General features: G+C 35.5%; 59 protein-coding genes (2 of these 59 cut by a window edge). 38 read left to right on the top strand and 21 right to left on the bottom strand.

The window, feature by feature from the left end; all coding sequences use genetic code 11:
* The 7 genes from cofD to MHHB_RS02250 form a co-directional block, all read left to right on the top strand.
* A protein-coding gene (gene cofD / locus MHHB_RS02280) for a 2-phospho-L-lactate transferase (RefSeq protein WP_131007001.1) crosses the window boundary here: on the top strand, positions 1-536 show its 3' portion. Its footprint begins 421 nt before the window's first position; 536 of the gene's 957 nt are visible here — the last part of the coding sequence; the start codon falls outside the window, past its left edge; its stop codon occupies positions 534-536.
* 9 nt (positions 537-545) lie between these two features.
* On the top strand, positions 546-1,346 hold the full coding sequence (locus MHHB_RS02275) for a D-aminoacyl-tRNA deacylase (protein ID WP_131007000.1): 801 nt from the start codon (positions 546-548) through the stop codon (positions 1,344-1,346).
* A gap of 13 nt (positions 1,347-1,359) precedes the next feature.
* A complete protein-coding gene (locus MHHB_RS02270) occupies positions 1,360-2,010 on the top strand; it encodes an NAD-binding protein (RefSeq protein ID WP_131006999.1) in 651 nt (216 codons plus the stop codon).
* 682 nt (positions 2,011-2,692) lie between these two features.
* Positions 2,693-3,649 (top strand): 4-demethylwyosine synthase TYW1, encoded by a 957-nt coding sequence (twy1, locus tag MHHB_RS02265; RefSeq protein ID WP_131006998.1) that lies wholly within the window; start codon positions 2,693-2,695, stop codon positions 3,647-3,649.
* A 101-nt stretch (positions 3,650-3,750) separates the two neighbouring features.
* Positions 3,751-4,923: a radical SAM protein gene (locus MHHB_RS02260; RefSeq protein WP_131006997.1), complete on the top strand. Its 1,173-nt coding sequence runs from the start codon at positions 3,751-3,753 to the stop codon at positions 4,921-4,923.
* 4 nt (positions 4,924-4,927) lie between these two features.
* Positions 4,928-6,124 carry a bifunctional phosphopantothenoylcysteine decarboxylase/phosphopantothenate--cysteine ligase CoaBC gene (gene coaBC / locus MHHB_RS02255; RefSeq protein ID WP_131006996.1) on the top strand — a complete coding sequence of 399 codons (1,197 nt, stop codon included), beginning with the start codon at positions 4,928-4,930 and terminating at the stop codon, positions 6,122-6,124.
* Entirely contained in the window at positions 6,125-7,240 is a 1,116-nt protein-coding gene (locus tag MHHB_RS02250) for an archaeosine biosynthesis radical SAM protein RaSEA (RefSeq protein ID WP_131006995.1), read from the top strand. It abuts the gene before it with no gap.
* 539 nt (positions 7,241-7,779) lie between these two features.
* On the opposite strand, the gene MHHB_RS02245 is transcribed toward MHHB_RS02250, so the two are convergent.
* The 6 genes from MHHB_RS02245 to MHHB_RS02220 all read right to left on the bottom strand — a co-directional run bounded on the left by MHHB_RS02245 (position 7,780) and on the right by MHHB_RS02220 (position 14,323).
* Positions 7,780-8,316, bottom strand: a complete 537-nt coding sequence (locus MHHB_RS02245) for an SIS domain-containing protein (protein ID WP_229701901.1) — start codon at positions 8,314-8,316, stop codon at positions 7,780-7,782.
* Between the two features lie 8 nt (positions 8,317-8,324).
* Positions 8,325-9,095, bottom strand: coding sequence for a coenzyme F420-0:L-glutamate ligase (locus tag MHHB_RS02240; protein ID WP_131006993.1), 771 nt, complete (start codon positions 9,093-9,095; stop codon positions 8,325-8,327).
* Positions 9,096-9,152: 57 nt separating this feature from the next.
* Positions 9,153-10,229: a hypothetical protein gene (locus tag MHHB_RS02235; protein WP_131006992.1), complete on the bottom strand. Its 1,077-nt coding sequence runs from the start codon at positions 10,227-10,229 to the stop codon at positions 9,153-9,155.
* 282 nt (positions 10,230-10,511) lie between these two features.
* Positions 10,512-11,057 carry an archaeoflavoprotein AfpA gene (gene afpA, locus MHHB_RS02230; protein WP_131006991.1) on the bottom strand — a complete coding sequence of 182 codons (546 nt, stop codon included), beginning with the start codon at positions 11,055-11,057 and terminating at the stop codon, positions 10,512-10,514.
* A 24-nt stretch (positions 11,058-11,081) separates the two neighbouring features.
* Positions 11,082-12,995, bottom strand: coding sequence for an aldehyde ferredoxin oxidoreductase N-terminal domain-containing protein (locus MHHB_RS02225; RefSeq protein ID WP_131006990.1), 1,914 nt, complete (start codon positions 12,993-12,995; stop codon positions 11,082-11,084).
* Between the two features lie 209 nt (positions 12,996-13,204).
* The gene (locus MHHB_RS02220) at positions 13,205-14,323 is read right to left on the bottom strand and encodes a hypothetical protein (RefSeq protein ID WP_131006989.1); all 1,119 of its coding nucleotides are present in this window, start codon (positions 14,321-14,323) and stop codon (positions 13,205-13,207) included.
* A gap of 294 nt (positions 14,324-14,617) precedes the next feature.
* On the opposite strand from MHHB_RS02220, the gene hacB reads away from it, so the two are divergent.
* The 3 genes from hacB to MHHB_RS02210 all read left to right on the top strand — a co-directional run bounded on the left by hacB (position 14,618) and on the right by MHHB_RS02210 (position 18,859).
* Entirely contained in the window at positions 14,618-15,106 is a 489-nt protein-coding gene (gene hacB, locus MHHB_RS06480) for a homoaconitase small subunit (protein ID WP_192893800.1), read from the top strand.
* Complete coding sequence (locus tag MHHB_RS02215; RefSeq protein ID WP_192893799.1) at positions 15,107-16,882, top strand: ribosome biogenesis/translation initiation ATPase RLI; 1,776 nt, start codon at positions 15,107-15,109, stop codon at positions 16,880-16,882.
* Positions 16,883-17,170: 288 nt separating this feature from the next.
* Entirely contained in the window at positions 17,171-18,859 is a 1,689-nt protein-coding gene (locus tag MHHB_RS02210; protein ID WP_131006988.1) for an S-layer protein, read from the top strand.
* Between the two features lie 26 nt (positions 18,860-18,885).
* Here MHHB_RS02210 and MHHB_RS02205 read toward each other — a convergent pair whose 3' ends face one another.
* The 4 genes from MHHB_RS02205 to mmp3 all read right to left on the bottom strand — a co-directional run bounded on the left by MHHB_RS02205 (position 18,886) and on the right by mmp3 (position 22,868).
* On the bottom strand, positions 18,886-19,191 hold the full coding sequence (locus MHHB_RS02205) for a chorismate mutase (protein ID WP_131006987.1): 306 nt from the start codon (positions 19,189-19,191) through the stop codon (positions 18,886-18,888).
* A gap of 183 nt (positions 19,192-19,374) precedes the next feature.
* Complete coding sequence (locus MHHB_RS02200; RefSeq protein WP_131006986.1) at positions 19,375-19,932, bottom strand: hypothetical protein; 558 nt, start codon at positions 19,930-19,932, stop codon at positions 19,375-19,377.
* Positions 19,929-21,122: a homocitrate synthase family protein gene (locus MHHB_RS02195; RefSeq protein ID WP_131006985.1), complete on the bottom strand. Its 1,194-nt coding sequence runs from the start codon at positions 21,120-21,122 to the stop codon at positions 19,929-19,931. Before MHHB_RS02195 ends, MHHB_RS02200 begins: the two co-directional genes overlap by 4 nt.
* A gap of 228 nt (positions 21,123-21,350) precedes the next feature.
* Entirely contained in the window at positions 21,351-22,868 is a 1,518-nt protein-coding gene (gene mmp3 / locus MHHB_RS02190) for a methyl-coenzyme M reductase-associated protein Mmp3 (protein WP_131006984.1), read from the bottom strand.
* An 84-nt stretch (positions 22,869-22,952) separates the two neighbouring features.
* On the opposite strand from mmp3, the gene yhbY reads away from it, so the two are divergent.
* From yhbY to MHHB_RS02165, 5 genes are all read left to right on the top strand, one after another.
* The gene (yhbY, locus tag MHHB_RS02185) at positions 22,953-23,333 is read left to right on the top strand and encodes a ribosome assembly RNA-binding protein YhbY (RefSeq protein ID WP_131006983.1); all 381 of its coding nucleotides are present in this window, start codon (positions 22,953-22,955) and stop codon (positions 23,331-23,333) included.
* 297 nt (positions 23,334-23,630) lie between these two features.
* Positions 23,631-24,053: a 30S ribosomal protein S19e gene (locus MHHB_RS02180; RefSeq protein ID WP_131006982.1), complete on the top strand. Its 423-nt coding sequence runs from the start codon at positions 23,631-23,633 to the stop codon at positions 24,051-24,053.
* Positions 24,054-24,089: 36 nt separating this feature from the next.
* On the top strand, positions 24,090-24,440 hold the full coding sequence (locus MHHB_RS02175) for a DNA-binding protein (protein ID WP_131006981.1): 351 nt from the start codon (positions 24,090-24,092) through the stop codon (positions 24,438-24,440).
* Positions 24,441-24,454: 14 nt separating this feature from the next.
* Entirely contained in the window at positions 24,455-25,054 is a 600-nt protein-coding gene (locus tag MHHB_RS02170) for a DUF7411 family protein (protein ID WP_131006980.1), read from the top strand.
* Positions 25,055-25,210, top strand: a complete 156-nt coding sequence (locus MHHB_RS02165) for a 50S ribosomal protein L39e (protein WP_131006979.1) — start codon at positions 25,055-25,057, stop codon at positions 25,208-25,210.
* A 227-nt stretch (positions 25,211-25,437) separates the two neighbouring features.
* On the opposite strand, the gene argS is transcribed toward MHHB_RS02165, so the two are convergent.
* From argS to MHHB_RS02140, 5 genes are all read right to left on the bottom strand, one after another.
* A complete protein-coding gene (gene argS, locus MHHB_RS02160) occupies positions 25,438-27,168 on the bottom strand; it encodes an arginine--tRNA ligase (protein WP_131007068.1) in 1,731 nt (576 codons plus the stop codon).
* A 20-nt stretch (positions 27,169-27,188) separates the two neighbouring features.
* The gene (gene hypB, locus MHHB_RS02155) at positions 27,189-27,851 is read right to left on the bottom strand and encodes a hydrogenase nickel incorporation protein HypB (RefSeq protein WP_131006978.1); all 663 of its coding nucleotides are present in this window, start codon (positions 27,849-27,851) and stop codon (positions 27,189-27,191) included.
* Positions 27,852-28,136: 285 nt separating this feature from the next.
* A complete protein-coding gene (gene rpl18a / locus MHHB_RS02150; protein ID WP_192893798.1) occupies positions 28,137-28,367 on the bottom strand; it encodes a 50S ribosomal protein L18Ae in 231 nt (76 codons plus the stop codon).
* 13 nt (positions 28,368-28,380) lie between these two features.
* Positions 28,381-29,067, bottom strand: a complete 687-nt coding sequence (locus tag MHHB_RS02145; RefSeq protein WP_394342766.1) for a translation initiation factor IF-6 — start codon at positions 29,065-29,067, stop codon at positions 28,381-28,383.
* A gap of 23 nt (positions 29,068-29,090) precedes the next feature.
* Positions 29,091-29,342 (bottom strand): 50S ribosomal protein L31e, encoded by a 252-nt coding sequence (locus MHHB_RS02140; protein WP_131006976.1) that lies wholly within the window; start codon positions 29,340-29,342, stop codon positions 29,091-29,093.
* Between the two features lie 152 nt (positions 29,343-29,494).
* Between MHHB_RS02140 and cfbA the strand changes: the two genes are divergently transcribed.
* A complete protein-coding gene (gene cfbA / locus MHHB_RS02135) occupies positions 29,495-29,956 on the top strand; it encodes a sirohydrochlorin nickelochelatase (RefSeq protein ID WP_131006975.1) in 462 nt (153 codons plus the stop codon).
* Between the two features lie 264 nt (positions 29,957-30,220).
* Here cfbA and MHHB_RS02130 read toward each other — a convergent pair whose 3' ends face one another.
* Positions 30,221-31,528 (bottom strand): formylmethanofuran dehydrogenase subunit B, encoded by a 1,308-nt coding sequence (locus MHHB_RS02130; protein ID WP_131006974.1) that lies wholly within the window; start codon positions 31,526-31,528, stop codon positions 30,221-30,223.
* Positions 31,529-31,821: 293 nt separating this feature from the next.
* Between MHHB_RS02130 and rpl7ae the strand changes: the two genes are divergently transcribed.
* From rpl7ae to ecnA, 7 genes are all read left to right on the top strand, one after another.
* Complete coding sequence (gene rpl7ae, locus MHHB_RS02125; protein WP_131006973.1) at positions 31,822-32,175, top strand: 50S ribosomal protein L7Ae; 354 nt, start codon at positions 31,822-31,824, stop codon at positions 32,173-32,175.
* Positions 32,176-32,198: 23 nt separating this feature from the next.
* Positions 32,199-32,429, top strand: coding sequence for a 30S ribosomal protein S28e (locus MHHB_RS02120; protein WP_131006972.1), 231 nt, complete (start codon positions 32,199-32,201; stop codon positions 32,427-32,429).
* Positions 32,430-32,446: 17 nt separating this feature from the next.
* Complete coding sequence (locus MHHB_RS02115) at positions 32,447-32,641, top strand: 50S ribosomal protein L24e (RefSeq protein ID WP_131006971.1); 195 nt, start codon at positions 32,447-32,449, stop codon at positions 32,639-32,641.
* Positions 32,642-32,664: 23 nt separating this feature from the next.
* Positions 32,665-32,880 (top strand): LSM domain-containing protein, encoded by a 216-nt coding sequence (locus tag MHHB_RS02110; protein ID WP_131006970.1) that lies wholly within the window; start codon positions 32,665-32,667, stop codon positions 32,878-32,880.
* A gap of 33 nt (positions 32,881-32,913) precedes the next feature.
* Positions 32,914-33,102 carry a 50S ribosomal protein L37e gene (locus MHHB_RS02105; RefSeq protein WP_131006969.1) on the top strand — a complete coding sequence of 63 codons (189 nt, stop codon included), beginning with the start codon at positions 32,914-32,916 and terminating at the stop codon, positions 33,100-33,102.
* A gap of 533 nt (positions 33,103-33,635) precedes the next feature.
* Positions 33,636-33,797: a 4Fe-4S binding protein gene (locus MHHB_RS02100; RefSeq protein WP_131006968.1), complete on the top strand. Its 162-nt coding sequence runs from the start codon at positions 33,636-33,638 to the stop codon at positions 33,795-33,797.
* Between the two features lie 55 nt (positions 33,798-33,852).
* A complete protein-coding gene (gene ecnA, locus MHHB_RS02095) occupies positions 33,853-34,377 on the top strand; it encodes a calcium-activated nuclease EcnA (RefSeq protein WP_229701900.1) in 525 nt (174 codons plus the stop codon).
* A 480-nt stretch (positions 34,378-34,857) separates the two neighbouring features.
* Here ecnA and taw2 read toward each other — a convergent pair whose 3' ends face one another.
* A complete protein-coding gene (gene taw2 / locus MHHB_RS02090) occupies positions 34,858-35,604 on the bottom strand; it encodes a tRNA(Phe) (4-demethylwyosine(37)-C(7)) aminocarboxypropyltransferase Taw2 (RefSeq protein ID WP_192893797.1) in 747 nt (248 codons plus the stop codon).
* A 142-nt stretch (positions 35,605-35,746) separates the two neighbouring features.
* Here taw2 and serB point away from each other — a divergent pair, with 142 nt between their 5' ends.
* From serB to vhuB, 7 genes are all read left to right on the top strand, one after another.
* Positions 35,747-36,385 (top strand): phosphoserine phosphatase SerB, encoded by a 639-nt coding sequence (serB, locus tag MHHB_RS02085; RefSeq protein WP_131006966.1) that lies wholly within the window; start codon positions 35,747-35,749, stop codon positions 36,383-36,385.
* Positions 36,386-36,545: 160 nt separating this feature from the next.
* Entirely contained in the window at positions 36,546-37,412 is an 867-nt protein-coding gene (locus MHHB_RS02080) for a ribose-phosphate diphosphokinase (protein ID WP_192893796.1), read from the top strand.
* Between the two features lie 678 nt (positions 37,413-38,090).
* Positions 38,091-40,067 carry a CoB--CoM heterodisulfide reductase iron-sulfur subunit A family protein gene (locus MHHB_RS02075; RefSeq protein ID WP_131006965.1) on the top strand — a complete coding sequence of 659 codons (1,977 nt, stop codon included), beginning with the start codon at positions 38,091-38,093 and terminating at the stop codon, positions 40,065-40,067.
* Between the two features lie 153 nt (positions 40,068-40,220).
* Positions 40,221-40,634, top strand: a complete 414-nt coding sequence (vhuD, locus tag MHHB_RS02070; protein ID WP_153801562.1) for a F420-non-reducing hydrogenase iron-sulfur subunit VhuD — start codon at positions 40,221-40,223, stop codon at positions 40,632-40,634.
* A 117-nt stretch (positions 40,635-40,751) separates the two neighbouring features.
* Positions 40,752-41,618, top strand: coding sequence for a F420-non-reducing hydrogenase subunit VhuG (gene vhuG / locus MHHB_RS02065; RefSeq protein WP_131006964.1), 867 nt, complete (start codon positions 40,752-40,754; stop codon positions 41,616-41,618).
* A 15-nt stretch (positions 41,619-41,633) separates the two neighbouring features.
* Complete coding sequence (vhuA, locus tag MHHB_RS02060; protein ID WP_131006963.1) at positions 41,634-42,893, top strand: F420-non-reducing hydrogenase Vhu subunit A; 1,260 nt, start codon at positions 41,634-41,636, stop codon at positions 42,891-42,893.
* A 366-nt stretch (positions 42,894-43,259) separates the two neighbouring features.
* Positions 43,260-44,408 (top strand): F420-non-reducing hydrogenase associated-polyferredoxin VhuB, encoded by a 1,149-nt coding sequence (gene vhuB, locus MHHB_RS02050; protein WP_131006961.1) that lies wholly within the window; start codon positions 43,260-43,262, stop codon positions 44,406-44,408.
* A gap of 141 nt (positions 44,409-44,549) precedes the next feature.
* On the opposite strand, the gene purT is transcribed toward vhuB, so the two are convergent.
* On the bottom strand, positions 44,550-45,722 hold the full coding sequence (gene purT, locus MHHB_RS02045) for a formate-dependent phosphoribosylglycinamide formyltransferase (protein WP_131006960.1): 1,173 nt from the start codon (positions 45,720-45,722) through the stop codon (positions 44,550-44,552).
* Positions 45,723-45,851: 129 nt separating this feature from the next.
* Between purT and MHHB_RS02040 the strand changes: the two genes are divergently transcribed.
* From MHHB_RS02040 to MHHB_RS02020, 5 genes are all read left to right on the top strand, one after another.
* Positions 45,852-46,418 (top strand): MBL fold metallo-hydrolase, encoded by a 567-nt coding sequence (locus MHHB_RS02040; protein WP_131006959.1) that lies wholly within the window; start codon positions 45,852-45,854, stop codon positions 46,416-46,418.
* Between the two features lie 136 nt (positions 46,419-46,554).
* Positions 46,555-47,814, top strand: coding sequence for a TldD/PmbA family protein (locus MHHB_RS02035; RefSeq protein ID WP_131006958.1), 1,260 nt, complete (start codon positions 46,555-46,557; stop codon positions 47,812-47,814).
* 69 nt (positions 47,815-47,883) lie between these two features.
* The gene (locus MHHB_RS02030; RefSeq protein WP_131006957.1) at positions 47,884-48,756 is read left to right on the top strand and encodes an Mrp/NBP35 family ATP-binding protein; all 873 of its coding nucleotides are present in this window, start codon (positions 47,884-47,886) and stop codon (positions 48,754-48,756) included.
* Positions 48,757-48,761: 5 nt separating this feature from the next.
* Positions 48,762-49,316 (top strand): hypoxanthine/guanine phosphoribosyltransferase, encoded by a 555-nt coding sequence (hpt, locus tag MHHB_RS02025; RefSeq protein WP_131006956.1) that lies wholly within the window; start codon positions 48,762-48,764, stop codon positions 49,314-49,316.
* Between the two features lie 172 nt (positions 49,317-49,488).
* Positions 49,489-50,070, top strand: a complete 582-nt coding sequence (locus MHHB_RS02020) for an RraA family protein (protein ID WP_131006955.1) — start codon at positions 49,489-49,491, stop codon at positions 50,068-50,070.
* Positions 50,071-50,330: 260 nt separating this feature from the next.
* Here MHHB_RS02020 and alaS read toward each other — a convergent pair whose 3' ends face one another.
* Entirely contained in the window at positions 50,331-53,051 is a 2,721-nt protein-coding gene (alaS, locus tag MHHB_RS02015; RefSeq protein WP_131006954.1) for an alanine--tRNA ligase, read from the bottom strand.
* Positions 53,052-53,320: 269 nt separating this feature from the next.
* Complete coding sequence (locus MHHB_RS02010) at positions 53,321-54,577, bottom strand: M20 family metallo-hydrolase (RefSeq protein ID WP_131006953.1); 1,257 nt, start codon at positions 54,575-54,577, stop codon at positions 53,321-53,323.
* A gap of 241 nt (positions 54,578-54,818) precedes the next feature.
* Between MHHB_RS02010 and MHHB_RS02005 the strand changes: the two genes are divergently transcribed.
* The 3 genes from MHHB_RS02005 to MHHB_RS01995 are packed head-to-tail and all read left to right on the top strand — an operon-like array spanning position 54,819 to position 57,196.
* Entirely contained in the window at positions 54,819-55,955 is a 1,137-nt protein-coding gene (locus MHHB_RS02005) for a DUF515 domain-containing protein (RefSeq protein ID WP_131006952.1), read from the top strand.
* A gap of 4 nt (positions 55,956-55,959) precedes the next feature.
* Positions 55,960-56,775 (top strand): hypothetical protein, encoded by an 816-nt coding sequence (locus MHHB_RS02000; protein ID WP_131006951.1) that lies wholly within the window; start codon positions 55,960-55,962, stop codon positions 56,773-56,775.
* 16 nt (positions 56,776-56,791) lie between these two features.
* A complete protein-coding gene (locus MHHB_RS01995) occupies positions 56,792-57,196 on the top strand; it encodes a class III signal peptide-containing protein (protein WP_131006950.1) in 405 nt (134 codons plus the stop codon).
* Between the two features lie 371 nt (positions 57,197-57,567).
* Here the strand turns inward: MHHB_RS01995 and pyrI are convergent, their stop codons facing one another.
* On the bottom strand, positions 57,568-57,671 hold the 3' portion of the coding sequence (gene pyrI / locus MHHB_RS01990) for an aspartate carbamoyltransferase regulatory subunit (RefSeq protein WP_131006949.1). 343 nt of this gene lie beyond the right edge of the window; the window shows 104 of its 447 coding nt (coding positions 344-447); its start codon lies beyond the right edge, outside the window; the stop codon is at positions 57,568-57,570.

Here is a 57,671-nt window from a genome sequence, read left to right as displayed (position 1 = left end):
CAAAGATACTCGTTGAAGAAGATGTTGGAGATAGAAAGGAGAAGATACTTCTGAAGTTTCACGACTTCTGGATAAAGAAGAGAGGTAAGGCTAAGGTGTTAGATGTATTCTATGAGAATTCACAGTATGCCAGGGGGGTAGATGGAGCGTTGGAGTCTATAGAGAATTCAGACTTAGTGATTATTGGGCCTTCTAACCCTATAACTTCCATAGGCCCAATACTCAGTATAAGGGATATTAGGAGAGCACTTAAGAGTAAAAGGATATTTGTAGTATCACCTATAGTGGGGAATAGGGCAGTTAGTGGACCGGCAGGTGTTCTAATGGAGGCTAAGGGTTATCCTGTTAATATCTATGGGGTGTATAAGTTCTACGAGGATCTAGTAGATACCTTCATAATAGACGATAGAGATAATCTGGAAGAGAAAAAGGAAGGTATAGAGTGTAACATAGTGGCAACAAACATTATACTTAAGAATATGGAAGATAAGATAAACTTGGCTAAGAGGATATTAGAAGAGTATAGAAAAGGTTAATGGGAGATTATGAGATACTTACTAATCTACTCCACCAAGGATCCTGCAGGGATGAATATCAAGGAGAATTTAGATACTATATTAGAAGAGAATAACAATATTAGAAAAAACATCTCCTACCTTGAAACAGAGGAGGATCTTACAGCACTTAGTCAGGAAGATATCCCAAAGGGATTTGACTACTACATCTTCCTATCGAAACATAGAAGTAGTGGGGAAAATCCACCACCCACTTTAACAGTTCATATCCCTGGAAACCTAACCGTGGATAACCTCTTTGGTGGCAATCCAGAAGAGGTATGCCCCTGTGATAGTATCCTAAACTCTCTCCTCCTGAGGAATATCTCTAGATACAGTAAAGAGGAAAGATATAAACATCTAAATTTCCAAGTTTCCTTTGAAGGTGTCCATCACGGCCCTTCAGATATAGCCGCTCCCACTGTATTTGTGGAGATAGGGAGTACAGAGAGAGAGTGGAAGATAAAAGAAGGGGGAGAGATAATTGGAAGGGCTATAATGGATACCGTCCATCAACTTGCATCCAAGAGATATGATCTTTTAGATAAGGTAATTGCCTTTGGTGGTGGGCACTACGCCCCAAAGTTTACAAAGTTGGTGTTAGAAGGGAGATACTACGTAGGCTACATAGTTCCAAAGTATGCAAAGGTTTCAGATAAGATTCTAAACCAGTTAATAGAAAAACAAGATTTCGACTATGTAATCCTGGACTGGAAGGGCCTTAGAGGGGAAGATAAAAAAAGATATATTAAGTTTTTTGAAGATAATAACATCTTCTGGAAGAAGGTTTAAATAGGGATATACTATGTATATTGTAATTGCAGGTATAGGAAGGGTAGGATATACACTGGCGAAATCCCTCGCTGAAAAAAATCACGACTTAGTACTCATAGATATATCTAAGGAGGTATGTGAAGAAGTAGTCTCCGAGATAGATGCCCTGGTAATAAATGGGGATTGCACCCGTGTCAAAACCTTAGAAAGTGCAGATATTGAAAGTGCAGATATCTATATAGCAGTCACTGGGCAACAGGAGATAAACCTCATGAGTGCATTACTGGCTAAGAATTACGGCGTCTCAAAGACTATCGTGAGAGTTAGGGATCCTGAATATAAAGAAGTATTTGAAAATCTAAATATAGATGTTGTAGTAAGCCCTGAACTTGTGGCTGCAAACTATATAGAAAAACTTATAGACTTACCTGGTATAGTGGATCTGGCAGTGATAGGAAGAGGGGATGCGGAGATCTTAGAGTTAATTATCGGAGAGAACTCAAAGGTTGCCAATAAATGTATAAGAGATTTGGAAAAGAATAGAGATTACCTTATAATTGCTGTCTATGAAGACAATGAATTAAAGATACCAGATGGAAATACTATGTTAAAACCTAAAAACAGGGTTATAGTTTTGGCTAAGAAAGATTCTGTAGACTACGTTAGGAGACTGTTTCTTTAGGAAAATGAAAAATAAAGGGTTTTACAACAAACAACAATCATAGGGATCTCGATAAAAAAATAATAATAAATCAGTGTTCGTAAATAAAATAATTATTAAATAAAATAATTATATTAAATTATAAAAAATTAAACAAAAAAGATTAAAAAAATAAAACCTTTTTATTCTAAAACATAATAATATATCTTCTCTACTTCTGAACATTGAAACAAAGAAATTCTTTTTAATATCTTCTAACCATGTCTGTTGGAGATTCTTAATATCATGGGATAATTTTTTCTTATTTATCCCAGTTTAGAAAAATCCCTGAGATAAGGAATATGGTTAAGTGGTTTTATTTTTCTTTGGATGGGATCTGGGTTTAACAGGATATCAAACAACTTCTTTTGTTCTAAGGCGTTCTAAGGAATAACGGTAAGATTTACTTTATACTGTCCCTCTTGAAATCTCAGTACTGGAAAAACAGAATGATTCCTAATGAGGAGAAATTTCAATCTTTAAAAATCCAGGACATTCTAAGGAAAATTTAATACAAATGGGAGTTTTTTATCTTCTTTTTCTGTTATTTTTTTACCTTATTATTTTTAATTTTAATTTTTTTATTATTATTTTTATTGAGTTGAAATGTTATATGCTGGATTTATATTAACCAGGAATAAAAATATATTTTCATGGTGATATTATGACTACCTACAATACACCTATCCCTGAAGAGGTATATCGAATTCTGAGGAAACAACGTTATCAGATAAAAGATCACAGTGCAGTTAAACTGTGTGGCTGGGTTAAGAAATCACTCTTAGAAAATAAGAACTGTTATAAGTCAAAATTCTACGGTATAGAAACCCACAGATGTATCCAGTGCACTCCTTCAGTGATCTGGTGTCAGCAGAGTTGTGTATTCTGTTGGAGGGTTTTACCTTCGGATATAGGAGTCTCTCAGCTGTCATATCCCGAGGTAAAATGGAAGGAACCTGAAGAGGTTTTAGAAGACATCCTTCAGATGCACAGAAAGGTTGTAATGGGGTATAAGGGCATCTTAGATAGAATAGGTAAAAAGAAATTTAAAGAGTTACTACATCCAAAACATGTTGCTATATCCTTATCTGGGGAACCTACTCTCTATCCCTACTTAGGTGAACTGATAAATCTCTTTCACAGGAAGGGCTTCTCTACTTTTGTAGTATCTAATGGTATTCTAACTGAAGTTATCCAGGAGATAAATCCTACACAACTGTATATTTCCCTTGACGCCTACGATTTAGAGAGTTATAAGACTATATGTAGGGGAAAGGAGGAGTACTGGCAGAGTATATTGGATACCTTGGATATATTAAGGTACAAGGGAAGGACATGTATAAGGACTACGCTTATAAGGGATTACAACACCAACATTGAGAAGTTTATACATCTCTACGAGATGGCAGATGTGCATTTCATAGAGTTGAAGTCATACATGAATGTGGGATACTCCAGGAAGAGATTGACCTTGGATCATATGTTGAAACATGAGGAAATACTGGAACTTAGTAGAAAGGTGGAAGAACTCTCCCACTATAAAGTGGCAGATGATTCTTACGATAGTAGGGTTGTTTTACTTGTTAATGAGGATAGAAAGATTGAGAGATTTATAAAATAAAGTACTAATTCTCTTATTGATGGTATTGAATAAATAATGATTAACTGATTTATCTCTATTTATGATTTTTATTAAAATTTTTATTTTAAAAAAGGGATAACATGGACATTGAAGAGTTAGAAAACACCCTATTAAAAGACATGGATAACCTTCCCTTAGGATGTCAACAGTGTATCAAAGGTGAAAAGTTAGTCCTATTTATAACAGGTATATGTGATGAGAACTGCTACTACTGTCCAATATCTGAAAAGAGAAAAGGAAAAGATGTTATCTATGCCAATGAGAGAAAAATCACATCTATCGAAGAGTGTATAGAAGAGTGTATTCTATGTGGAAGTAGAGGAGCAGGTATTACTGGCGGTAATCCCCTCCTAAGGTTAGATAGAACCTGTAAGTATATAAAAGCACTTAAAAGTAGATTTGGTACATCCTTCCATATACACCTCTACACAACACCTACCTATATAGATGAGAATAAACTTAGGGCACTTAAAGAAACTGGATTGGACGAGATAAGGATACATCCTACAAAGTACTTCAATGAGTATTACAGAGAGAGTAAAGAAAAAAGGGAGGAATATTTAAAATATTTAGTAGATACTTTAAAACTCTGTATGGAATATATAAAGGTTGTTGTTGTGGAGATACCTTCTATCCCAAACTACGAGAAGGAGATCATTCAGCTTGGAGAGGCTATAGAGAAGGCTGGGATTAAGTTCTTAAATATTAATCAGTTGGAATACTCCGAGACTAACTATCAGTCCCTTAGGAGTATGGGGTTTGTGGAGAAAAATGACTACTCCTCTGAAATACTTGGAAGTGAAGAAACTGCCAAAAAGGTAGTAGAGTACTTTAGAAGTAAGGGATCTAACTTAAGGGTACATTACTGTCCTTCTGTATTGAAGGATGGAATACAGATGAAGAACAGATTACTGAAAAGGGCAAAAAATGTTGCAAAGGATTATGAAGTAATTACAGAGGAAGGACTTCTGGTTAGAGGAATAGTCTCATTTAGAAATCTCAGGGATGTTAAGGATTTACTGGAGATACTTGAATACAACGAGGAGCCCTATGAGATAGACTTGGATAAAAAAAGTATCTATCTGAATCCCTACGTATTGGAGGAGATTATAGAGATACTGAAGGAGAATAGATACAGATTTAAATTCAGTGCATATATCTCCGAAAGGTATCCTACAGTTGATGGATTAGAGGTTGAGAGGATACCCTTAGTTGTAGAGAGGAGGAGTTTAAAAGATATAAGAAGGATGTGATACTATGGATCCCACAGAGGGTCTTAGATGTTCAAAATCCAGGATATTGGAGGGAAAGAAGATACTTGTTGGTGTAACGTCTTCCATAGGAGCCATAGAGACACCTAAATTGATAAGAGAGTTTATAAGACATGGTGCAGAAGTTTATACAGTTGCCACTGAGGAGTCTAAGAAGATAGTAGGGGAGTATGCATTGGAATTTGCCTCTGGAAAGAAGGTATGTTACAACATTACAGGGCTTGTGGAGCATGTAACCTTCTACAACCTCTGTGATGCCATGGTGATATATCCCACCACTGCAAACACTCTAAGTAAGATATCTCTCAGTATTGGAGACAATATAGTAAATACAACTGCAATGATGTTTATAGAGAATAAACCTCTCTTTATAGTTCCAGGGATGCATAGGAATATGCTCCAGAATGTAAGAGAGCATATGGAGAAGTTGAAGAGAAAGAAACTGGTTTATATAATACCTCCAAAGATGGAGGAAGGAAAAGCCAAGGTGCCACCTGTAGAGGATGTTGTCTTGAAAGTTATGGAGATATTAAAAGAAGAGTTCAGGAGAAGAAAGGGAGGTAAGAGGATTTTAATACTCACTGGAGGTACTGCCGAGTTTATAGATAAGGTTAGGGTTATCACCAACCTATCTTCTGGAAAAACTGGCTACTACCTTGCAGAAACTGCTTGTAGGGAAGGACACCATGTAGAAGTGATATATGCCCTTGGAATGGAACCTCCTTACTACGTTAAATCCTATAAGGGAATAACTTCGAGGGAGATGTTGGATAAAGCCTTGGAAGTAGGAAGGGATGCTGATATTATTATCTCCTGTGCAGCTATATCTGACTTTATCCCAGAGGTGTCCTTCGATGGGAAGATTAGATCAGATAGAGATATTACCATTAAATTGAAGAAGAATGTAAAGGTAATTAGGGAACTTAGGAAGGCATTCCCTGAAAAAACCATAGTTGGATTTAAGGCTGAATACGGTGTAAGTAGAGAGGAACTTGTTGATATAGGTAAAGAGAAATTAAAAGAGTATGACTTAGATTACATAGTAGTGAACGATCTTGCGAGGCATTACTTCGGTGACGACTACAACGAGGTAGTACTGATAGGTAAAGAAGGTGTATTGAAGGAGTTTAAAGGTAAGAAATATGAGATTATGGAGAAAATTATTAAAGAAGTGGTGAAATAGATGATGGAGTTTTTAAAGGAGTTGAGAAGGAGATACCTTAAAAAGAGAAAGGATAGGGATCCAAATTTTCCTGTAACTACCTGGATGGGGGATGATATTCTATCTAATGGAAAGATTGGAAAGTGTATAACGGTAATACTTAATACACCTGGATGTAGATGGGCCTATGAGTATGGGGGCTGTACTATGTGTGGTTATCTTATGGATGGTTCTCCTGGAGAGATAACTGCTGAGAATATAATAAATCAGTTCAACTACGCCATAGAAAAGTATTATAAGGAGATAGAAAATGATCCCAAGAATATCTGTATAAAGATATTTACATCTGGGAGTTTCCTGAATGAGAGAGAGGTGCCAAAAGAGGCGAGAAGATATATATTAAGTAAGATAGGGGAGTTAGATATTAAAGAGGTTGTAATAGAATCCAGGATAGAGTACATAAGAGAGGATACATTAGAGGAGGTTAAGGAGTGCTTAGGTAGTGTAAATATGGAGATTGGAGTAGGGGTTGAGACATTTAACGAGGAGATAAGGAAGCACTCTATAAACAAGGGTGTATGTAACAGAGATATCTTAGATACTTTAGAGTTGGCTAAGGAGTATTCTATAGATTTAAAGGCTTATTTACTGATAAAACCACTCTTTATAACTGAGAGGGATGCAATAGAAGATGGAATATACTCAGGTAATAAATGCTTAGAGTTAGGGTTTAGTAGGATATCTTACTGTCCAGCAACTGTTCATAAAGGTACTTTGATGGAGATTCTCTGGAAGAAAGGACAGTACAGACCTCCTTTTTTATGGAGTGTCCTAGAGATAATATACGAGGTTAAGAGGAAAAATCCAGATACTATAGTGATCTGCGATACTTCGGGAATACCTTCCAATAGAGGAGCCCATAATCTGTTAAAGTGTAAATGTAACGAATATATTAAAAGAATACTCGAGAACTTTACATTGAGGCAGGATCTCTCAGATATAAAAAGGGTTTTAGAGATGGACTGCTGCAAAGATCACTGGGAGAGGTTTTTAGAGTTTGAAGAGAGGAATATAGTACCTTTGGGAGATATTAACATAAAATACAGTAATAAAAATAAACAGAAATTTTTAAATTAATAACAACTTCAAGAATCTCAATAAAAAAGAATAATAAAATAAAAAAATAAAAATCTCTTAAAAAAGAAGGTTTAATATAAAATCCTGTATTACTTCCCCAGTACACAATATAATCCAGGGATAAAAACTTATTTTACTTTTTCATCTGTTCTCATTCTTTATTATTATTTTCTGGTTTTGAGAGAAATTTGTTTTTTCCATCTGTATTTAATTCTTTATTATAAAGTTTAACAGTTTTTTAAGATTATATTATTATTAATCCTAGTATTTTATTTAGAACACTGGATTTGTTGTTAAGTTTTAGTTATTACCCCTGAATATTGGAAGAAGAGTAAGGTTTATAACAGGGATATTGAGTATTATTACCTTTTAACAATACTGTTGGTATTCTTTTAGTATCTACACTTTTGTCATTTTAATTAATAACTATAAATCCATAGACTAAAAAAGGAGATAATAAATGATGATTTATTTTATAATTTTGTTCAGGGTTATATTTAAGATAAAACATTTTATCTTTTTTACAACATTATCTTTTTTTACAACAAATTACAATGTCTTCTCTTCATGTTCTCTTCGGATATATTTAACTTCCTCTTCAAGAGGTATATTATTCCATCTAACAGTATAAAGGCAAGTTCCTCAAAGAGGGTGCCCATTGGGAAGTACTCTCTATTAAATTCCCCAATATTCACATCTATATGGATATCTGACATCTTTCCTATTTCTCCTTCATACCCAATAGAAACAATCTTAACATTTACACCTTCTTTTCTTACTTTCTTAACCATATTAACTACTGAATAAGTCCTCCCACTACCTGATATTACCACAAGAATATCTCCATCTCCGATAGAAGGACAGTTAGGTTCCCCAACGAAGTAGGCGTTAAATCCTAAGTGCATTAACCTCATAGTGAAGGCCTGGGCTACGTATCCACTTCTACCAACTCCATAGGTAAATATCTTAGAGTTGGAGAAGGCAATTTCATCTACCAGTTGTTTTACACTATTCCAGTTGATATTTTTCAACTTCTTTAAATGTAATATTACTTCCTCTATATAATCCCCAAGCAAGATATCACCTAATTCCTGAAGACATCCTCTTCCTTACGCCTTATTAGATCCTTTCCCATTCCATCTGTAAATGGTACTGGGGCGTTTCTTATTATCACCACAGGTATTCCTTCATTAGACTCTCCCATAAGTATCGAGGCTGCAGATGCCAACTCATCCCCTATGGCAACCTCTGTACTCTTTAAAGTTTTGTTGAATAGATCCCTCTCCCCCCTTCTATCCCAGAGTGCGCAGACACCACTAACTCCTATGGCTACACCACAGGAACCTCTCCTGAAGGGCCTCCCCATACTGTCACTTATTATAACCCCTATCTTTTTCCCAGTCTTTCTCTCTATCATCTTCCTAAGTAACGAGGCACTTCTATCTGGATCCTCTGGAAGGGGTTTTATTGCATCTTTAACGTTACTTTCATCTACTCCACTGTTAGCACATACAAATCCATGTTTAGTTTCTGTAATGATGAACCCATTTCCTATCTTTACTATCTCCTTAGATTGATCTAATATCACCTGAACAACTTCTGGGGACTTCCCCAACTTCTCTGCCAACTTGTAGGCTAAAGGCGTTGGTTTAACATCTTCCTTTTTTATAACGTTTCTCTCAAGTTTTGATATAAGAGTTTCTGCTACCACTACAATATCACCATCCTTCAGGGGGTAGGATGATATAAGATCTGCAAGGTACTCTATCCCCAGGTTGTCATCTTCAGATATCACAGGTATTTCAAGGCCTATAAGTTCCATCCTTCTCTTCTCTTTTATATACTTCTCAACCATAATAGGATCCCAATATTACCTATATATGTTTCTTAATAAAAATAGGAGAGAATGTTATTACTCGATTACTTTTATATACTCGTTAAATGCTTCCCTGGAAGTACCCACTACCACTCTCATATATTCTTCCTTACTGGTTACCACCTTCTCTAACTTTCCTTTAGCAACTATCCTCTCCCCTTTGAATGCCTGACCTGCGTAGGTATGTGTATAAGATACAACTTCTCTAATAGTGGATGCCAGATGTTCACCTCCACCTTTCAATATTTTAACATCTTTCACCTTGTAGATTCCAGGACTGTCAAATATGTAGTCGTCGTTAACTACAAGAGCTTCTATTTCAACAGATCCCAGGTTTCTGTAGATAGCATCCCAGTTACTCTCTATCTCATCCCAGTCTCTAGTTGCAAGTATATCAAAGGTTGTACCTCCAATTACTCCTCTGTTGTACTTTCTTATCTCATGTCGCAAAAACTCCTCGTAGGTGATCGTGTTATCCTTTATTCTCTTTTTATACACCTTCCTCCAATGTTTTTCTGAAAGAGGTTTTACAATCTCCCTGTATCTACTGTACTTCTCATCTTCAAAGATAGATCTTAGTATCTCCCTTGCTCTCCTATGGTTCCTCATACCGTATATTACAAAGTCTATATCTGAGTTTTCACAGTTTAACCTTAGCAAAGTAGATCCAGATACTCCCATATATTTATAACTTAAACCACACTGATAGAATATATTGGCAAGGGTTTTACATTTTTCTTCAAGGGGGCTTTGAGAGTTGTTGAGTATCTCCTCCAATCTCTCTTGGGGTTTTAATATCCTTATTATCTTATCTTTACTAACTGCATGTAGTAGGACATCCCTTCTATCGTCGTAGTAGAGGTATTCTGGATATATATCTCTCAGTATGTCATAAGTTTTTCTAGTATCTGATATTTTAATATATTTTTTCCCATCTAACTCCCTTATATCTTCTCTATTTAAATTATATTTATCTATAATTTCCTTACCTACTAAATCTATGTTTAAATATCTCAGAAAGGCAAAAACCATATCCTTAGGATGGTCGTAGGTATTTACTGCGAAGAATCCAATTTCAGTTTCTACAAAATCTCGTAATCTAACCTTTACCATGGTTTCACAGTTATCGTGTAATGTTGTTATTTAGAACATTATCCCAATTTTTATTTATTTTATTTTTATTTATTTTTCATATCTATTTTTTAACTTTAACTTAAGTTATGGTATATCTAAATTATTGTTGATTATCTGAAAAAGTAGATTAAAAGTAAAAAACCAGTGAAAAACAGTTCTTAATTAAAATGGAGATTAAAAGAATAATGAAAACAATAATAATTATATTAAATAATTATATTAAAAAAATAAATTTTAATTTATAATCATTTTTTCAACACACTACTGTTTAAAATTTAAAATGGCCTTCTTAATATCTTCTACAGTGTCAAGGACTGTAATACCTTCCATTTTTCTTAATCTATCAACATTCTCTACATCTTCTTTCCTTATATATAACTTCAAGGTTTTTCCTCCAGGAATAATGGTTTCCAACTCTCCTACTTTATTATCTGGCGGATATATATAAACTGGTACTCTTGCTTTAATTGCCTGAGAAACTGAGTTTGTAATAAGCGTATCTGCTATACAGTGGACAATCTTTGCCACAGTGTTTGCAGTTGCCGGTGCCACTATAAATATATCGTATTTTCCAGTTTGTAGTTTTCCAGCCAAGAATGGAGCATTAGCATCCATCTCTACTCTTATATCCTGAAATTCTGTTATCAACTTATCCCATAGTTTATACCATTTCAATACCGTTTTTGCACTTTTAGAAGCGTAAACATCTATATCTACCTTAAACTCATTTTTCAAGGTTATCATTGTATCTATTACCTTATCTATCTTATCTCCACAACCTGTAATGCCCCATGCGATCTTTATCATAATTATCACTTTATGTAGTAATTCTTATCTATTTTCCAACCTCCAATCTATTCCAAGTAATCTACAGTACTCGTCAAGTACCTTCCTTATGTACTCTTTCAGTTTATATTCTCCCTCAACCTCAAAGTAAGAGGCCCATTTCTCGTTTCCAAACTCTTCAGCTCCACTTACTATTAGATCTTTAATCCTCTGGCTCTCAATATATGGTGGATAACCTCCTAACTTTTTATTGTATATCCATATGTCCTTTATTAATTTATAGGAGACTCTTTTTATATCCTCCCCTGTAGCCTCCCTTACTAAGGTGTCCAAGAGTGGAGCACACCATCTTCTATGGAATCTACATATTCCCAAGTTATCTAAGGTAATTTCTTCTATAACCCTCTCCACACTCAACCTAGCCAGTTCCTCAGGTTCTACAAATACACCAGATTTGTAGTAGGTAAGGTATCTTCCCTGTATGAGGTAAGGCATGAAGTTTCCAATTGCCCAGTACATAGTTGGAGTTATCCCCCCTTCATCTCCAAAGGGTACATATACTCCATAGTCGTTGAATCTCTTAAAGGTCTTATTATTTTCTAATCTTCCATTAAACATCTCGTTAAGTATTTTAGAAGCTTTCCTTATACCTAACGCCAGTATTTTTCCCATCTCATTTTTATTGAAAGCTACAATCTCTGCAAGTTTAACTGCCAACTCTCCGTTATACTGGGAGTTTTTTAGTATATCTTCCTCACTTCTATACTGAGATATATCAAATACAGGTTTATCTATACCTACTTCTTCAGGTTTCAGTAATCCTACATGGAGAAGTTCAAAAACCCAGGCTATTAAATTTCCACACTCTATGGCGTCAAAACCTAAGGAGTCTATAGTATGCACTACCTTATCAGTGACATAGATATCAAAGATCCCTAAGAGAGGCCCACCTGCTTCATAAGGTTCGTAATCTACTTTTAAACCTTTTCTGTACTTCTTACATTGGACAGGACAAGGTTCTCCACAGGTTGTCCAATTTCTCGGTTCAATCGCCTCTCTGTTAAACTTCTCTACGAAGTATTTCAATATCTTTTTGTGAAACTCCATTCTAATATGTTTTGGTATATAGGGCATCCTCCAGTTGAAGATAGGTGTAGTATCTAAGAGATAGAGGTAGTTATTTCCAAAGGTTCCTCCAGTGTTCGTCTCCTCGTTATACCTGTATTTCTTGGTATTTTCTAAGACAACCTTCATATAGGGTTTGTTGTAGTACTCCTCAACTATCTTTCTAAGTTTTCTCCCCAACTCCCTCTCTTTTTTTAACTCCTCTTTTATGCTGTCCTTATCTCCATAATACACAATACCCAAGATATTATGGGCTCTGAAGAGAACAGAACCAGGTCCTCCCCTTCCAGCCCAGTCTTCTGAACCTTCAAGGAGTTTCCCATCTTTTACGGTCTGGGAAAATATTGCACCCATATTGGTGTTTATTCCTGCAGGTCCAACTATGAGAGCCCTGTAGTTCTTCTCGCTGAATCTCTCCAATATATATTCGTTTAAATGGTAGATGTTAGTATATTCCTCCAAGTAAGATTCCATATCTATAAAATCGATCTTCACACTTTCTCCATCTCCCTCTATGACAAGGAGACTAGGTTTATCACACCTACCAATAATAGCAACGTTCTTCAACCCTGTGAATTTAAGTGTATATCCTGCCCCACCCATTGCTGAAAAGTGGAAGCCATCCCATAGAGGAGATCTGAAGGTAAATATTAATCTATTTCCACCTATTATAGGTAAAGCACCTCTTCCAAAGGTTAATATATTCTTCTCATGGTAGGGAGGATACTTCCAGGTTTCGTATTTATGGTGGATGTAGATCCCCCAACTCAGTGGAAAGAAGTCTCCCTTTACAGTATCATACTTTTTATTTTTGACATCTATTATAATGTTCATAGTTTCATCTCAGGTTTTTGTAGTGCTTATATAAACTCCAATTAATTAATATAATTTTTATCTTATTAAAACTTTAATTCTATAAAAGTGATTAAAGATAAAATAATAAAAAAATAAAATAATATAAAAATAGAGGATTTCTTCCCTTCAATATTTAGGGATGATATAATCTGTTTATAATTTTTCATAAATTTTTATTATTAATTTTTTTAACTATTATCTTGATGGAAACTACGATTGTAATCGATCCTTTTCTGTCTTTTGTTATCTCTTAGGTGTCTGGTAATGTTGTAACAGAGGTAATCTAAGGGATGTATTACAACAGGTTTTCCATTTTTCCTCATACTACAGATATCATCTGGGCTACAGTAGTAACTAAGCCCTTTGCCTCCATCTTCTCTCCAATTCTTACAATATTCACAGTGGGTGAGGTGATCTGCAACCTTGTAGCCTATGTTGTGACTTATGTAGTATCTGGTTTTTTCGGGGTTGAAGTCTTCTACGTTGCTGAATATCCTTAACATCTCTTCTATAAAGTTCTCTACAGCTTCTTCACTCTTTGCAATATCTACAGCACCGATATTTATCAACTCTCCATTTCTGTTGAGAGGTCTAAGGTTTGGATTGAATTTTGCACAGAACCAGTAAACTACAAAACTCCTTCTTGCATAGTGAGAAGGAGAACCTCCACTGAGGATATCTTCCAGTATTCTCCTTATACAGGGAGGATGCCATTCTAAAGGTATTTCACCTTTGTATTCTACAGTTCTCATGCCCCCTATATCTCTGAACTTAACCATTTCCCCAATAAATCTTACTATTTCCTCGATATTCTTGTTTTCTAGAATATCTATATCTTTTTTTGCTCTTATCTTCTCTACCATCTCCCTTAGTTTTACCCTTATTATTTCTATACTGTAGGTTTTCTTTACAGGGTAAATATTAACTAATCCCTTTTCTAAATCTAATCTTTCGAGTTTTAAATCATTGTTCCTGGAGAGAGCACTCACCTTTATAAACTCCCAGACAGGTATCTTATTGGGAAGTTTGTCCAGGACCTCTTTAAAGTATCTCTCTCCGTAGTTTTTAATGTATAGATTATAGTACCTTGTATTAGCTACTATTATAAAGGTGAGATATTTAATAAGTACGTCTTTCTTTTCTCTTTCTTCTTTATTTCTGAAGATAGTGTTTAGTAGTTCTTGATATGATTTATCTCCCTGGAAGATATACTTTAAGAAGTATTTTATCAGTTTTAGATTAACCCTGTCTTCGATCTCCTGAAAAAAATCGCAATCCTTTACTTTGTCTAAATTATCCCAGAACATACCTATCACGTATTAAAGTAGCAATTAAAAAATTGAGATTATGGTTATAATAAAAAATAACACTACTATTTATATTAAGAAATACAAACCATTAAGAATCATTATAATAATAAGATATAATAAAGCGAACCTCACCGTTATTATCTTCCAGTACCTGGGAGTAGATATCTCTTTTTATAATATTACCATAATTTTTATTATTATAATTTATTTTTTATTAAATGATTTATTTAAAATGTTGGATGCTTGTAGTATATAATTGAGATATTACAAAAAATACTCCAGAGGAATAAGATGATAATAAGAGGTAGAGTGCATCTATTTGGTGACGATATAGATACTGATAGGATAATCCCTGGTCCTTATCTTAGAACTACAAATCCCTACGAACTTGCTTCCTACTGTATGTACGGTATTGATAAGGATTTTTCAAAGAAAGTTAAAGAAGGGGATATAATAGTTGCTGGAGAGAATTTTGGATGTGGAAGTAGTAGGGAGCAGGCTCCTATCTCTATAAAATACTGTGGTATTAAGGCTGTAGTTGCAGAGAGTTTTGCAAGGATATTTTACAGGAACGCTGTAAATATTGGACTTATTCCTGTTGTATGTAGGGGTATAAAGGAGGTTGTTAAGGATGGGGATATTTTAGAGATAAATTTGGATAGGAAGATGATAAAGGTGAATAATAAGGAGTTGCCCTGTGAGGTCCCTACAGGCATAGCCTGGGAGATCCTAAAGACTGGAGGGCTGGTGAAATATGCAAAGTTGAGGAGAGGTGATTAGATGGGAAGTAGGTTGGCTATAGTGGATTACGACAGGTGTCAACCTAAGAAGTGTTCCTTGGAGTGTATAAAGTACTGTCCTGGGGTTAGGATGGGGGAGGAGACTGTTATTATAGATGAGAATACTGGAAAGCCTGTTATCTCAGAGGAACTTTGCAGTGGTTGTGGAATATGTGTAAAGAGGTGTCCCTTTGGGGCTATTGCAATTATAGGACTTCCAGAGGAACTTACAGAGGATAAAATCGTGCATTCCTACGGTAAAAACAGGTTTAGGCTCTACGGTTTAGTGGTACCTAGAGATGGAGTTGTTGGTATCCTCGGGCCAAATGGAGTAGGTAAATCTACAATACTCTCTATTCTAAGTGGTAATCTTATACCTAACTTGAACAACTTGGAGGAGGAACCTTCCTACGATAAGGTGATAAAGTATTTTTCTGGTACTGAACTTCAGAAATACTTTAAGGATCTCAAAGATGGTAAAATAAAACCTGTCTATAAACCTCAATACGTGGATATGCTACCAAAGGTTGTAAAGGGCACCGTAGGGGAACTTTTGAAGAAGGTTGATGAGAAGGGGATGTTTGAGGAAGTGGTTGAGGTCTTGGAGTTGAAGAATGTTTTAAACAGATCTCTGGATAAATTAAGTGGTGGGGAACTTCAGAGGGTTGCAATTGCAGGGGCGTGTCTAAGGGATGGTACCATATACTACTTCGATGAACCTACATCCTGGCTGGATATACGACAAAGGTTCAACTGTGCGAGATTGATAAGGAGGTTATCTGAGAAGAAGAAGGTAGTGGTAGTTGAACATGATCTGATAGTTTTGGATTACTTATCTGATCTCGTGCATATAGTGTATGGAGTCCCATCTGCCTACGGGGTAGTTTCCCATCCTAAGAGCACAAGAGTAGGTATAAACGCCTATCTAGAGGGTTATCTCAAGGATGAGAATATAAGGTTTAGAAAGGAGCCTGTGTTATTTGAGAGGAGGCCACCTATGGATTACAGGGAGAGGCCACTACTTTTGGAATACAGTGATATAGTAAAAACCTTGGGGGATTTTAATTTGAGAGTTGAGGGGGGTAGTATATACAGGGGAGAGGTTATAGGGATTCTTGGGCCAAATGGTATAGGTAAAACTACCTTTGTGAAGATACTTGCAGGAGAGATTAAATGTGATGAGGGACAGGTATCTATGGGAGATCTGAGGATCTCTTATAAACCCCAGTATATATCGATAGAGTACGATGGAACTGTTGAGGAGTATTTACGGAGTATTGGAAATATAGACTCTTCATTTTATAAATCTGAGATCATAAAGCCCTTGGGTATAGACAGGATTATGGATTTCTACATTGAAGATCTCTCTGGTGGGGAACTTCAGAGGGTTGCAATAGCATCTGCCCTTATGAGAGATGCGGATATATATTTAATTGATGAGCCTTCTGCCTTTTTAGATGTAGAGCAGAGGTTGGCGGTATCTAAGATTATAAGGAGGATAGGAGAGGAGAAAGAAGCAGGGGTTTTCGTTGTGGATCATGATATACTTTTCCAGGATTACATATCAGATAGGTTTATGGTGTTCAGTGGAGAGGCTGGAGTATATGGTAGAGGTAGTGCTCCACTGGATAAGAGGACAGGGGCTAATATGTTCCTTAAAGAGATGGGAATTACATTTAGGAGGGATCCTGACACTGGAAGGCCAAGGGTGAATAAGGAAGGTAGTCAGATGGACAGGTATCAGAAGGAGATAGGAGAGTACTACTACATCGATTGAATTTAATATTAGGATATATGGAAACATTTTATTATAGGATTAAAAAAGTTGTAAATATTTGCAACTGGATATTTTCTTAAAATATTTGTTGTGATGTATTATTTTTTGGAATTATATTATTATATCTTTTATTTTTCGATGAAATTGTTTTTACAAATATTTCGAGTGGTAAAGTATATATATAAGAAATGCTACAGTAATGATCGTCAAAGGACACAACCTACAAAAAATAAACCAAATAAAAAAATAATATAATTAATAATAATATAATATAGAGGTGGTTGAAGTATGGCTATGAGTTTAAAAAAGATAACTGCTATTGCAGTAGGAGGTGCCATGGTAGCAAGTGCCTTGGCAAGTGGAGTAGCAGCAAATGTTGTAACCGTAGGAGATATTAAAGAGTTCATGAAGAACGTAGTTAAAGATGGAGAACCAAATGTAGATATAGTTGTAGGTTCCAAAGCTGCTGCAATGGATGTGGTATCAGCAGCAGATATAGCTGCTAAAATAGGTTCAATGTGCTACAAGGATGTATCTATTGAGGATGGATCAGCAGATTTATGCTTAGATACAAGTGCAGATACTACACTATCAGACGATCTAAATGATGTATATAAAAATGACAATGGTAATTATTTTTTAATATTCACAACACCTAAAAGAAGTTATACAGATAATTTAGGGGATGCAGATATTCTTGATAATCTTGTAGATGATAAGGCAAATGTTACTACCGGAAGTAAAGTACAGAAACTCCCAAGACTAAGCACCTTAATAAGAGACACTGACGCAGATCCAGATGACGTCAGTAGTGACCATAGTGCAGATGCCATGGAGTTCTTATTAGCGTCAGTCAAAAGGGTAGATAAGGATAACTACGAGATCGATAAAGGAGATTTAGTATATGGTGCATTGATGTTTAAAGATGGAAAATATACTGTAGATGAATTACAACCACTTTACATAGGTATGGAAATACCTCTCTTAGGTGAAAATTACAGAATAGTAGACGTCGACGACAACGATAAAAAAATATACTTAGGTAAGGAAGCCTATTCAGGAAATATGGAGGAAGGAGAGACCTATGATTTAGGCAATGGATACCAAGTAAAAATTGAGAGTGTATTACAGACAGTTAATAATAATGAGGTAAAAGTTAATGTTGAGATTATAAAGGATGGTAAAGTAGTAGCAACCAAGGATGACAGCATCCCATTTGTATTAAGATACAAAGATATAGGTGTAATTGTATACAATGCATACAAAAATATAGCGGAAACCGAGGGATACGCATCCGTAATAATTACAAAGGATGTAAAAGAGTATGAATTAGGAAAAGAATTTGTAAATGACTGGAAACTTTATGCAATAACAAGGGAGGGTAATAGTACGGTGGGTTATAGTCTTAAACTTGTTGATAATGATTTTTCCAAAGAATCAGATCCATTAGCTAAAACGAAATACTTAGAAGTAGGTGGCAATAAAGTCTACGGTCTTGCATTGAAATACGACGGAGATAAATACGATAACTTAGATAGTGGAAGTACAGTAGACTTTGCAAACGACTATGCCACACTGGAATTCACCGATGATGATGAATCAGGTAAACTGTTTGCAAGGTACAAGATGGATATATCTAAGGAAGTATCCTTAAATATAGGTGAAAAAACTGAGGTATTAGGTACAACCCTAGAGTTAAAGGACATTAAAGCAGAAGGTCAGAGAGTAGTACCAGTAAAAACACCAGTAGCAAAATTAGACACTGAAGCATCCTTAGACACTGACAAGTACCTTATACTCGTAGGAGGTCCAGTTGCAAACAAACTAAGTGAAGAATTACAGAAGGAAGGTAAGATAGATATAACCAATGATAGTCCAGCAACACTACAGGTAGTAGACAACAGGATACTAGTAGTAGCAGGAGGAGACAGAGAGAAAACAAGAGAAGCTGCACTGTACCTCATAGAGAACTACTAAAATCCTTTAAAATTTTTTTTATTTTTTTATAATTTTTTACTGTTTTTACTGTTAATTTCTTCTCTTTGAACTATCTTACTGTATTCCATAAGTATGCCCATCACATTCCACACTATCTCAAAGTCTAAATTGTACTTCTTACACAGTTTATATATCCTCTCTTTAATCTCCATCTCTCTCTTTTCATCGTTTATAGGATAGTTTAACTCCATTTTTAAATGGGCAATTTCTCTTGCGTACTCAGTCCTCTTAGATATCAGATATACAAGTTTCTCGTCTATCTCATCTATCTCCTTCCTTATATTTCTAAGTCTCTCTTTAAGATTCTTCATTTTTTCCCCTTTTATAGCTCTCTTAGGATGATGATGAGAAGAGGGTTATCTGAAAATATGATGATACTTACCCGATCTGAATCCTAAAAATTATTACTATAATATAATTCAAAAACTATATATATTAAAATTAAAAAGTAGGGTTTATTGAATACTAGAAGAATTAAAGGGTTCTAACTTCATTTAACTTTTTTCTGCAACACCTTTATATATCGCCAGTACAAACCTGGACACAGCCTTATCTAACTCCTTCAATGAATTACCCTCTATTATGTATGTTCTATTATCTACTTTCTCTATTGTTGCACTTCTGTTTCCTCTGATTACTTTCAGTATTAAAGTGATATTACTATTTATAACCTTCTCTTTTTCACTCTCGTTTTTAAATACGCTATCATCTACAATAACGTGCCTATACAGTGGATTTAAAAAGCCCAACTTCAGAGATAGGTCTATTACAGATAGTTTTCCCTCCTCGAGGGGAAGGGACTTGTTGTACTCTATGTAAATTATTTTATGACTTAAATAACTCTTCACAATATCACTATCGTTGGTGTTTATCAACTCTGTAGATAGGGCTTCCCTTACAGTTGTCCTTAAAACAAGTTGAATTGGTTGTCCTTCTATGGTTAAATTCACCACGTAAGTATTCTCAGGCCTGTGTTTCCAGGTACTGTCAATACACATACATAAACTTACCATTACTCCAAATATAAGAAACAAAATTATAAACTTTCTCATTTAGAACCCTCATTTTTTTTATTTTTTATTACATCTTCCACAATACTTCTAAACACTCTATCGTCTATCTCAGTGCCTTTTTCCCTTGTTTCTTTTATCCTCTTAACGATCTCCAAGAGATCATCATCTGATACCACCTCAATACCCATCTTCTTCAACTTGGCACGTACTCCCCTGCCTCCAGAGTGTTTTCCAAAGACTATCTCCCTCCTATGACCTATCTTCTCAGGGAGAAAAGGTTCATATGTAAAAGGATTTGCAAGCACTCCATCTACATGAATACCACTTTCATGGTAAAATACCCTATCCCCAACTATGGGCTTATTAACTGGTACAGGTATCTTAGAGTATTTCTCAACAAGTTCTGAAAGCTCCTTTAAAATAGAGATATTCAATCCCAGGTCAACATCGTAAAGTACCATTAAAGCCATAATAACTTCCTCCAGGGGGGCATTTCCAGCCCTCTCTCCAATACCATTTACTGTGGTGGAGATAGCCCTCGCCCCTCCCATAACTCCATATATAGAATTTATTACTGCAAAACCAAAGTCGTTATGACAGTGCACCCCAATATGAGCTTTCTTCAGATGTCTCCTTAACTCCGAACATATATAGTATATAGATTGAGGTGTACCTACTCCTGTGGTGTCTGCTATATGGACTCTATCTGCACCGTGCTCTTCCGCATTCCTGTGGATTCTCAAAAGATCCTCTAAAGGAGTCCTCGTAGCATCCTCTGCAGAAAATGCCACAAAGAGGCCATGATCTTTAGCGTATTCTATTGCATCCATTCCCATCTTTTCTACTTCCTCCAACGTCCTACAAAGTTTGTACTTCAGATGTAATGGAGATGTAGCAATAAATACTATAACACCATCTACATCACAGTAGAGTGCCCTATCTATGTCTTCCCTCAGAGCCCTTGAAAGGGCCAGTACATCGGCGTTAAGTCCTTCATTTGCTATCTCCTTTACAGTTTCCCTCTCCCTATCAGATACTGCAGGGAAACCAGCTTCTATCTGTTTAATTCCCAACTCATCCAACTTTCTTGCAATATTTAACTTCTCCTCCCTACTGAAACATACACCTGGCGTCTGTTCCCCATCCCTCAATGTAGTATCGTATATATATAACTCTTCAACGTCAATGTTTAACTTGGGATTGTAGGGGCACGTCTCTTTCCACTTCATAACCTCCACCTAAGTTTATTAGATAAGATTTCAACAATTTCAATTCTTACCACTAAATAGTGTTGTTAGATGCTGGCTAAAATAGATATACAAAGTTAATAAAAAATCTTTCTTAAAGAAGAAAGATGGCAGAAATACTATCCCATCTAAATGCTTAGGGTTTCGGAGGATACTGTAAGATTCACTTTTTATTTTTTATGATTTTAATTATTAAAATTATTATTATTTTTATGATTTAGATGCACCATTCCTAACCTCAAACAAATAGATTTCATCCCCCACCTTTACCTTTTTAAGTATCTCTATATTCTGGACTACCCTACCTACGATGTTACTACCTTCAAATGTTTCTCCTGTAGGGCCGTATTTATCATTTGGACTTAATCTAATACCAATATATCCCGTGTATCTCTTCACCATGTTAGTTACTCCTATATAACCTCTTTCTACTCTGTCTAATGGAGTATTCTCGGGTAGTAACTTACGGGCATACCTCTCGTTCCTCTCAAACATCACCATATCTCCTACCTTAAAATACACCTTTAACTTACCAATCCTCTTTGTGGTGAGTCCCGTGGTTTTTCTGAAGTACCAGGCAGTCCTTGGAGCCTCATTATCAAATATCTCAATATAGAGTAGTTTATCTGGAGATAACCCCTTAGTTACTACCTTCTTAGATCTAAGTACCTCTAAGGTAAATTCCGGTTTCTGCTCAACTATTATGGCATTATCTTCAGTATCTCCCTCCCTCTTATGCTCTATACCATATCTCCTAAATACCTCACCTGCCTCACTCTGGGTCTTCCCTACGACGTTTAACCTCTCAGGTTTCAACTTAACAGTTATAATACCTTCATCTGAAAAATCCACCAGCTCTATACCTCTTGTTATCCTACCTACTACGGTGTGGAATACTGATGACGTCCTCCCCTCCCTGTAAATATACACCTTGCCAACACCTTCCCCACTATTTCTAACTGTAATAGCACCTCTAAATCTATCCTCTGTACTCTCCCCTCCTATCTCAAGACTCTGTAACCTACAGTCTGCAATATAGGTATTTGTACTTTCTCCGATCTCGAAGTAACCATCTTCTACAAGTGCTAGGACATGCTCAACAGTCTCAGGAGGTCCATCTAACTGACCTTCACAGTAGGTCCATATCTTCCAGCCCTCCTCAAGTTCCATATCTAAATCCTTCGTTGTTAAATAATCTATCATCTCCTTTGATTCCCTTAGAGGTTCTATAGATAGTATCCTGTCTTCTGGAGTTAGTTGGGATAGAACCCTCTTACCACCTATAAGTATTCCTATCTTTGGATTCTCAATACCGTAAACCTCCGTAGTATCCCTTTTAATAAATACTAAATGTCCCTCACTCTTATCAAATCCAGATATACTCAATATTACATCCCACTTCTTAAATTTCTCAGCTTTGTTACTCATATCCAGATCTATGGTTATAGGCCCAAATGCAACATCGAATACGCCTCTCCATCTAACACCCTTATTGACAAATTTTTTATAGTTTTTATTCCAAAAATCTACAACCTTTGAGTCTTCAGTTATACCTACTATCATTACTCCCTTAGTTGTGACAATCCTGTATTTCTTAGATTTTATTAATTCTCTTTTTACTCCTTTTACTATCACTATATTACTGCCCTCTATATAGGGTTCTCCTTCAATTACATCTTTAAGGAATTTTCCCTCCTTTTCTTTGTTATTTACAAATACTTTTACCATGAGAATCCTCTCCTAATAATTTTATATAGTTGATATTTAGAATGATTATTGTAATAATTACTATAAAAATCATAGGGGATTATTATGGTAGGCAATAATAAGAGACTAACTTCAAAGGCTAGAAAGATACTGAGAGCTCGATCTCATTTATTATCTCCTGTAGTATGGATAGGTAAAGAGGGAGTTGACAAAGTTATTAACGAGGTAAAGAGGCAGATAAAGGATAAGGGGCTTATCAAGGTTAAAATTAGAAGGGTAGCACTGGAGAAAGATACTCGGGAAGATATTGCTAGAAAACTGGCTTTAGAGACAGATGCAGAGATTGTAAGTTTAGTTGGGAATGTAATAACGTTGTTTAGACCAAGGGAGGGGTGGAAAAAATACACCAGCAAAAAGAGTAAGAAGTCGAAGTATATAAAGGAGTTTGAAAATTTGAAATTTGCTAAGAAATTTAAGGGATCTTAAGGATGCTAAAATAAAAAATACTTAAAAAAGATTTAACAGAACTCCCACTCTACTTCTTCAGTATTCGGAAAATAAAGGCTGTATGTTTTACTAATTCTATTTTTTAATTTTTTTAATAAAAGATCCAGAATCTACCGATAAAATAGCATGTCAACTTAGTAAATATTATTAGTAAATATTATATACTACTGCTTTATAATATAAGAACTTGCTCAATATCTTACTCTTTTATAATAATTATAAAATAATAAAATAAATAAAAAAATAAAAATAAATAAAAATTTTGAGGTGTAAAATATGACAACGGTGTACGATGTGCCTCCATCAAAACTTATTGAAAAAGTGGCAAAGAAGTTGAAAGAGATGAACATAGACAGACCTGAGTGGGTAGACTTTGTGAAAACTGGAGCTCATAAGGAGAGAAGGCCACATGATCCAGACTGGTGGTATATAAGATGTGCCTCCATCCTCAGGAAGATATACATAAACGGCCCTGTAGGGGTAGAGAGACTGAGGACTGCATACGGTGGTAGGAAAAACAGAGGACATAAACCTGAAAGGTTTGTCAAAGCCAGTGGAAATATTATAAGGAAAGCACTACAGGCGCTGGAGAGATTAGATCTTGTAACAAAAACTAAAGAAGGTAGAGTAATCACTCCTAAAGGACAGTCCTTACTGGATAATACGGCAAAAGAGGTTATGGATGAAATTGTAGAATAGATACTTCCCTTTCTAAATAATTAATAAGGGGATATTATGGATATTGAAGAGATAAGAAGGAGAAAATTATTAGAACTCCAGAGAAGGGCTGCTGCCAGTAGGATGACTGAGGAAGAGCAACAGGCCCTCCAGCTTCAACAACAGTACGAGATACAGAAGAGAAAGATATTAAAACAGATACTTACAGAACCTGCAAGGGCTAGATTAGCTAGGTTGAGACTGGCAAAACCTGAACTTGCTGCCCAGGTGGAACTTCAGCTTATCCAGTTGGCACAGATGGGAAGGATCCAGGTGCCTATCTCTGATGAAGTGTTGAAATCACTTCTAGAAAAACTCTACGAGATGAATAGGTCTAAAAAGAGGGAGATAAAATTCATTAGAAAATAAAAAGGTATCCATGTATGAAAAAGGCCTACGTCTTATTCAGTGGAGGAAAGGACAGTTCATTGTCAGCATTACTTTTGAAGAAGTTAGGTTATGAAGTTGAACTTGTTACTGTAAATTTCGGAGTGTTGGACTCCTACAGGTATGCCCAGGAGACTGCAGATATATTGAATATCCCCCATAAAGTGGAGTTGTTAGATAGAGAGATTATCGAGAGATCTGTAGAGATTATCCTCAGAGACGGCTACCCTGCCAGAGGTATCCAGTATCTCCATAAAATGGTTATAGAGATATTGGCAGATAAGTATAAGGTTATAGCAGATGGTGTTAGAAGGGATGACAGAGTGCCGAAGTTATCTCACTCCGAGATACAGAGCATAGAGATGAGAAAAGGTATAGAGTATTTAAACCCTCTTATGGGCTTTGGACATAAAACTATAAAATACCTTGTAGATAGATACTTTATACTCTCCCAGGGAGAGAGTGACAGTGTATTGAAGTCTGATTATGAAATTGAGATAAGAGCCTTGATAAGGGCCAAAGGTAAAGATCCTAGAGATTACTTCCCCAAACATGTTCAATCCAGGGTTATAGGATTAAAAAGAGGTGATGTATAAATGGGATCCATAAAACCACTTGGAAAAAAGTTGAGGCTTGCCAAGGCTTTAAAACAGAACAGGAGAGTTCCTCTATTTGTAATGTTAAAAACGAAAGGTAAGGTAAGATCCCACCCAAAGATGAGATATTGGAGAAGAAATAAGCTTAAAGCTTAAAAAGTAAGATAATAATAAGATATTAAAATAAAAATAAAAAAATAAAAAAGGGATTGGATAGAAATACTTATTTCTCCAATTACTTTTTTATCTGTATAAATTCTTATTAGGTTATTATTTTGCCAGATCTCCATAGAATAGTTGTGTTTTTTGTTTTTCCACTTATATATTCTTTAATTTTTATTTTTTTATAATTTTTATAAGCTTAATTTTTCTAATAAATCAATTTACATCTTTCCTGGACACTCTATCCCTAACAATCCAAGACCGTTTTCTATAACTATTTTTGTAGATTCTACAACCTTCAACCTGGAGTACAGTATATCCTCATTTTTCTCCTTCAGTATTGGACAGTTTCCGTAGAAACTGTTGAACCTCTGGGCAACATCTAACATATAGTGGGCTAGGGTTTGAGGTTTCAAAGACTCTCCAGATATTTCAAGTATCTTTGGAAACTTCAGAAGGGTTTTTATGAGTACCTTCTCCTGATCCTTCATCTCGTAGTTGAAGAGCTCCTTGGGATCTCTGTCCTCTACCTTATCCATTTCCCTGACATGTTCTAATATCCTACAGCATCTAGCATGGGCATATTGTATAACGGGACATCCAACCTTTTCAAAGTCTAAAGCTTCCTCCCATTTAAATACCATAGGTTTCTCTGGGGATACCCTTACTATGTTATACCTAACCGCCCCTACAGCGATTTTATGACCTATCTCTTTTATCTCTTTCTCATCTTTGGCAATACCTCTCCTTTTAACCTCCTCAGTAGCCCTCTTCCTGGCCTCCTCGAAGAGTTCATCTAAACTTACAAATCTACCTCTCCTTGTGCTCATGGATCCCTCCGGCAGAGATATAAACTCGTAAAATATCACTTTTGGAGTCTTAGAATTCAATAATTTTAAAGAGACATTTACTATATTGGCAGTAAGTTTGTGATCTGCACCTAAGACATTTATACCTATATCACATCTTGACATCTTGTCCAGATGGTAGGCTATATCCCTTGTAGAGTAGAGAGTAGTCCCATCTAATCTCATCAATACAAGTTTCTTTTCTATTCCAAAATCTGACAGATCAAGTTTATAAACGTCTTCTTTTATTACCTTACCAGTCTTCATTAATCTTCTTATAACTTCCTTTACCATTCCATTTCTTACATATTCACTCTCCCATACAAATATATCATGCTCGATATTGAGATTATCTAAAGTTTTCCTAATACCTTCTAAGGCATAATTTACAGCCCACTGGAACTTTTCTACTATAGGACTATTTTCTTTACCCTCCAAGGATTCTTCGTATTCCTTCATTATTTTTCCTATCTCTTTCTCTAATTGAGGATTCTCTTCTAAGAGTCTATTTGCCTTTATGTAGATCTCTCCGATAGCATGATCTGGTTTCTTATCTCTATCTATCTCAAATCTCTCTAAACCAAAGACAACAACAGCCTCCTGCCTTCCCATGTCATTTACATAGTAATGAGTTTCTACATCATAACCTATAAACTCCAAGATTCTCCCTAAACTGTCTCCTATTATGGCGTTTCTACCATGGCCTATATGGAGGGGACCGTTGGGATTTGCAGAGGTGTGTTCGAGAATAACCTTTTTACCTTTTTTCTTACCCTTACCGAAGTTCTCCCTCTCCTTCAGTATCCTATCTATACCATCCCTGGAATACATTCTATAATCTAAAAAGAAGTTTATATAACCATTAACTGCTCTCACATCGCTAACATAAGGAATATTTTCAGACTTCAATACCTCTCCCAACTCCTCTGCAATAACCTTTGGAGGTTTCCTAAGTATCCTTGCCAGTCTGAATGATATATTCGTTGAATAGTCCCCTAACTCCAATGAAGGTGGCTCATCTAACTGTATATCTCCAATGTTTTCTCCATATATTTCCTGGATCTTTCTGTGTATGGCGTCTATTATAGCATTTTCTACCTCTATCATGGTATCACTTAGATACTTTAACCTTTCTCCCTGGCTCTAACTATAAAATCAACCACCTTATCTAACCCCTCGTTAGTCTTAAGGGATGTAAGTACTACTTCCATCTTATCGTTTATACTTTCAGCGTCCCTTTTCATCTTCAAGGGATCTACTCCTACAGCTTCTGCAACATCTATCTTATTTATAACAGTTAGATCTGCAGTTTTAAATATCATTGGGTGTTTTTTAACAGTATCGTCTCCTTCTGTAACACTTATAACAATCACCCTCTTATGAGTACCGAGGTCGAAATCTGTAGGACATATCAAATTCCCCACATTCTCTATAAAGAGTATATCTAACTTCTCTAAGTTGAGATCCTCTAAGGCGTGACTTACTAAATGGGCGTCTAAGTGACACTCCTTTCCAGTGTTCAGGGGAACAACCTCCACCCCATGTTTCTTAAACCTTTCTGCATCGTACTTGGCTATGACATCCCCTGCAATACATCCTATACTGTATCTATCTTTTAACCTTTCAATTAGCCTCTCTATAAGTAATGTCTTTCCACTACCTATGGCACCCATGAAGTCAAAGGCAGTTACGTTATATTTATCTAAAAGTGCCCTATTTTTATCTGCAAGTCTCTTATTAGCCTTTAAGAGATCCTTTTCAACGTCTAAAACACTTACAAAGTGCATAAACTTCACCCTATTGTTTGATGTAAAAAAGTTGTTATTACTGTTATAAAAAATCTTAGTTTCTATCTATATTATAATTGAGTTATTAAAATTATTATTAAGTAATAATTAAAAAAATAATAAAACCCTTATAATAAAAATTAGTATTATAACAACGATAAATTTACAACTATAGAAAAAATAATAATGTAGTAAAGCTAAACAGGACAGATAAGATATTATCCGTTTAAATCCTTTTTATTACACTATGATTTGTATCTTTTTCTTTTACATTAGAGAATCTAATTAATACATCCTTATTATACTCTGAAGTATTGGATCTGTAACCTCATCTTCAGAGATCTCCTCGATTTTCTCAATTTTAATAAGGGTTCTCTTTACATGGTGTTTACTTCCCATCTCGGAGTATAGATACTCTAGAGCATCCTCCTTCTTTAGAGCCCTGTATTCCTTTCTAAAGAACATAGGTTCTTCTTTACTGAGTATTTTACCACTTATCCTGTAGATCTTTATCATTCCTACCACCTCATTACTCTATTAGATCGAGAGCTTCCTCTATCTTTAGCATCTCAGGTCCTGTTGTATCTCCACCTACTATAGCACCCTTTGAATTCGCAACTATAAAGGCACCTACTGAGAAGTTACCTTTGTTGGCAGTACCTCTCTCCAATATATCCACCTTGAAGACTTCCTTCAACCTTTTTATCTCTTCCTCTGAGGTATTTGGATGAACTAAACCGCCTTTGTTTGTAATAACTAAGTTGGAACCTACAGTACTTAACCCTGCAACATCCCTGGGTACTACTTCCACATTCAATATATCTTCTATCTTCTTTCTATACTCCTTCAATTCGTTAGATATTATGCATCCCCTGTCGTTGGTAGCTATAAGATTACCAAAGGCGGTGGTCTTTGTTTCCACTTTTTCAACGACAATGTCGATATCGTTTTCCCTTAAAAATCTCTTTAGTATTTCTATCTCCTCCTTTAAAGCTAGGGGAGAGAGTACTATACCGTAGGAATTTGCCACAGAGAGAGAGCCTATTAGAGAACTGTTTCCAATATTCAAAGCTTTAACAGGTACCTTTAATATACGAGAGTATCTCTCTAAAGATTTCTCTTCAACAAAGTAAGGAAAGAGCCCAAATAACTCTGTGACAAGGGAGAGTACCCCCAAGGTAGGTATCCCTGAAAAATATTCTTTTATTATTTTCATAGCCATCACAGAGTGTTAGGATCTTATTCTACCAGTACAGCTCTTACTACGTTGTCATCTTCTTTAATTACTTTAACTCTTACCCTTGGAGGGATTTTAGATATGCCTCTCTCCCATATCTTCTCATTTATAGATCTATCCAGTTTAACTATCTCACACTTAGTATGTCTCTTTAAGAACTCTCTTATTTTTTTTATAGCCCTTGGAGCTCTTTTTGTAGATATGGATCTATTGGTAACATCTCTTAAGGGTATAGTATATATCCTCTCCTCCATGTTTGACACCTTTTTACTCCTTTGTTAATAATCAGGGTGTTTTTATATATTGAAGAATATTTCTATTTAAACATTGTGGTAAGTAATTTTCTTAAAGTAAAATAATTTTAGCTAATATGGAAAAACATATATATAACTTATAGATGATTAGTATGAATATTATTGAAAAAAGTATGATGAGGTGTAGTATGGAGGCGTTAGTTTTAATAGGTCATGGTAGTAGATTACCCTACTCAAAGGAAGTAATTAATAAAATCGCAGAGAAAATAAGAAAGAGAAATATATATCCTATTGTAGAAGTAGGTATGATGGAGTTTAATGAACCAACAATACCACAGGCAATTAAAAAGGTAATAGAAAAAGGTGCTAAGAAGATAATTGTGGTGCCTGTGTTTCTAGCTCATGGGAACCATACAAAGAGGGATATTCCTAAGATCTTAGGTATATACAATGGAGAAGAAGAGAACTCTCACCACCATGAACACCATCATCACCATCATCATCATGAAGAATCTTTAGAGATTCCGGAGAATGTGGAAATAGTATACAGAGAACCTATAGGGCCAGATGATAGATTAGTGGATATTATTATAGATAGGGCTCTTGGAAATTAAATTAACTTTTAAAAAAGTTTAAGGTATAAAATTTCTAACCTATTATAATCTTTTTTATATTATTATAATCTATAAAAAAATTTTACAATTTAATATTTTGATATGTTTATTATAACAATTGTTACTCTTTACCATTCTTTTTTTGAGCTTAACATTATTTTAAGAAAAAGAGTTAATAGGGTTTGAAGGGTCCCCATAAGGGTTCCCCTTCAAACACTTAGATAACATCTCCGCAGGATGTAGGATACCCAGTAATATCAAATTTTACAACATCTCATTTATCTTCTTGCTCATGATCTTGAAGACTTCTTCATCTGTAAGAACCCCTTCTGGAGGATCTATAACCTTCTTAAGCTCTAATGGGACTCCGTCCATTCTATATGCAACTCCTCCAATTTCAACTCCTGTAAAGGCAGTTGGTATTATAATGTTAGACAGTTCAGTTGTAGGTGTTTGATGAGGCTCTATACATATTAAAGGTATCTTGGCCATATGTTCTACTGCCTTCTGTGGGAAGTGTGCCCCTGGATCTGATGCAATATTCATCATTACGTCAACTTCTCCTCTAACTAAGAGATCGACTGTACTTGTCTCTCCTGGGTTGTACCTTGGGTAACCTCTACTGAAATCCACTGCATAAGGATACCCTGTTAACCAAGACATTACCTGGTTGAATCCATTTACGTTGTAGTGTCCTCTCATTGGCATCAGTCCAAATTTTGTGTAGGCGTTTAAATCTATAACCAGACAGATGGCATTGTCTATAATCCTATGTTTACCTCTACTCATTGTTACTCCCATACCAAAGAATAACTGACCAAACTGAGCCTTTTTACAGGCCTCTACCGTTTCATAGATAATATCAACTGGTATCCCTGCAACCTTGTCTACATTTAACTCGTGTCCCTTGACGACAGCTCTCATGGCACTTATCAACTCGTAGTCCTTGTTAGGCTCTACCTGTAGGTGGAGATCTGCTAACTTTGCAGTATGTGTTTTTCTTGGATCTACCACTACTATTGTCCTATCTCTCCTTCCCCTCTCCCTGAAGAATCCCCTTGCAAATACTGAGTATCTACCCATATGCCTTGGATGGGCATGCATTGGATTGCATCCCCAGAATATTACTAAATCAGCTCTGTTTTTAATCTCTCCAAGGGTACAAACAGGGTATCCTACATCCTGCACTGCCAGGAGAGAAGGTCCATGTCAAACAGTTGCTGTATTATCTACGATAGCTCCAATTTTCTCCCCTATTAATATTGCTTCACGCTGTGCTTCACAACTTATAGAGGAGAATCCGTACAATAATGGGAGTTTTGATTCTACCAGTAATCTTGCAGACTCTTCAATTGCAGTATCGTAGTCTGTTTTTTTGAAATTATCCTTTTTATTTTCCCTTATCATAGGTTCCGTATATCTTACAGATCCTTCAAAGTGCATAAACTTTGCATGGCCTATTCTACAGGCATTTCTTGTCCCCACGATGTGGCCATCCTCTATCATAATTTCGATATCGTCACAGAGACAGCCACAGAAGGGACATACAACATTTTTTACTATCTCAACCAAAGGGATCACCCCATGAGTGAACAGTTTCTGTATTGTACTATTTTTCTGTCGTTAATATTTATGTCTTTTTATTATATTAATTTTATGTAACTATTAATTTTCTTAGTGACTATTAAAAAAATTAAAAAATTAAAGAAGATATATAAGAAATATATTTATCCATATCTCTAACCACAATCTATAAATATAACTTTATAGAATAGAGTAGTAACCACTCTTTTTAAACCATGATGATATGAGTGGGCGAATATGGACGAAAAACGTATTTTTAAAAAAGACAAGGAGGGAGATATATGGCTATTTATGTAAAATTCGATGTGCCACAGGAGATAGAGGAGAAAACTCTCGAATTAATAACCAAAGCTAAAAAAATCAGAAAAGGAGCAAATGAAGTTACAAAAGCTGTTGAAAGAGGTAAAGCTAAATTAGTAATTTTGGCTAAGGATGTTCAACCAGAAGAGATAGTTGCACATATTCCATATCTATGTGAAGAGAAGAATATTCCATACACCTACGTATCTACAAAGGAGGAGTTAGGTAAAGCTGCAGGTATAGAGGTGGCAGCATCTTCAGTTGCTATTATTGAAGAGGGCGATTCTGAAGAGTTAAAGGAACTAATAGAGAAGATAAAGGCATTAAAGAAGTAAATATGTCCTTTTAAGGTGGTAATATGTCTGATGACGAGATGATCTATAAAGAGGCTATAGCAGCAGAAGTTATTCAAATAATTGGGAGAACAGGGGTTACTGGGGAGATAATCCAGGTAAGATGTAAAATACTGGGAGGTAGAGATACAGGCCGTATCTTAACGAGAAATGTTAAAGGGCCTATCAAAGTGGGAGATATAATAATGCTCAGGGAAACTGAGAGAGAGGCTAAACCACTGGGTAAAAAGAGATAAAAGATAGGTGAAGTTTTATGGAGTGGAAAAGGTGTAGTTTCTGTGGTGGGAAAATAGAACCTGGCACTGGGAAGAGATACGTAAAGAAGGATGGTTCTGTACTATTCTTCTGTTCTTCAAAGTGTGAGAAAAACTATAAACTTGGTAGAGATCCTAGAAAACTTAAATGGACGTATGTATATCACGAACTCAAAACTAAAGGAAGTCAATAAATAAAAATTTAAAAGGTGGTAAAATGATAAATACTCAAAGACCTTTGGATATCTTAGGTAAGGCTATTAATACAAATGTAACTGTTTATCTAAAAGATGGTAGTGTAGTAAAAGGGATATTGAAAGCATACGATATACATATAAACATAGTCCTTGAAAATGCAAAGTTTAATAAGGAAGATAGAGAGTTCCAAATGATTGTGATCAGAGGAGATAATATACAGTTTGTATCCCTTTAGGTAGAAATCTAAGTAGAAATAAGGTGAAGTACTATGGGTAAAGGTACTCCTTCGATGGGAAAACGTAACAAAGGATCTTACCATATAAGATGTAGAAGATGTGGTAGAAGGGCCTACCATGTTCGAAAGAAGGTCTGTGCAGCCTGTGGTTTTGGAGCCAGTAAGAGAATAAGGAGGTACTCTTGGCAGTCCAAGAAGGTTAACAAAGTTAGGATAAAATAGCTCTATTTTTTAATTTTTAAAATAACAATGAAATAATAAAAAGAATAATTATAAAGGGAGATTTCTGTTAATTACCTTTCTTGAATTTTTATTTTTATTAAATTTTTTTGTTATTGTTATTGTTATTATTTTTAAAGTTTAGAGCTATATTCTAAGTATAACAACTTAAAAATAATAAAAATAAATAATAAAAATTTAAAAAAGCCCGACCAAAAAAAATATAGGGTAACAAAAACACATTCTCATTACTTAGTTCTCGGTGGTAAATCAGGAAGATACAGGAGATTTTACTTTAGAATTATATATCTTCTTTCTAAGGTTTAGGAGTAGAAAAGATATATTTATATTTTGTGTTGAATGGAGTTTTTATTTTAAAAACAATTTTTTGTCAATTTTTTCATCTTAAATTTTTATTATAATTATTTATCCTTTTTTGATAGAATCTGGATTTCTAATCTTTTTTATATAAGATCTCTGTTTCTATGTTTTAGTTTAAGTATTAAATTATCAAAAGTTAAAACCGGTGATAATTTATGAAAATATTAGATAGGTGTGTCGGATGTGGTAACTGTGTTCCATTCTGTCCCTTTGGAGCGATTAGTACCTATGGAAAGGCTATTATAGATAAGAATATATGTAGGGATTGTAAGGTATGTATTAGATACTGTCCAATAGATGCTATTTTAGATAAATGATGTAAAAGGTGAAACTATTAGAATTAATATTGTCACTCTATTAGTGATTACTGTAGTGATTTCAGGATGTCTATCCACTACCTTTCAGAAAGATTACTTTGATACTAATCAATTTATAGAAAATCATGAACACTTTGTAGGAGAAGTTTTTAAAGTTGTAGATGGAGATACCATATGGGTAAGGTGTAAAAATGGAAGTGTATATAAAATAAGGATCTTGGGAGTAGATACTCCTGAAATACATCGTAAAAACAATCCCTACGAGTACTACACCTACAATGGAACTCCAATAACCAATACAACTTACTTAAAACTCTGGGGTTACAGGGCAAAAGAGTATGTAGAAAATACGTTGAAAAATAAAGAAGTTGTTGTAGTATTTGATAGGATATCTCCAAAGAGAGATGAATATGGTAGATATTTAGCATATATATTTGTCGATGGTAAAGATCTTGGTAAGAGTTTAATAATATACGGTTATGCCAGAGTATACCGTTCTAAATTTGAACTATTAGATAGGTACTTAGAGTATGAAAAGTATGCTAAGAAACATAAGATAGGATTGTGGAACTACAGCTAAAAGCTCATCTTGAGAATGAGGTAAAGTGTCTAAATATGTCACTTCATAATATAAAATCTTCTTATCGTAAGTAGAAGCAGCAATATAAAGTGAAACTTGGTTCTCATTAAAGTAGTAAATTAAAGAAAAAACCAATGTTGAGGGATAGATAGGATATACCTTGTTTATACTTTCTTTTTATTCTAGTTCTCATTAAAAATAATAAGAGATAGTATTATAAAGATAATATAAATAAAAAATAAAAAGTTTAAAAATAAAAAATCCAAATACAAATACAAAATTTAAAAAGAAGAATGTCGGAAAAAATAATTTCTAGAATATTTCCAACTGTTGATATCACAGTAATAATATCAATAATATCTTTATACTCCCAGTGTTTAGGGAAATAAAATGTTATTATTCTTAATTTTTTTAATTACCACGATAGGAATTAAGGTATTAAGACTAAACTAAGAAGAAAATTATTTGTTCAAAGAGAGATTAACATCCCTCTACCTTGGCATCTATCACTATATGCCATACCCCTGGGGCGTATTTTTTTATCTTACGTATATCATAATAGGTGAGTTTATAGCCGTAAGCCTCAGCAGTCTTCATTATATTATAAACACCTTCTGAGTATAGAGCCTTTTCAGGTAAGGTATCGTGATAATGTATGACCCCTCCTTCCTCTTTTAGAAGTTGAAAAGCTTTATCTAAGAAAAACCTGGTTTTTAGTATATATCCCATTATTATCCTATCTGCAATATTTTCTAAGTTCAAAACTCTGTTATCTCCCAAAATAGGCTCAACATTCTTCAACTTATTCAACTTGATATTCTCCCTTAAATAGTAGTAGGCATCTGGATTTATTTCTACCCCGTAAATCTTCTTAGGTTTAGAGTATTTGGCCATAGGTATGGAAAAGTAACCTATTCCTGCAAACATGTCTACTACTATCTCCCTTGGATGTGATATATGTGCCATTCTTTTCCTTTCTTCTATATTTCCCATACTCCACATAACCTTTGATACATCCAATTTAAATAGACAGCCATATTCCTTATGAATAGTTTCAGTTTCACTACCGTATATTATTTTAATCTTTGGTTTCCTAAGATCCCCTGATATACCTTCGTACTTCACTATAGTTTTACACCTCGTTTTATTTAGTATATACTCCATCTCTTCCTGGGATAGATCTCTCTTTACCAATACTATATCGCCGATCTTCTGATATCTCAACATGCTATCTTTCAAAAATTTTAGTAGTCAAACACATAAAATCTCTCAAAATTTATTGAGATAATTAATGGTTGTGGAACTATAAAATATTTAAAAAATTATAGTGCAAATTATTCAAATATATATTTTTGATATTGGTGGTGTGATGAGAAAAAATAAAAAGGGCCTTGTACTCTTTGATTTAGACAGTACTTTAATAGAGGAAGAAACGATAGATGAATTAGCTAAACTGGTTGGTGTAGAGGAAGAGGTAAAAAAAATCACCAAGGATGCTATGAATGGAAAGATAGACTTTGAGGAATCCTTAAGGAAGAGAGTGGCACTCCTAAAAGGATTACCGATAGACAGTGTAAAGGAATTAGTTTCAAAATTGAAAATAACCAAAGGTGCAAGGGAGGCTATAGAAGAACTTAAAAATAGGGGATATGTTGTAGGTGTAATAAGCGGGGGATTTAACATCGTTACAGAGAGGATAAAGAAGGATCTAAATTTAGACTATGCATATTCTAACGAACTTATAGTTAAGGATGAAAAGTTGACTGGTGAGGTAAGAGGTAGGGTGATGAGTCCTACTGCAAAGGGAGAGATCTTAGAAGAGATTGCAAGGAGAGAAAATATAGATTTAAAGGATACTGTAGTTGTAGGAGATGGTGCAAACGATATAGGTATGTTCAAGAAAGCTGGTTTTAGAATAGCATTCTGTGCTAAGGAAGTTCTGAAGAAAAACGCCGATGTTGTCATAGATAGAAGGGATCTAAGGGAAATTTTAAAGTATGTGAAGTAGTTATCAATGATAAGGTGCTCAACCTAAGTTTCTTTTTCACCTGTTTTCAAGTGAGATCAGGAGTAAAGTTTTAAATGTTCTTTCATATATACAGTATCTCTGTAAAGTCTATAATCACCTGAGGTTCTTATTTAGTTATTATAAAGTATAAGGTGATAAAGTGATTATAGTGCCTGGTATAAACTCTCAAGAACTGGCCTACAGGGTCTCAAAGTTAGTTGGTTGTAAACTTCTAAGGACAGAGTTTAAAAGGTTTCCAGATGGAGAGTTGTATATAAGGATCCAGGACAGCCATGTCATAAATAACGAGGATGTGATCTTTATTCAGAGTCAGAACAGCCAGAATGATGCTGTAGTAGAGAGTATCTTGATGAGTGATATATTGAGAGATGAAGGGGCTAAATCTATAACCTTGATGGCACCTTACTTGGCTTACACAAGACAGGATAAAAAGTTCAACCCTGGAGAACCTATAAGTATTAGAGGACTTGCTAAGATATACTCCCAACTCTTTGATAGAGTTATTACAATAAATCCTCATGAAACACATATAGAATCCTTTTTTAAAGTGCCCTTTATATGTGGAAGTGCTGTAGGAGAGCTGGCAAAGTACGTAAAGGATAGACTAGATAATCCTGTTGTATTATCTCCAGATATGGGGGCTGTGAAGTTAGCTAAGGAAGCCTCTGAGGTTATAGGCTGTGAATACGACTACTTAGAGAAAACCAGGATATCCCCTACCGAGATAAAGGTGGCTCCTAAGAATTTAGATGTAGAAAATAGAGATGTGCTCATTGTGGATGATATAATATCTACAGGGGGAACAGTGGCAACTGCCATAAAAATGTTGAAGGAACAGGGGGCGAATAAGATAATAGCTGCCTGTGTACATCCTATCCTCATTGGAGATGCTCTTAACAAACTCTATGTAAGTGGTGCCAACGAAGTAGTAGGTACAGATACCTTCCCTTCCCCTGTAAGTAAAGTTAGTGTAGACGTAGTTATTGCGAAGTTAATTAAAAAATAATTTTTTTTTTGATGAAATATGAGGATAGTGTTATTTCAATAATAATATAATAAACCCACTCGCTATCAAAGTGATAGTTTAAAATAACATATAATAAAAATTATTATAAAAAATAATAAAAAGATAATTAAAGAAAAATAAGACAATGAATATAAAAATAAAAAAAGCAAAATAAGTTCTTATTCCCCAGATTATATGATATAGTGGAAAAGTACGTGAAATTCCTGTTAAATCTCTTCCTATCTTTTTCTATTTTTTTCTTAGTTATTATTTTTATACTTTAAAAATTATGTTCTTGGTTTAATAATGATGATGAAAATGTAAGGATTATAACAATTACAAAAAATAAGAAAAGGTTTTAAAAAATAAAAAAATAATAAACCCAAATACAAGATTTTAAAGGGAGAAGATTAAGAAAATAATATTCTGAATATTCTCATACAACTGTTGATATTACAGCAGGGATTCCTTAATATCTTTGTATCCGGTGTTTATAGAAATATTTTGGAATGTTTAATGGTTTTATAATGTCAATCTAATGTAATTAATGATTCAAAATAGTAAATTGATTAATAGCATATCTAATAAAACTTATTAAATGCGTTAAACAATATATTTTTATAATACTTTAATATATAATAATATTTTCGTTATTATTTAACTTTTGGAGGTGAATCTATGGAAAGCCCCAGGATAGGGGTTTTTATCTGCTACTGTGGTGCCAATATTAACGGCGTTGTAGATTGTGAGGCGGTGAAGGAGTTCGCCTCAAAGCTTGATGGAGTAGTGTATGCAAATACATATCCCTTCTACTGTTCCGATCCGGGACAGAAAATGATTAAAAATGCAATTAAAGAATACAAGTTAAACAGAGTGGTTGTTGCAGCATGTACTCCTAAGATCCACGAGCCTACCTTTAGAGCCTGTATCGCTGAAGCAGGGCTTTCTCCTTACTATCTGGAGTTCGTAAATATCAGAGAACAAGATTCTTTCGTCCATTTAGGAGATAGAGAGGCAGCTACAAAGAAAGCGATGGAATTAGTTGCAGGTGGTGTGGAGAGGGCTAAAAGGTTGGAAGATGTACCTCAGAAGGTTGTGGAAGTAGATAGATCTTGTCTTATCATTGGAGGAGGTATTGCAGGAATTCAGGCTGCCCTAGATTTAGGGGATCAAGGATATAAGGTGTATATTGTAGAGAAGGAAACATCTATTGGAGGTAGAATGGCCCAATTGGCCAAGACATTCCCAACAGATGATTGTGCTCTTTGAATTTTGGCACCTAAGATGGTTACAGTAGCAAACCACCCTAACGTTGAAATAATCACCTACGCAGAGATAAAGAACGTCTCTGGATACATCGGTAACTTCGAAGTAACCATAGAGAAAAAACCAAGGTACGTAGATGAGTCCAAGTGTACAGGATGTGGAGCCTGTGCCAAAGTATGTCCTATCGAAGTACCTAACGAATTTGACTTAGGAATAGGTACCAGGAAGGCTATATACGTACCATTTGCCCAGGCTGTCCCCCTGATATATACAATAGATAAGGAGTACTGTATCGACTGTAGGCTGTGTGAAAGTGTCTGTGGACCAGGAGCAATAGATTTCAACCAGAAACCAGAGGAGATCAAGTTAAAGGTTGGTACAATAATTGTGGCTACAGGGTTCAACGAGTTCGATGCATCCCTAAAAGAGGAATATGGGTATGGAGTTTACGACAACGTGATAACCACCTTAGAATTGGAGAGGATGATCAACCCTGCAGGGCCCACAGGAGGGCATGTAATAAGGCCAAGTGATGGAGAGCACCCACACAGAGTAGTATTTATACAGTGTGTAGGTTCCAGGGATCTGAAGGTTGGCAATCCATACTGTTCAAGGATTTGCTGCATGTTCGCCCTGAAGAATGCGCAACTGATAAAGATGCACGAGCCAGATGCAGAGGTTTACATTTGCTACATGGATATAAGATCCTTTGGAAAGGGATACGAAGAGTATTACCAGAGAGCTCAGGAACAGTTCGGGGTTAAGTTCATAAGGGGAAGACCAGCCTGTGTTATTGAAGATCCAGAGACAAAGAACCTCACAGTTCGAGTAGAGGATACATTGATGGGGGAGATAGTAGAGATAGAAGCTGATCTCGTGGTACTATCTGCTGGACTTGTACCAAGACCAGACACTAAGAACGTAGCAAAGATGTTAGGATTGGATATCAGTCCAGATGGATTCTTCAAGGAACTACATCCAAAGTTGGCACCAGTTAACACCAAGGTAGATGGTATAGCTATAGCAGGAGTGGCCCAAGGTCCTAAGGATATCCCAGATACAGTAGCCCAGGCTAAAGGTGCAGCTAGTGCCGTGGCAATACCGATGGCAAAGGGTAAGTTCGAGATAGAGATGATAAGAGCAATAGTAAATAAGGAGATCTGTGGAGGATGTGAGATCTGTGCCCAAGTATGTCCATACAATGCAATCTCCTATAAGGAAGTTGATGGACATAAAGTGGCTGAAGTAAATGACATTGCATGTAAAGGCTGTGGTTCTTGCTGTGCTACCTGTCCAAGTGGGGCCCTGCAGTTGAGGTACTACAGAGATGAACAGGTTATATCTGCAATAGATGGAATCTTAGATACCCATAATATGTTGAATCAATAGGGGGACAGCCAATAAATCAACGTTAGGGTGGTTTGCTAGAGAGATAAAAAAGATGAAGTCCCATCCGAAGGCGCTGCCAGGATGGGGCTGATTGGGGCTAAGTGGTCCATTTTATTACACTTTATAACCACATCATTTTTTTAAGGTGAAAAGATGGACACTCCAGTTATAATAGCATTTGCATGTTATCAATGAGGATATGGAGCTGCAGATCTCGCTGGAACTAGTAAGATGCAGTATCCTGCATATGTTAGAATTATAAGAATACCCTGCACTGGCAGATTTGATATATCCTACGCCTTAAGAGCCTTCCAAAAGGGCGCTGATGGAGTCATGGTTGTTGGGTGAAAACCTAATGAGTGTGTCTATGAAAGTGGGAACTTCAGGGCGATGGATAGGGTAAAACTTACAAAGGAAATACTGGAGGAACTGGGGATAGGGGGAGATAGGATAGATATATTCCTCATGAGCGCGGCAGATGCTGCCAAGTTCGTGGAGGCTGTTAATACCATGACTGAGAGGATAAACAGGTTGGGGCCTAATCCTTTAAAGGGCCAGTGCAGGTAAGTTAGTTAAAAAGGGATGAATTCCGTAGGGAACCGAGAGGACCTACGGAAGGACCGCCTCCTAAGCAGGAGGTGGCTAGTAGTTGGTATCTAATTACTACTTTAACAGGGTGATTGGATGGGAAATAAGGCGAAGTTAGGTATGATCCAACTATGTGGATGTTCTGGTTGTCATATGTCCCTGTTAGACCTCCACGAGCAACTTCTCGAGGTATTTCCAAACGTAGAGATCCTATTTGGACCTATAGTGGCAGATATAAAAGAGATACCAGAAGGTATAGACTTATTCCTGATAGAGGGAGGTATTAGAAACGAACATGATAAACATCTCCTAGAAGAGATTAGAGAGAGGTCGAAGGTTGTTGTAGCATGGGGGACCTGTGCAGCCTACGGAGGAATACCAGCCTTAGGTAACCTGTATCCCACTGAGGAACTACTTAAAGAGGTATTTTCCACAGATACCGTAGATAACCCTGGAGAGGTACCAGGAGAAGATATCCCAAAACTACTTGATAGGGTATATCCAGTCTCCCACTTTATAGATGTAGATCTTATACTACCAGGATGTCCTCCAAAACCTGAACATAACCTAGAGTTAATAACAGCACTGTTGGAGGGAAAGAAACCTAAGATATCTATGAAGATAGTTTGTGATGAATGTCCAAGGGTAAAGGAAGGTACCTATCCTAAGGAATTTAAGAGAACCTTTGAAGGTATACCAGATAGCAAAAAGTGTCTCTTTGAACAAGGCTATCCATGTTTAGGAATGGCTACAAGGGCAGGATGTGGGGCAAAATGCCCATCTGTAAATGTTCCCTGTAGAGGATGCTATGGAAAAACAGATGCTGTCCTTGATCAGGGGGCTGCAGCTGCAAATGCCTATGCAGTTACAGGTGATGCAGCTCTGAAACTCCCCGACAAGTTAGGGCTGTTCTACAGGTTCTCCATGGCTGCAGCATTAATACCTAAGAAGATCCACAAGTAAAGATGGTGACATAACATGGGCAAGATCACTATAGAACCTCTAAGTCGTCTTGAAGGACATGGTAAAGTCACCATTATCCTAGATGAGTCTGGAAAACCAGTTGATGTTAAATTACATATAACTGCAATAAGAGGATTTGAACAGTTTGTAGTAGGAAGACCTGCTGAAGAAGTGCCTAGGATCGTACCTAGGATTTGTGGGATATGTCAGACACCTCACCACTTAGCAAGTGTTAAGGCAGTTGATGCTGCCTGGGATGTTGAGATACCAGATACTGCAAAGAAACTTAGAGAATTGATGTTACTAGGAAACATGATCCACAGTCATGCACTACATTTCTACTATCTGGCAGCACCAGATTTTATACTAGGCCCAGATGCAGATCCCAAGGTTAGAAACATTGTAGGAATTATAGAAAAATCTCCAGAGGTAGCTAAAAAGGCTATAGCATTGAGAAAATTTGGCCAGAGTATAGTAGAAAAAGTTGGAGGGAAACCTATACATCCAGTTACAGGTATCCCAGGAGGTATATCTACAACTCTAAGTGAAGAAAGTAGGGATGCATTCCTAAAGGAAATCGACACCATGATAGAGTACGCCAAGGAAGGTGTAGAGTTGATCAAATCACTAAATGAGCAGTATATAAATATGGTAAAGTCCCTGGGAGTAATTGATACTTGGTATCTTGGAATAGTCAAAGATGGAAAACACTCCTTCTACGATGGAGTCTTAAGGTTTCTATCTCCAGATGGTAGTGAGAAGGTAGAATTTCCATTCTCTGAATATCAGGATTACATAGGAGAACACATTGTATCACATAGTTATGTAAAATACCCATACTACAAAAAGGTAGGATACCCAGAGGGAATCTATAGAGTTGGACCTCTGGCAATGATGAATGTATGTGATAGTATCCCTACACCTTTGGCTGAAGAGGCCAGAAAGGAATTTATAGACATGTTTGGAAGTCCCGCCAATCAATCCTTAGCCTACCATCATGCGAGACTTATAGAAATACTTGCATCATGTGAGAGAATTAAGGAGTTATTGGAAGATAACGAGATCACATCTACAGATATAAGAGCAGAGGTAGAACCGAAAGCAGGTAGTGGAGTTGGTGTTGTAGAAGCTCCAAGAGGTGTTTTAATACATCACTATGAAACAGATGAGAACGGAATCGTTATAAAGGCAAATATGATAGTGGCATCAACACATAACGTACCTACAATGGAGAAGGCCATCCAACAAGCTGCAATAGAAGTATTCAAAAAGTAATTAAGGTGGTAAAATATGGAGATCGATGAAAAAAAGTTAAACCTCTTGGAGGTTGTCCTGAGGGCCTACGATCCCTGATACTCATGTGCTGCCCATGTAATAGTTATGAATGAAAAGAAGGAGTTAGTATTTGAGATAAAGAAGGAGGAATAGTTTCCTACATACCGAACCCCTTGGGGGAGGTTGTAGGAAACAGTTGTTGTTCTTTATTCTTCATGTTGTTCAATGACTATCAGATATTCTAATAAGCCATTAAATTATTTTTATAAAGTATATCAATTAATATTACAAGTTTACAAGTATGCTTATTATTTGATTATTTATTATTTGATTAAAATTTAAAGAGTAAAGAGTATAGGAGATACTATGGGGGGAATAAAAATTCAGGAGGATCTCTGTTTAGTATGTAACGCTTGTACCGCTGTCTGTCCTACAGAAGCCATAGAGATAGCACCCTTTAAAACCTGTATCCTATGTATGAACTGTGTTAAGGCATGTCCAACTGGAGCGCTCTACGAGTCTAATGGTGCCATATCTTACAATCCTTCAAAGTGTATAAAGTGTGGAGATTGTGCAGAGGCATGTCCAACGAAGATAAAAAAGGTTGATGATAGATATCCTTATTCAAAGGGGCACTGTATTTTATGCAAAAGATGTGTTGATACATGTCCAATAGAGATTATCTCCATACCTGGGGTAGTTGAAAAACCTAAAAAAGAGGTTAAAATACCTAATGAGCCAATAGTAGTTACTGACGATTGTGTGGGTTGTGAGATTTGTATTCCAGTATGTCCTGTAGAGGCTATAAAAATAGAAAATGGTAAGGCTGTTGTCGACAAAGATAAGTGTATATATTGTTCTATATGTGCCCAAACTTGTCCATGGAATGCCATCTATGTCTCTGGTAGAATACCAAAGAAGAGGAGAAAAGAGATATTGAAATTTGAAGTAGATGAGAGTAAATGTATAGGATGTACAGTATGTGTCGAGATATGTCCAGGAGATATGATAAAATACAATAGGGAAAAAAATATAGTGGAAGTTCCAAAGGCCTGTCCAGCATGTAAGTTATGTGCAAAGGCCTGTCCCGTAGATGCCATTACCTTGGAGGTAAAGTTTGAATCAGCACATCCAATTACAGAGGAAGGTTTGGTGATCATTGAGGAAGATTACGATATACTGGAGAAGTGTGCTAAGGTGTGTCCAACTGATGCAATTGTAGTAGATAAGAAAACTAAAACTGTGAAGATGTGTATAGTTTGTGGAGCATGTACTGTCGCATGTCCAAGTGGAGCGTTAAAATTAGGCAAGATAAACCATGGAGGAAAAGAGTACAACAGAATAGAGTACAGTCCCTACCTATGTATAAAATGTGGTAACTGTGTAAAAGTTTGTCCAATGAAAACTTTGAAATTAACGAAGGGAAAGATACCCTTGAAGGGATACTGTGTAATGTGTCTACTCTGTTTGTCCTGTGCCGAGGCTGAAAAGAAGAAAGTACTGGAACTGAGGTAAGTGTTTTATTAATTTTGTACTCTGGCTTCCATTAAAAAAATCTTAGTATTTTTTTATAGTATGGTCATAAACAAACAACAAAACTACTAAATAACAACTTTCGAAAAAGCCTTGATAAAAATAATTATTAAAAAATTTTTTTTAAAATACCTTAACAGCATGGGCACATCTCTTAGCTCTCTCTCTTGCAACCTCTATACTCTCACCGTATGCCAGTGCAACACCCATTCTCCTTCCAACCCTTGCCACAGGTTTACCAAATAATCTTAACTTCGTATTTGGAACCTTTAGAGCATCACTTACATCGTACTGGGGAGCCCACTTATCTATGTTGGACTTAATAACGTGACTGGCCCCTGCAGTTACTACCATCTCCACATCTACAGGTAATCCCAAGAGACACCTGAGGTGTATTTCAAATTGGCTCATATTCTGGGTTATCATAGTTACCATGCCTGTATCATGGGGCCTTGGAGAAACCTCACTGAATATAATCTCATCTCCTCTAATAAAGAGTTCCACTCCATATATTCCCCTGCCACCTAACATGCTAACGATCTCGTAGGCTATTCTCTGGGCTTCCTTTAAGGTTTTCTCTCCCATAGGATGAGGTTGCCAACTCTCATGATAATCTCCATCTATCTGTATATGACCTATAGGGGGACAGAACTTTATACCATCTTCAGTTTTTGCAGTTAAAAGCGTTATCTCGTAGTCGAAATCTATAAACTCTTCAACTATTACCTTAGAACCTACACCCCTTGCAGAAACCTGGGCGTGCTTCCAGGCTCTCTCAATATCTTCTTTATTTCTTATTATACTCTGCCCCTTTCCCGAAGAAGACATAATAGGTTTAACAACACATGGAGTCCCCAGTTCATTTACAGCCTCCTTTAACTCCTCCAAGGATTCTGCAAATCTGTAATCTGCAGTTTTAAACTTAAGTTTTTCAGATGCTAATCTACGTATATACTCCCTGTTCATCGTTATCCTCGTTGCATCGGCATTGGGAACTACTTTATATCCAAACTCCTCCATCTCTACAAGGACTTCTGTATCTATAGCTTCTATTTCTGGAATGATGTAATCTGGAGTCTCTCTCTCGATTATAGCCCTTAGACTATTTCCGTCCTTCATATCTACTACATAACTTCTATGGGCAACCTGCATTGCGGGTGCATGCTGATACCTATCTACAACAACACACTCTAAACCTAACCTCTGTCCTTCTATAACAATTTCTTTTCCTAACTCCCCTCCACCTAGTAACAGTATCTTGGTTGCATTTGAGAATAGAGGAGTACCTACTCTCACGATTTCACCATTATTATTATTTAAAAAGTTAAAATCTTATATGGGAAAATTATTTTTAACTCCTTTATTTTTTATTATCATTTTTATAATAATTATTTTACGATTATATAAAACAATCTCAGTGATAGGATGTTAAAGTTGCTCTACGAGGGTAAACTAGTAAGAGCAGATAGTAGAATATTGGAAGCATCTTCTTCTGTAACTCTTATCAAAACAGAGAGATACTGTATAGTAGTAGATACATCTTCTAGGGATAAAAGGGATGTAATAATAAAAGGTTTAGAAAAATTAAATATGTCTCCTAGGGATATAGACATAGTGATAAATACTCACAGACACTGGGATCATATAGAAAATAACGACCTATTCAAAAGTGCAGAAGTTATTAACTATAAGAACTACAGGTCTCTGAAGGATAAGGAGATAGAAATCCTAGAGACACCTGGACATACATGGGACAGTATATCTGTTGTATATGGAGATTACATAGTAGTTGGAGACGCCGCCCCTTTGAAGGATAATATAATTAAGGAGGTTGCACCGGGAATAAATGTTGATAGGGAGTTGGCTCTTAATACGTTGAGGAGGATTAAATCCTTAGGGAAACATATAATCACTGGACATGATGGGATATATTTCCAGGAAACGCTTCTAAATACTGGAAGAACTAAGAAATCCCATAGTTCCCTTTCTTAGGAGCATAGGATTCTACCACCATAGGAATTTAGCCCTTTCCAAGAACTTATGGATATTTTCAAGAAAGTTTTTTATAGCTATATTATATTTTAGTTAAAGAATAATTATTAGAGATTAACTATTAAAGGTGGTGTTATTGGAGGAGTATTTCATAGATAAGATATTAAAAATAGGGGAAAAAGAAGGTTTTGAGGTAGATATTTTTATTTCAAGATCTGAAAATTTAAACTGCGAATTAGATGGAGACAGTTTAGACTCTTTCCAGGAGGATAGAAGTTTTGGGATAGGTGTAAGAGTGTTGAAGGAGGGCAAAGTTGGATTTGCCTACTCCACAGAAGAAGGAGAAGAGGTAATCTACAGGGCTATGGAGAACCTTGTATTTGATAAATACTCATCTATCCCAGAACCTAAAGGAGGTATCCCAAATCCCAAAGGTCTCTTCCATAGAGAGATTTTAAATATAGATGAGGAAGATCTCCTGGAAGATCTCAAAACTATGAGAGACATACTCCTTGAAGGAGGTATCACAGTTACTGGAGGTTCTGTAGAGAGTTCCTATCTATATACTAGGGTGATAAACTCTAAAGGTTTAGATGTTGAGGAAGAATTTACATACTACTCAGCTTCAATCTCTGGGATAAAGGATGGTGAAACGGCCTACGATTACCTAAGTAGAACCTATAGATTCAACGTGGAAGAACTGGGAGAATATGTTAAAGATCTTCTATCACTACCTAAAAGTATCAAGATCCCATATAAAGGTAAGATACTCCTAACACCAAGGGTGCTAAACTCCCTACTAACCTATACCTTACTACCTTCCTTCAGTGCCGAGAATGTCCAGAGAAATAGGTCTATCCTGAGAGACAAAATTGGAGAAAAAGTAATGGGGGAACATATTACTATAGTGGATGATGGTACCTTAGATGGAGGGTTATACTCCAGTAAGGTAGATGGAGAAGGCACTCCTCGTCGGAGGACAGTTTTAGTGGAGAATGGGATTTTAAAAGGGTATCTCTACGATATAAAAAGGGCAAATAAAGAAAATAGGGAATCTACTGGACATGGTGTTAGGGATTACGACACTTTACCTACCGTGTCCCCTTCCAATATAATAATAACTCCTGTAGACATGTTGGACAACTATAACGAATACTTGCATGTAAATGAACTTATTGGATGTCACACATCTAACCCTATAACTGGAGATTTCTCAGTTGAGATATCCAATAGTTATATAGTTAAGGATGGAGAGCGGATACCTGTAAAGAAAGGGATGTTATCTGGAAATATATTTGAAATACTTAAAGATGCCATACCTATGGATGATGTATCTCAGAGGGGAAGGTTGATATCTCCTTCTTTAATGATAGAGGGGAGAATAATTTTAAGTTAATTAAGTTAATAATGATAAAGATAGTTATATTACAAGAATTAACTGAAGTAATTAGATGTTGTTACAGAAATGAAAGAGGTGGTTAAAGTGGAATGTGATGGAAAACATGACACATGTCCATCAAGAGATAGTTGTAGCAGGAGAATATTGGAGATACAGGATGAAAAAATAAGGAAAAACATGAGTAAAATAAAGTACAAGATAGGAGTATTAAGTGGTAAAGGAGGTGTTGGGAAATCCACTGTAACTGTAAATTTAGCCACTGCATTGAACTCCATGGGGAAAAAGGTAGGTATCTTAGACGGAGATATACATGGTCCAAATATTCCTAAGATGTTAGGTGTAGAAGACGTTCAACCCTACGCAGATGAGAATGGTATATATCCCATTATAACACCTGAAGGGATAAAGGTTGTCTCTATAAGTTACTTCTTACCAAATAAGGATACTCCCGTGATCTGGAGAGGTCCTAAGATAAGTGGTGCAATTAGACAGTTCCTAAGTGATGTAGTATGGGGGGATCTGGATTATCTACTTATAGATACACCTCCAGGGACTGGAGATGTTCAACTTACTATAATGCAATCCATTCCTGATATCGATGGGGTAATTATAGTTACAACACCTGAGGAAGTTGCCCTCTTAGATGCAAAGAGATCTGTAGGTATGGCTAAGATGTTGAATATCCCAATATTGGGGTTAATAGAAAATATGGCAGGGTTTGTATGTCCTTACTGCAAAAAAATAGTGGATATATTTGGAAGGGGGGGAGGAGAGAAGGCAGCTAAGGAGTTAGGTATAGACTTTTTAGGGAGAATACCATTAGATATAAAGGCAAGGGAGGCATCAGATAGAGGGGTACCTATGGTACTCCTGGACTGTCCGGCTTCCAAAGAGTTTAAAAAGATAGTTGAAAGGATCGTTAAAAAGGTAGAGAGGTAAAAAATATGAAAATGTTGATAGAGACGTTGAAATCTTCTCCCGTTATAAAGAGGGGTGATTATCATTACTTCGTACATCCAATATCAGACGGTATACCTCTTGTAGATCCTCATATACTTAGGGAGGTGGCGACTTGTATTATAGAAGTCTGTGATTTTGAAGATGTGGATAAGATCGTCACAGCAGAGGCTATGGGCATACCCTTAGCAACTACACTTTCTTTATATACAGATATACCCTATGTTATAATGCGAAAAAGGAGGTATAATTTAAAGGGGGAGATTCCAGTTTATCAGGAGACAGGGTATAGTAAAGGTAACCTCTATCTAAATGGAATTAAGAAGGGGGATAAGGTTTTAATTGTTGATGATGTAATATCTACGGGAGGTACCATGGTGGCAATGATTAAAGCCTTGGAGAAGGCTGGAGCAGAGATAAAGGGTATTGTATGTGTAATAGAGAGGGGGAAGGGGAGGGAAGAAGTAAAGGAAAAAACCGGATATGACGTTAAAACTCTTGTTAAAGTTGATGTTGTAGATGGTAAAGTTGTTATTTTATAAATATTATAATTATTATAAAATTAATAAAGAAGATCGATTGAAATCAAAAATAAAAAAATCTTGAGCTATTACTCTACTTAAATAATGAATACAGGCAATATTGGATTTCATCGAAGGATGTGTCAATATTCTCCATTTTTTATTTTTTTCCTAAAAATCTCAAATGATTGCCATGAAAATCCCAAAGGATATCTCAGTTCCAAACCTCTCTGATGCTGGAGCAAAAGTACTTAAGGGTATAAAACCTGTAGATAACATTCAAGGTGTAGTATTTGGAGAAGCCTTTACAGTTAAAACTTCTTCAGATGATTGGGGTACAGTTGTAAAGGCCATATCCTACAGTAGGGGGAAGGTGATAGTTGTAAAATGTGAAGGGGGGGAGTATGCAGTATGGGGTGGATTGGCCTCATTGAATGCAAAGTTAAAAGGAGTTGTTGCAGTGGTGATAGATGGTTATGTAAGGGATCTCGAAGATATTAGAAGGATCAGGTTCCCAGTGTTCTCAAGAGGATATACACCTAAGGCGGGGACTCCCTTAGATAGAGGTGTCATGGGAATACCTGTAAACTGTGGTGATACTACTGTAAAATCTGGTGATGTAATAATTGGAGATTGCAACGGTGTTGTAGTTATAGAAAGAGACAGAGTGGAAGAAGTGTTGGAGAAGGCTAAAGAGATTAAAAGAAAGGAATCTAAGATAAGGGATAGGATAATGAGGGGTATAGATCTAAAGGATATTCTGGGACTGGATTAATAACAATAGATTAAAGAGTAAAAATAAGAAGATGTTGCCTAAAAATTAAACATATAATATCATCACTCTTTAAAATATCTGGAAACTCTCAAATATTTAATTCTCCACCAATATTTTAATTATAACATAAAGATAATCAAAATTATATTATAATATATGCAAAAAAGGATTAACAGAAATCCCACTCTGTTTCCCCAGTACTCTGATATAAAGACTCTATATTTTTACCCTTAGTCTCTATATTTCCATATTTTTCTTTATCACATTCTCTGGGCTAAATCTCTAAGTCCCCCTATCATCTTCTCTATCTCTCTTTCCAATTTCTTTTTTACCTCTTCAATATCCCCTAAGTATTTACCCTGGGCTAAATTCTTTCTCCCTCCCCCCTTTCCAACGACCCTTAGTAGATCAACCATATCAATATCTACATCTTTACCACATTTACATAGTATATACCCATCTCTGTTGAGGAGAATCACAATAGAATTTTTCCCTACTAAGTTATCTGCAGTTGTCATAAGTTCCTTTGGAGTACCCTCTACCTCTTCTATTAACACCTGATACCTTCCCATCTTTTTAAACTTATTCATCAACATATATCTCTTATATTCTCCGATCTTCTCTTCCAGCTCCTCTATAATCTTCTTCTGTTTCTTCCACTCCTTGAAGAACCTCTCTACAGTCTTAGGTAACTTCTCAACAGGTATCCCAAGTATTTCCGAAGACTTAAGTAATATATCCTCCATGATACTTACTTCTCTAACAGTATTTATACCGCTTGTGTATACCAACCTCTCTACACCGTCCTGTACCCTCTCACTTCTAAGTATTTTTATATATCCTACTTCTAAGGTACTCTCACAGTGGGTACCTCCACAAGCTTCTACATCAACATTCTCTATCTCCACTATTCTCAACGTATTTCCTGGTACAACACCTCCCTGATATATCCTAAACCCATACTTCTGTTCCGCCTCATTTCTATCCATGAAAGTAGATCTTACAGGTATATTTTCCAATACAATCTTATTTGCTAATTCTTCTATCTTCTTTAATTCCTCTCTGGAAATTCTCTTATAGTGGGTTATATCCAACCTCCCCTTCTCAAGATCTACGTCAGATCCTGTCTGCCATACATGTTTTCCCAGTACCATCTGGGATGCTGCATTAATAATATGAGTTGCAGTATGGTTTCTCATTAAGTTGATTCTTCTCTCCCAATCTATAACCCCTTTTACTACATCCCCCTCCTTTAGCCCCTCTACACTGGAGAGTTTATGATATACTATACCGTCCTTCTTTTGCACATCTAAAACCTTTCGATCTCCAAGAGTTCCAGTATCACATTTCTGCCCTCCTCCTTCAGGATAGAAGAGGGTTTTATCTAAGATAACATAGTTACCTACTATCTTCAATATCTTACCTTCAAATTCACTCATCTTTGGATACTTGTAGAACAGTAGTTGGGTTTTTTCGATATCTTCGTCCACTGGAGGTAGATCCCTCTTCTTTTTCTCCTTCTCTTCAGATCTTTTTCTTTCATGTCTCTTAGCAACTAAGGTATAGAAGTTATCTGGAATATCTACTTTAACATCCTTTTCGATTTCCTTGACAACATCAACTACAACCTCTGGCGGTATCCCCTTACTGTCGTACAGTTCTATTAGATCCTCAGTAGATATTTTCTTTTTCGATTTCAGGAGTCTCTCCACTATACCTCTGCCTCTACTTACAGTCTCTCTATACCTCTCTTCCTCTACCTCAATTACATCCATTATGTAGTCTCTCATCTCAAGTAGTTCTGGATAGAGTTCCTTTAGCTCCTTAAGGTGGAGATCTACTATCTCTCCAAGGGAAAGAGTAATACCCACTCTATCCATATATCTGAGGGTTTTTCTCAGGATGAGCCTTGCCAAGTAGCCATCCTTAACATTAGATGGGACTATACCATCTCCCAACATAAAGGCTAAACATCTCGTATGATCTCCTATGGCATATATATACTCCATAGGAGTAAGTATCCTATCTAACTTTTCTACATCCATATTGAGTCTTTTAGCAACCTCCTTTCTAAGCACCTTCAGATCTCCTATGTCTTCGATGTTCATAAGGCCTGCAAGTGTAGCACTCTCCTTTAATATCTCTTCCATATCCAGGGATTCTCCAGGAATATTCTTAGCACTCTCTTTTAACTTCTCAATAATATTACCGAATAGGGCGTCATATACAGTAGGTGTTCCATGGGATACCCAGAGGTATCTCTCTATCCCGTATCCTGTATCCACTATCTTCAAGGGCATCTCTTTATAAGTATTTCCTACTTTCTCGTATTTCATAAATACCAAGGTGGCCAACTCTACACCATGGGAAATTACCTCATAACATGGCCCTGCATTTCCTCCTCCTTCCCACCAACTCTCTACGAAGGTTAAAGATTCTTCGGGAATACCTAACTCCTTCATAAAGTTAAAACAGAGTTCTACAGTCCTATCTGTCCAGTAGATCTCCTTATCTTCTTTATTAAAGGCGTGATGTCCGCCCATTGTAAAGGATGTTAGATGTCTTCCAGTCCTCCCAACGTTGTCTATGTCGTTCAACCTAATACAGGGCTGAGCTATTACCAAGGGGTTCGCCACAGGATCCACTATGCCCTTTGTAACCCATGGTTGAAATACTGCAATAGAAGCTATAGTTAGTAGTATATCATCCCTCCATCTCCTTGCAGTTACAGGGTATCTCTTTACAGGCGTATGTCCATGCTTCTCGAAGAACTTTAAAAATGTCCTTACCATTTCAGTATAGGAGTATTTCTTATTGGTTATAGGATTTCCAATGAAGGAGTACATATCACAGGGACTGTCTCCACAGGTTTTTCTATTCTCATCTAACGTCCAGAAGTACTGGCCGCACTTTTCACATTTCTTTCTTACAAATCCCTTTTCCTCAAAAAGTTTTACCTTGTAGTTATGATCGGTTCTCATGGTGTCACCTTATTTAGATAAGTTATGTGATTTATATTTTTAAATAACGTTAACCAGCGACTATCAAGGAATTTCAATTTTTATATAAAATTTAAAAAATAAAATAATCAATAAAATTAAAAAGTTATTCTTAGGATACTCTAAACACTTAACTTATTAGTAAAAGGTTACTCTTCTTCTAAGATTCTGGAGATATTTTTTTCAAAAAAGTGATAATATGATTATTTTTATTATTATTTTTATATTGTCTTTTCTGAATTTCATCACCATTAAGATTCATCATTAAGTACTTCATAATAAACCTTGGCCATATTTATCAGATCCTCTATCTTTATATGCTCGTTAGGTTGATGTGCAGTTTCTTCACCTATTCCCCACACCACAGTATCGTAGTTTTTATACCTCAGGAATGCCCCTATAGTACCTCCCCCCATACCACAGAGAATAGGTTCCTTATCCAGTACCTTTTTTATAGCCTTACTTATTTCTACGACGATCTCGGAGTCTTCAGGAGTTTTTGAGGGATCTCCTCTTTGAAGTATCTCATACTCTATGGAAACCTCATCTAAGGATTTTCTGTCGTAATGTATTAGATACCTATCAAGGTTTTTTCTGAAATCCTCTATAAACTCCTCGATATCTCTTAAAACCTCTACAAGTTTATAATCTGGCAGTACCCTACAGTCTAAGGTGAACTCTATATACCCAGGGATAGTATTCACATTCTCTACATTGTTGATTATTATAGTAGGTTCAAAGGTTGAGTAAGGCGGAGAAAAAAGGAGATCCTCTCTGTTGTACTTGGAGTAAAGTTTATTATACAAATCTCTTATAAAGTTTGCACTTAGAATATTAGTATTTATCCCCTTATGTGGAGCACTTCCATGACACTGGTTTCCCCTTATCTTAAATCTGATCCAGAGTATACCTTTCTCTGCAACCTCTATATAGTTTCCTTCAGGAGTTCCAAAATCTGGCACTATTATTAGATCATCTTTACTAAATATTTCTTCCTCGTGCTTCAAGAGGTGTTGAATACCGTATTTACTTCCGCACTCCTCATCAGATAGAAATATTAAACTTAGATTATATCTTGGATTAAAATTCTCACTTTCAAATATCATCTTTAAAAGTATCAGTGAAGATACTATTCCTTTGTGGTTATCTTCGCTACCTCTCCCGTATATCTTTCCGTCTTCTATTCTTGGTTCATAGGGATGAGATTCCCAGAGACTTAACTCTCCTTCTGGTACTGTATCCATATGGGAGATGATATGTAAAGTTCTGCTCCTTTTAAAGTCGAATTTCGCGACAATATTCGGTCTTAATATCCCTTTATCGTCCACTGTATTGTAGTTAGTGATATGACAGTTTTCTATCTTATACTTCTCTATATATTTTCTCAGTTTATTTAATATGTATTTTCCCTTTTCTTCCTCTCCAGTACCCCCGAAAGCTGGATTAACAGATTTTATCCTGATTAAATCGGAAGCTATTTCTACAGTCTCTTTAACTATATTATTCATGATATCCCTTTATTTATAATATTATTAATAATTAATTTAACAATTATAACTAAATAAAAGGGCAACAGTATTCTCTTTTATCTAAATAAGAATTATATTAAAATTATAAATATTTTAAAATTTTAATCTTAAATTATATATAGTATATGATTACAGTAAATAGTAATCTAATTAAAATTACTACTGCCCGAAAGATCCAGTATAATTGTTATCAGTGTTTAGATATTTTTTGAGGGATATAATGCCAAATAACAGTTTCAGAGATAAACTAAAAAAGATAAAAACAAAGAGTAGACGAATACCTAAGATTAAATTAAATATTACAATTTATATAATAATGGTCATCTCCATAGCACTAATATCCTTTATAGCATATAATATATATCACGCGGAGATAATGAAACGTGCTGAAAATAGTAAAAAGCTGGAAGAGGCTAAAATTACGGGTATCAATAACCTTAAAAATATGTTTTCAAGTTATCCTAATGATCCTCGTCTTAGTATCTATATAAATGATATTGAAAACAGTAACTCTGAGGAAGAAATAAAGAAAATACTAAATAACGCTGAAAATTATATCAAACTTAAGAGATATAAGGAAAAAGTTATTAAAAATATTAAAAATATCTATGGAAAATACTATTTAGAAAGTTTATATGCTCAATATATAACTAACAAAATACAAAATGCTAATTCCACTGAAGAGATAGATCTTATACTAAAAAAGAGTAATATTGAAGAAAATGCTAAGATGTACTATTTGAAAAGTATTGAAAATAGCGTTAGTCCTGATAAATACTACGCTCTTCCAGTATTTGGAAAGAAAATAATTATGAGTGGGAAAGAACTTATAGATTACGTAAAAAAATTAAATTTAGAAGATATCAAAAATCTCAAAATAACTCCAGTATCTTTTAATGAGGTGGCACTTGTAGTTCCTGCACCTCAGTGTGGAAAGATGCCTCTTGAGGGAAGTAAGATAGAAATTTATGATAGAAAAAATGCCAGTATGGAACCTATACCTGGTATTGTAAATTCTTCCTATGTAATATTGAGTGATATTAACTACGAAGAAATTAAAAATGTATCTGGTATATTAAGTGAGGATGGCGATACCACCTCACTCACGGATATATCTAAAATCAAATATTCCTTGCAAAACGTTCCTGGAGTGCTCTATGCAACAGCTGCAGGTAAGTTAGATTACTACAAAATAATAAATAAATTTGGTAGGTATGGGGAAAAATTAAATAAGATTACATCAGATACACAGATATTTGATAAAAATGCAGAATATCTATTGATAGTTTCCGTCCCATCAGATGATATATCTAAACTACTATCTATAAAAGATATATATATAGCAATAGAAAAGTGAGAATATGATGAAAACTGTTCCTTTACTACTCCTATTTTTGCTCTTTATTCTACCACAAACTTCTGCTGAAATTATATGTGAGATAGAAGGAACCTGGAAACTATCCTTTGATATTACAAATACAAATCCCTATACCGTATTTATAGCAGTACCTGACGAGATATATTTTTTCAATAAACCTTTAGGATACTCTGGAGATTTCTTAAAGTTGGACATAATTGGAACAGTTACTACCAACAAAAACATAGAAGATTATTACACAACGCTAAATGGAGAAACTGGTATCTGGATACCACCCTATACCACTGTAAGAATCTATAAAGATGGTAATTTCTCATATAACTTGAGTACTTCTGAAACCCAGGCCGAGTTCAAAGTTGTCCCTCCTGCACTAATGGACACTACAGAAGTATTTGATGAGACCCAGTTAAAATCTCTTTACAAATATGGTATTGTGGTAAATAACTACCGACTCTACGTAAACGGGAAGATTACTAAATCTCCTGATACCAAAACAGTAAGTATAATTATCCCAGCTCCACTGGTGTTGAAGGATTACAGTTCTTTCTATAAATTTATTGGAAAATATGATGTAGATATTTGGACAGATTCCTATAGAAAATATGTGGATAAACATAAAACTTTAAAGAAATACTCTAAACTTAACACCTTTATTGACTATACTTTAGTACCAAATATGGACAACGATCCCATAGATATGGACATCAATTTAAAGCTATTTGACGTTCCAGCCATGGTGTTTACCACAGATAATGGGGAAATTAAACCTTTAGAGTTTTCCTACGTGATGTATAAATAATAATAAGGTGTTTTTTATGAGAGGACAAATATCCTTGGAGTTTTCAATAATATTTCTTGCACTGTTAATCGTCGTGATTATATCTACTATAATTCCAAGTATGTATGGATATGGAAGACTAGTAGAAACCTCTCTAGCAAGTTTAGGACATGGGGCCCTATCTAAACTTAAGACGAACATAGAAATGTTATCGGTATTAGATCCAGACTCAAGAATAGTTGTATATATAAGGAGTCCTCCTGGGGTTTGGGAAATAGATGATCACAATATAACCCTGAGAGGTGATGGATTTACCATATCCACGAGATGTGATATAAATCTAAATTCAAATGTTAGGTATTATAATAGAACAAATCTAAGTGTAATTGAAATACATCTGGAAAAAGTAAACGACACCACCATTAATATAAACTGGACGTAATCTATCTTCTTTACTTTATTCTATTATTGACTTTATGAAAATATGTGTTTTATGTGTTAATTTCTTTTAACTATACTCCATATTTATAAAATACTAATAGTAATGATTGTTATAAGTAATTAGAAAATAGGATTTTCAGGATAATAATATAAAAAAATTAATAATAAAATAAAAATGTATATGGTAGTACTAAGGAGTAAAGTTTGTATTTTTAACTTCTTATCGCTATTTATTCTTTATATTAGGTGTTAACAGTTTTTAGTATAATATAGAAAATAAAGATAATAAATAATAAAAGTTAATAAATAACGAAAAAGGTTTTAAAAAATACAAAAATTCTCCAAATATAAACAGTATTCAAAAATGTTAAATTATTTCGGTATCTCTATGGTATTCAAAAACTTTTCACAGTATATGCACCTTATCTTCAGAGGATTCTTTTTCTCAACCTTGAATTTACCAGACACTCTTTCAA

The sequence above is a fragment of the Methanofervidicoccus abyssi genome (assembly GCF_004310395.1).
Classification (GTDB): Archaea; AGJL01; Methanococci; order Methanococcales; family Methanococcaceae; genus Methanofervidicoccus; species Methanofervidicoccus abyssi.
The sequence above is the reverse complement of the archived record's forward strand: the minus strand, read 5'-3'. Positions and strand labels throughout refer to the sequence as shown.

What these genes read in the sequence shown, in the direction of transcription:
- MHHB_RS02180 (WP_131006982.1), top strand. Translation starts at nt 23,631, where the DNA reads ATGACAACGGTGTACGATGTGCCTCCATCAAAACTTATTGAAAAAGTG.
- vhuB (WP_131006961.1), top strand. Translation starts at nt 43,260, where the DNA reads ATGGGGGGAATAAAAATTCAGGAGGATCTCTGTTTAGTATGTAACGCT.
- MHHB_RS02100 (WP_131006968.1), top strand. Translation starts at nt 33,636, where the DNA reads ATGAAAATATTAGATAGGTGTGTCGGATGTGGTAACTGTGTTCCATTC.
- alaS (WP_131006954.1), bottom strand. Translation starts at nt 53,051, where the DNA reads ATGAGAACCGATCATAACTACAAGGTAAAACTTTTTGAGGAAAAGGGA.
- twy1 (WP_131006998.1), top strand. Translation starts at nt 2,693, where the DNA reads ATGACTACCTACAATACACCTATCCCTGAAGAGGTATATCGAATTCTG.
- hpt (WP_131006956.1), top strand. Translation starts at nt 48,762, where the DNA reads ATGAAAATGTTGATAGAGACGTTGAAATCTTCTCCCGTTATAAAGAGG.
- MHHB_RS02205 (WP_131006987.1), bottom strand. Translation starts at nt 19,191, where the DNA reads ATGAAGAATCTTAAAGAGAGACTTAGAAATATAAGGAAGGAGATAGAT.
- MHHB_RS02250 (WP_131006995.1), top strand. Translation starts at nt 6,125, where the DNA reads ATGATGGAGTTTTTAAAGGAGTTGAGAAGGAGATACCTTAAAAAGAGA.
- MHHB_RS02000 (WP_131006951.1), top strand. Translation starts at nt 55,960, where the DNA reads ATGATGAAAACTGTTCCTTTACTACTCCTATTTTTGCTCTTTATTCTA.
- MHHB_RS02240 (WP_131006993.1), bottom strand. Translation starts at nt 9,095, where the DNA reads ATGGTTGAGAAGTATATAAAAGAGAAGAGAAGGATGGAACTTATAGGC.
- afpA (WP_131006991.1), bottom strand. Translation starts at nt 11,057, where the DNA reads ATGATAAAGATCGCATGGGGCATTACAGGTTGTGGAGATAAGATAGAT.
- MHHB_RS02235 (WP_131006992.1), bottom strand. Translation starts at nt 10,229, where the DNA reads ATGGTAAAGGTTAGATTACGAGATTTTGTAGAAACTGAAATTGGATTC.
- MHHB_RS02105 (WP_131006969.1), top strand. Translation starts at nt 32,914, where the DNA reads ATGGGTAAAGGTACTCCTTCGATGGGAAAACGTAACAAAGGATCTTAC.
- MHHB_RS02270 (WP_131006999.1), top strand. Translation starts at nt 1,360, where the DNA reads ATGTATATTGTAATTGCAGGTATAGGAAGGGTAGGATATACACTGGCG.
- MHHB_RS02030 (WP_131006957.1), top strand. Translation starts at nt 47,884, where the DNA reads ATGAAAGAGGTGGTTAAAGTGGAATGTGATGGAAAACATGACACATGT.
- MHHB_RS02020 (WP_131006955.1), top strand. Translation starts at nt 49,489, where the DNA reads ATGAAAATCCCAAAGGATATCTCAGTTCCAAACCTCTCTGATGCTGGA.
- MHHB_RS02165 (WP_131006979.1), top strand. Translation starts at nt 25,055, where the DNA reads ATGGGATCCATAAAACCACTTGGAAAAAAGTTGAGGCTTGCCAAGGCT.
- coaBC (WP_131006996.1), top strand. Translation starts at nt 4,928, where the DNA reads ATGGATCCCACAGAGGGTCTTAGATGTTCAAAATCCAGGATATTGGAG.
- MHHB_RS01995 (WP_131006950.1), top strand. Translation starts at nt 56,792, where the DNA reads ATGAGAGGACAAATATCCTTGGAGTTTTCAATAATATTTCTTGCACTG.
- hacB (WP_192893800.1), top strand. Translation starts at nt 14,618, where the DNA reads ATGATAATAAGAGGTAGAGTGCATCTATTTGGTGACGATATAGATACT.
- MHHB_RS02120 (WP_131006972.1), top strand. Translation starts at nt 32,199, where the DNA reads ATGTCTGATGACGAGATGATCTATAAAGAGGCTATAGCAGCAGAAGTT.
- MHHB_RS02005 (WP_131006952.1), top strand. Translation starts at nt 54,819, where the DNA reads ATGCCAAATAACAGTTTCAGAGATAAACTAAAAAAGATAAAAACAAAG.
- MHHB_RS02010 (WP_131006953.1), bottom strand. Translation starts at nt 54,577, where the DNA reads ATGAATAATATAGTTAAAGAGACTGTAGAAATAGCTTCCGATTTAATC.
- MHHB_RS02210 (WP_131006988.1), top strand. Translation starts at nt 17,171, where the DNA reads ATGGCTATGAGTTTAAAAAAGATAACTGCTATTGCAGTAGGAGGTGCC.
- MHHB_RS02110 (WP_131006970.1), top strand. Translation starts at nt 32,665, where the DNA reads ATGATAAATACTCAAAGACCTTTGGATATCTTAGGTAAGGCTATTAAT.
- MHHB_RS02225 (WP_131006990.1), bottom strand. Translation starts at nt 12,995, where the DNA reads ATGAACATTATAATAGATGTCAAAAATAAAAAGTATGATACTGTAAAG.
- MHHB_RS02140 (WP_131006976.1), bottom strand. Translation starts at nt 29,342, where the DNA reads ATGGAGGAGAGGATATATACTATACCCTTAAGAGATGTTACCAATAGA.
- MHHB_RS02170 (WP_131006980.1), top strand. Translation starts at nt 24,455, where the DNA reads ATGAAAAAGGCCTACGTCTTATTCAGTGGAGGAAAGGACAGTTCATTG.
- MHHB_RS02115 (WP_131006971.1), top strand. Translation starts at nt 32,447, where the DNA reads ATGGAGTGGAAAAGGTGTAGTTTCTGTGGTGGGAAAATAGAACCTGGC.
- MHHB_RS02260 (WP_131006997.1), top strand. Translation starts at nt 3,751, where the DNA reads ATGGACATTGAAGAGTTAGAAAACACCCTATTAAAAGACATGGATAAC.
- taw2 (WP_192893797.1), bottom strand. Translation starts at nt 35,604, where the DNA reads ATGTTGAGATATCAGAAGATCGGCGATATAGTATTGGTAAAGAGAGAT.
- vhuG (WP_131006964.1), top strand. Translation starts at nt 40,752, where the DNA reads ATGGGAAATAAGGCGAAGTTAGGTATGATCCAACTATGTGGATGTTCT.
- cfbA (WP_131006975.1), top strand. Translation starts at nt 29,495, where the DNA reads ATGAATATTATTGAAAAAAGTATGATGAGGTGTAGTATGGAGGCGTTA.
- MHHB_RS02200 (WP_131006986.1), bottom strand. Translation starts at nt 19,932, where the DNA reads ATGAGAAAGTTTATAATTTTGTTTCTTATATTTGGAGTAATGGTAAGT.
- rpl7ae (WP_131006973.1), top strand. Translation starts at nt 31,822, where the DNA reads ATGGCTATTTATGTAAAATTCGATGTGCCACAGGAGATAGAGGAGAAA.
- yhbY (WP_131006983.1), top strand. Translation starts at nt 22,953, where the DNA reads ATGGTAGGCAATAATAAGAGACTAACTTCAAAGGCTAGAAAGATACTG.
- MHHB_RS02145 (WP_394342766.1), bottom strand. Translation starts at nt 29,067, where the DNA reads ATGAAAATAATAAAAGAATATTTTTCAGGGATACCTACCTTGGGGGTA.
- MHHB_RS02195 (WP_131006985.1), bottom strand. Translation starts at nt 21,122, where the DNA reads ATGAAGTGGAAAGAGACGTGCCCCTACAATCCCAAGTTAAACATTGAC.
- hypB (WP_131006978.1), bottom strand. Translation starts at nt 27,851, where the DNA reads ATGCACTTTGTAAGTGTTTTAGACGTTGAAAAGGATCTCTTAAAGGCT.
- MHHB_RS02175 (WP_131006981.1), top strand. Translation starts at nt 24,090, where the DNA reads ATGGATATTGAAGAGATAAGAAGGAGAAAATTATTAGAACTCCAGAGA.
- mmp3 (WP_131006984.1), bottom strand. Translation starts at nt 22,868, where the DNA reads ATGGTAAAAGTATTTGTAAATAACAAAGAAAAGGAGGGAAAATTCCTT.
- MHHB_RS02220 (WP_131006989.1), bottom strand. Translation starts at nt 14,323, where the DNA reads ATGTTCTGGGATAATTTAGACAAAGTAAAGGATTGCGATTTTTTTCAG.
- rpl18a (WP_192893798.1), bottom strand. Translation starts at nt 28,367, where the DNA reads ATGATAAAGATCTACAGGATAAGTGGTAAAATACTCAGTAAAGAAGAA.
- serB (WP_131006966.1), top strand. Translation starts at nt 35,747, where the DNA reads ATGAGAAAAAATAAAAAGGGCCTTGTACTCTTTGATTTAGACAGTACT.
- MHHB_RS02040 (WP_131006959.1), top strand. Translation starts at nt 45,852, where the DNA reads ATGTTAAAGTTGCTCTACGAGGGTAAACTAGTAAGAGCAGATAGTAGA.
- vhuA (WP_131006963.1), top strand. Translation starts at nt 41,634, where the DNA reads ATGGGCAAGATCACTATAGAACCTCTAAGTCGTCTTGAAGGACATGGT.
- MHHB_RS02215 (WP_192893799.1), top strand. Translation starts at nt 15,107, where the DNA reads ATGGGAAGTAGGTTGGCTATAGTGGATTACGACAGGTGTCAACCTAAG.
- MHHB_RS02275 (WP_131007000.1), top strand. Translation starts at nt 546, where the DNA reads ATGAGATACTTACTAATCTACTCCACCAAGGATCCTGCAGGGATGAAT.